This window comes from Bradyrhizobium sp. 157, from assembly GCF_023073815.1.
Lineage (GTDB): Bacteria > Pseudomonadota > Alphaproteobacteria > Rhizobiales > Xanthobacteraceae > Bradyrhizobium.
Genome location: NZ_JADPKF010000010.1, coordinates 1 through 51,537, shown reverse-complemented (window position 1 = coordinate 51,537; position 51,537 = coordinate 1). Strand labels below are relative to the sequence as shown.

Annotated in this window: 47 protein-coding genes and 1 tRNA gene; 24 read left to right on the top strand and 24 right to left on the bottom strand. The window is 63.1% G+C overall.

Going from position 1 to position 51,537, the window contains the following annotated elements; genetic code table 11:
• Positions 1 to 284: 284 nt before the first annotated feature.
• Entirely contained in the window at positions 285 to 797 is a 513-nt protein-coding gene (locus tag IVA95_RS01510) for a GFA family protein (RefSeq protein WP_247508887.1), read from the bottom strand.
• A gap of 209 nt (positions 798 to 1,006) precedes the next feature.
• Positions 1,007 to 2,131 (bottom strand): alkene reductase, encoded by a 1,125-nt coding sequence (locus IVA95_RS01505; RefSeq protein WP_247508886.1) that lies wholly within the window; start codon positions 2,129 to 2,131, stop codon positions 1,007 to 1,009.
• Between the two features lie 106 nt (positions 2,132 to 2,237).
• Between IVA95_RS01505 and IVA95_RS01500 the strand changes: the two genes are divergently transcribed.
• Positions 2,238 to 2,633 (top strand): winged helix-turn-helix domain-containing protein, encoded by a 396-nt coding sequence (locus IVA95_RS01500; RefSeq protein ID WP_247508885.1) that lies wholly within the window; start codon positions 2,238 to 2,240, stop codon positions 2,631 to 2,633.
• Between the two features lie 50 nt (positions 2,634 to 2,683).
• On the opposite strand, the gene IVA95_RS01495 is transcribed toward IVA95_RS01500, so the two are convergent.
• Complete coding sequence (locus tag IVA95_RS01495) at positions 2,684 to 4,180, bottom strand: aldehyde dehydrogenase family protein (protein WP_247508884.1); 1,497 nt, start codon at positions 4,178 to 4,180, stop codon at positions 2,684 to 2,686.
• A gap of 184 nt (positions 4,181 to 4,364) precedes the next feature.
• Here IVA95_RS01495 and IVA95_RS01490 point away from each other — a divergent pair, with 184 nt between their 5' ends.
• On the top strand, positions 4,365 to 5,216 hold the full coding sequence (locus IVA95_RS01490) for an SDR family NAD(P)-dependent oxidoreductase (RefSeq protein WP_247508883.1): 852 nt from the start codon (positions 4,365 to 4,367) through the stop codon (positions 5,214 to 5,216).
• Positions 5,217 to 5,429: 213 nt separating this feature from the next.
• On the opposite strand, the gene IVA95_RS01485 is transcribed toward IVA95_RS01490, so the two are convergent.
• The 4 genes from IVA95_RS01485 to IVA95_RS01470 form a co-directional block, all read right to left on the bottom strand.
• On the bottom strand, positions 5,430 to 5,636 hold the full coding sequence (locus tag IVA95_RS01485; RefSeq protein WP_247508882.1) for a hypothetical protein: 207 nt from the start codon (positions 5,634 to 5,636) through the stop codon (positions 5,430 to 5,432).
• 91 nt (positions 5,637 to 5,727) lie between these two features.
• On the bottom strand, positions 5,728 to 6,927 hold the full coding sequence (locus tag IVA95_RS01480) for a hypothetical protein (RefSeq protein ID WP_247508889.1): 1,200 nt from the start codon (positions 6,925 to 6,927) through the stop codon (positions 5,728 to 5,730).
• Between the two features lie 11 nt (positions 6,928 to 6,938).
• On the bottom strand, positions 6,939 to 7,979 hold the full coding sequence (locus IVA95_RS01475) for a hypothetical protein (protein ID WP_247508881.1): 1,041 nt from the start codon (positions 7,977 to 7,979) through the stop codon (positions 6,939 to 6,941).
• Positions 7,980 to 8,190: 211 nt separating this feature from the next.
• Positions 8,191 to 8,466, bottom strand: coding sequence for a YiaA/YiaB family inner membrane protein (locus IVA95_RS01470; protein WP_213247879.1), 276 nt, complete (start codon positions 8,464 to 8,466; stop codon positions 8,191 to 8,193).
• A gap of 323 nt (positions 8,467 to 8,789) precedes the next feature.
• On the opposite strand from IVA95_RS01470, the gene IVA95_RS01465 reads away from it, so the two are divergent.
• Positions 8,790 to 8,999 carry a hypothetical protein gene (locus IVA95_RS01465; protein ID WP_247508880.1) on the top strand — a complete coding sequence of 70 codons (210 nt, stop codon included), beginning with the start codon at positions 8,790 to 8,792 and terminating at the stop codon, positions 8,997 to 8,999.
• Between the two features lie 3 nt (positions 9,000 to 9,002).
• On the opposite strand, the gene IVA95_RS01460 is transcribed toward IVA95_RS01465, so the two are convergent.
• Together IVA95_RS01460 and IVA95_RS01455 are read right to left on the bottom strand one after the other, a co-directional pair.
• The gene (locus IVA95_RS01460; protein ID WP_057841492.1) at positions 9,003 to 9,278 is read right to left on the bottom strand and encodes a YiaA/YiaB family inner membrane protein; all 276 of its coding nucleotides are present in this window, start codon (positions 9,276 to 9,278) and stop codon (positions 9,003 to 9,005) included.
• A gap of 41 nt (positions 9,279 to 9,319) precedes the next feature.
• Complete coding sequence (locus IVA95_RS01455; protein ID WP_247508879.1) at positions 9,320 to 10,015, bottom strand: PspA/IM30 family protein; 696 nt, start codon at positions 10,013 to 10,015, stop codon at positions 9,320 to 9,322.
• Positions 10,016 to 10,117: 102 nt separating this feature from the next.
• On the opposite strand from IVA95_RS01455, the gene IVA95_RS01450 reads away from it, so the two are divergent.
• The gene (locus tag IVA95_RS01450) at positions 10,118 to 10,756 is read left to right on the top strand and encodes a TetR-like C-terminal domain-containing protein (protein ID WP_247508878.1); all 639 of its coding nucleotides are present in this window, start codon (positions 10,118 to 10,120) and stop codon (positions 10,754 to 10,756) included.
• Positions 10,757 to 10,883: 127 nt separating this feature from the next.
• Here IVA95_RS01450 and IVA95_RS01445 read toward each other — a convergent pair whose 3' ends face one another.
• Genes IVA95_RS01445 through IVA95_RS01435 form a run of 3 tightly spaced genes read right to left on the bottom strand, consistent with a single transcriptional unit; the run spans position 10,884 to position 13,512 of the window.
• The gene (locus IVA95_RS01445; protein ID WP_247508877.1) at positions 10,884 to 11,297 is read right to left on the bottom strand and encodes a Rieske (2Fe-2S) protein; all 414 of its coding nucleotides are present in this window, start codon (positions 11,295 to 11,297) and stop codon (positions 10,884 to 10,886) included.
• 16 nt (positions 11,298 to 11,313) lie between these two features.
• Entirely contained in the window at positions 11,314 to 12,426 is a 1,113-nt protein-coding gene (locus IVA95_RS01440; protein WP_247508876.1) for an amidohydrolase family protein, read from the bottom strand.
• A 24-nt stretch (positions 12,427 to 12,450) separates the two neighbouring features.
• Entirely contained in the window at positions 12,451 to 13,512 is a 1,062-nt protein-coding gene (locus tag IVA95_RS01435; RefSeq protein WP_247508875.1) for an amidohydrolase family protein, read from the bottom strand.
• A 310-nt stretch (positions 13,513 to 13,822) separates the two neighbouring features.
• Between IVA95_RS01435 and IVA95_RS01430 the strand changes: the two genes are divergently transcribed.
• The 5 genes from IVA95_RS01430 (at position 13,823) to IVA95_RS01410 (ending at position 21,764) form a co-directional block, all read left to right on the top strand.
• Positions 13,823 to 15,571, top strand: coding sequence for an FAD-dependent oxidoreductase (locus IVA95_RS01430; protein WP_247508888.1), 1,749 nt, complete (start codon positions 13,823 to 13,825; stop codon positions 15,569 to 15,571).
• A gap of 67 nt (positions 15,572 to 15,638) precedes the next feature.
• Complete coding sequence (locus IVA95_RS01425) at positions 15,639 to 16,109, top strand: hypothetical protein (protein ID WP_247508874.1); 471 nt, start codon at positions 15,639 to 15,641, stop codon at positions 16,107 to 16,109.
• Positions 16,110 to 16,228: 119 nt separating this feature from the next.
• Entirely contained in the window at positions 16,229 to 17,737 is a 1,509-nt protein-coding gene (locus IVA95_RS01420) for a glucan biosynthesis protein G (protein ID WP_247508873.1), read from the top strand.
• Positions 17,725 to 19,869, top strand: a complete 2,145-nt coding sequence (gene mdoH, locus IVA95_RS01415; protein ID WP_247508872.1) for a glucans biosynthesis glucosyltransferase MdoH — start codon at positions 17,725 to 17,727, stop codon at positions 19,867 to 19,869. The genes IVA95_RS01420 and mdoH overlap by 13 nt, the downstream gene beginning before the upstream one ends.
• A 128-nt stretch (positions 19,870 to 19,997) precedes the next feature.
• Entirely contained in the window at positions 19,998 to 21,764 is a 1,767-nt protein-coding gene (locus tag IVA95_RS01410) for an adenylate/guanylate cyclase domain-containing protein (protein ID WP_247508871.1), read from the top strand.
• Between the two features lie 170 nt (positions 21,765 to 21,934).
• Here IVA95_RS01410 and IVA95_RS01405 read toward each other — a convergent pair.
• Both IVA95_RS01405 and IVA95_RS01400 read right to left on the bottom strand, forming a co-directional pair.
• Positions 21,935 to 22,009 (bottom strand) — tRNA-Val (locus IVA95_RS01405).
• 134 nt (positions 22,010 to 22,143) lie between these two features.
• Positions 22,144 to 22,503 (bottom strand): response regulator, encoded by a 360-nt coding sequence (locus IVA95_RS01400; RefSeq protein WP_027539837.1) that lies wholly within the window; start codon positions 22,501 to 22,503, stop codon positions 22,144 to 22,146.
• Between IVA95_RS01400 and IVA95_RS01395 the strand changes: the two genes are divergently transcribed.
• From IVA95_RS01395 to IVA95_RS01370, 6 genes are all read left to right on the top strand, one after another.
• A complete protein-coding gene (locus IVA95_RS01395) occupies positions 22,502 to 22,774 on the top strand; it encodes a hypothetical protein (protein WP_247508870.1) in 273 nt (90 codons plus the stop codon). The two genes, IVA95_RS01400 and IVA95_RS01395, sit on opposite strands and share 2 nt — an antisense overlap.
• A gap of 48 nt (positions 22,775 to 22,822) precedes the next feature.
• Entirely contained in the window at positions 22,823 to 23,710 is an 888-nt protein-coding gene (locus tag IVA95_RS01390; protein WP_247508869.1) for an N-formylglutamate amidohydrolase, read from the top strand.
• A gap of 587 nt (positions 23,711 to 24,297) precedes the next feature.
• Positions 24,298 to 25,077, top strand: a complete 780-nt coding sequence (gene hisN / locus IVA95_RS01385; RefSeq protein WP_247508868.1) for a histidinol-phosphatase — start codon at positions 24,298 to 24,300, stop codon at positions 25,075 to 25,077.
• A gap of 22 nt (positions 25,078 to 25,099) precedes the next feature.
• Complete coding sequence (locus IVA95_RS01380) at positions 25,100 to 25,627, top strand: isochorismatase family protein (RefSeq protein ID WP_247508867.1); 528 nt, start codon at positions 25,100 to 25,102, stop codon at positions 25,625 to 25,627.
• A 103-nt stretch (positions 25,628 to 25,730) separates the two neighbouring features.
• Complete coding sequence (locus tag IVA95_RS01375; protein ID WP_247508866.1) at positions 25,731 to 26,699, top strand: tripartite tricarboxylate transporter substrate binding protein; 969 nt, start codon at positions 25,731 to 25,733, stop codon at positions 26,697 to 26,699.
• Positions 26,700 to 26,821: 122 nt separating this feature from the next.
• Complete coding sequence (locus IVA95_RS01370; protein WP_247508865.1) at positions 26,822 to 27,787, top strand: tripartite tricarboxylate transporter substrate binding protein; 966 nt, start codon at positions 26,822 to 26,824, stop codon at positions 27,785 to 27,787.
• 45 nt (positions 27,788 to 27,832) lie between these two features.
• On the opposite strand, the gene IVA95_RS01365 is transcribed toward IVA95_RS01370, so the two are convergent.
• On the bottom strand, positions 27,833 to 28,726 hold the full coding sequence (locus IVA95_RS01365; RefSeq protein WP_247508864.1) for a LysR substrate-binding domain-containing protein: 894 nt from the start codon (positions 28,724 to 28,726) through the stop codon (positions 27,833 to 27,835).
• 207 nt (positions 28,727 to 28,933) lie between these two features.
• On the opposite strand from IVA95_RS01365, the gene IVA95_RS01360 reads away from it, so the two are divergent.
• Positions 28,934 to 29,686, top strand: a complete 753-nt coding sequence (locus tag IVA95_RS01360) for a sulfite exporter TauE/SafE family protein (RefSeq protein WP_247508863.1) — start codon at positions 28,934 to 28,936, stop codon at positions 29,684 to 29,686.
• Between the two features lie 4 nt (positions 29,687 to 29,690).
• Here IVA95_RS01360 and IVA95_RS01355 read toward each other — a convergent pair whose 3' ends face one another.
• The gene (locus IVA95_RS01355; RefSeq protein ID WP_247508862.1) at positions 29,691 to 30,335 is read right to left on the bottom strand and encodes a LysE family translocator; all 645 of its coding nucleotides are present in this window, start codon (positions 30,333 to 30,335) and stop codon (positions 29,691 to 29,693) included.
• A gap of 192 nt (positions 30,336 to 30,527) precedes the next feature.
• Here IVA95_RS01355 and IVA95_RS01350 point away from each other — a divergent pair, with 192 nt between their 5' ends.
• On the top strand, positions 30,528 to 32,339 hold the full coding sequence (locus IVA95_RS01350) for an adenylate/guanylate cyclase domain-containing protein (protein ID WP_247508861.1): 1,812 nt from the start codon (positions 30,528 to 30,530) through the stop codon (positions 32,337 to 32,339).
• A gap of 156 nt (positions 32,340 to 32,495) precedes the next feature.
• Complete coding sequence (locus tag IVA95_RS01345) at positions 32,496 to 33,131, top strand: hypothetical protein (RefSeq protein ID WP_247508860.1); 636 nt, start codon at positions 32,496 to 32,498, stop codon at positions 33,129 to 33,131.
• A gap of 182 nt (positions 33,132 to 33,313) precedes the next feature.
• Here the strand turns inward: IVA95_RS01345 and IVA95_RS01340 are convergent, their stop codons facing one another.
• On the bottom strand, positions 33,314 to 34,261 hold the full coding sequence (locus IVA95_RS01340; RefSeq protein ID WP_247508859.1) for an alpha/beta hydrolase: 948 nt from the start codon (positions 34,259 to 34,261) through the stop codon (positions 33,314 to 33,316).
• Between the two features lie 230 nt (positions 34,262 to 34,491).
• On the opposite strand from IVA95_RS01340, the gene IVA95_RS01335 reads away from it, so the two are divergent.
• On the top strand, positions 34,492 to 34,959 hold the full coding sequence (locus tag IVA95_RS01335) for an Hsp20 family protein (RefSeq protein WP_028350462.1): 468 nt from the start codon (positions 34,492 to 34,494) through the stop codon (positions 34,957 to 34,959).
• A gap of 257 nt (positions 34,960 to 35,216) precedes the next feature.
• Positions 35,217 to 35,993 (top strand): alpha/beta hydrolase, encoded by a 777-nt coding sequence (locus IVA95_RS01330; RefSeq protein WP_247508858.1) that lies wholly within the window; start codon positions 35,217 to 35,219, stop codon positions 35,991 to 35,993.
• A gap of 152 nt (positions 35,994 to 36,145) precedes the next feature.
• Here IVA95_RS01330 and IVA95_RS01325 read toward each other — a convergent pair whose 3' ends face one another.
• On the bottom strand, positions 36,146 to 36,877 hold the full coding sequence (locus tag IVA95_RS01325) for a hypothetical protein (RefSeq protein WP_247508857.1): 732 nt from the start codon (positions 36,875 to 36,877) through the stop codon (positions 36,146 to 36,148).
• 478 nt (positions 36,878 to 37,355) lie between these two features.
• On the opposite strand from IVA95_RS01325, the gene gltB reads away from it, so the two are divergent.
• Positions 37,356 to 42,104 carry a glutamate synthase large subunit gene (gene gltB / locus IVA95_RS01320; RefSeq protein ID WP_247508856.1) on the top strand — a complete coding sequence of 1,583 codons (4,749 nt, stop codon included), beginning with the start codon at positions 37,356 to 37,358 and terminating at the stop codon, positions 42,102 to 42,104.
• A 149-nt stretch (positions 42,105 to 42,253) separates the two neighbouring features.
• Complete coding sequence (locus IVA95_RS01315) at positions 42,254 to 43,711, top strand: glutamate synthase subunit beta (RefSeq protein ID WP_247508855.1); 1,458 nt, start codon at positions 42,254 to 42,256, stop codon at positions 43,709 to 43,711.
• 163 nt (positions 43,712 to 43,874) lie between these two features.
• On the opposite strand, the gene IVA95_RS01310 is transcribed toward IVA95_RS01315, so the two are convergent.
• The gene (locus tag IVA95_RS01310; RefSeq protein WP_247508854.1) at positions 43,875 to 45,521 is read right to left on the bottom strand and encodes an outer membrane beta-barrel protein; all 1,647 of its coding nucleotides are present in this window, start codon (positions 45,519 to 45,521) and stop codon (positions 43,875 to 43,877) included.
• 245 nt (positions 45,522 to 45,766) lie between these two features.
• On the opposite strand from IVA95_RS01310, the gene IVA95_RS01305 reads away from it, so the two are divergent.
• On the top strand, positions 45,767 to 46,780 hold the full coding sequence (locus tag IVA95_RS01305) for a KpsF/GutQ family sugar-phosphate isomerase (RefSeq protein ID WP_247508853.1): 1,014 nt from the start codon (positions 45,767 to 45,769) through the stop codon (positions 46,778 to 46,780).
• A gap of 152 nt (positions 46,781 to 46,932) precedes the next feature.
• Here the strand turns inward: IVA95_RS01305 and IVA95_RS01300 are convergent, their stop codons facing one another.
• From IVA95_RS01300 to hemH, 4 genes are all read right to left on the bottom strand, one after another.
• A complete protein-coding gene (locus tag IVA95_RS01300; protein ID WP_247508852.1) occupies positions 46,933 to 47,484 on the bottom strand; it encodes a carboxymuconolactone decarboxylase family protein in 552 nt (183 codons plus the stop codon).
• Between the two features lie 118 nt (positions 47,485 to 47,602).
• Positions 47,603 to 48,049 carry an NfeD family protein gene (locus IVA95_RS01295; protein WP_247508851.1) on the bottom strand — a complete coding sequence of 149 codons (447 nt, stop codon included), beginning with the start codon at positions 48,047 to 48,049 and terminating at the stop codon, positions 47,603 to 47,605.
• Positions 48,050 to 48,085: 36 nt separating this feature from the next.
• Positions 48,086 to 49,087: an SPFH domain-containing protein gene (locus tag IVA95_RS01290; RefSeq protein ID WP_247508850.1), complete on the bottom strand. Its 1,002-nt coding sequence runs from the start codon at positions 49,085 to 49,087 to the stop codon at positions 48,086 to 48,088.
• Positions 49,088 to 49,259: 172 nt separating this feature from the next.
• Complete coding sequence (gene hemH / locus IVA95_RS01285; RefSeq protein ID WP_247508849.1) at positions 49,260 to 50,297, bottom strand: ferrochelatase; 1,038 nt, start codon at positions 50,295 to 50,297, stop codon at positions 49,260 to 49,262.
• A gap of 95 nt (positions 50,298 to 50,392) precedes the next feature.
• Between hemH and IVA95_RS01280 the strand changes: the two genes are divergently transcribed.
• The gene (locus IVA95_RS01280; protein ID WP_247508848.1) at positions 50,393 to 50,791 is read left to right on the top strand and encodes an MAPEG family protein; all 399 of its coding nucleotides are present in this window, start codon (positions 50,393 to 50,395) and stop codon (positions 50,789 to 50,791) included.
• A 386-nt stretch (positions 50,792 to 51,177) separates the two neighbouring features.
• Here IVA95_RS01280 and IVA95_RS01275 read toward each other — a convergent pair.
• Positions 51,178 to 51,537 (bottom strand): transposase (locus IVA95_RS01275; protein WP_247508847.1); only part of this gene is annotated, 360 nt, incomplete at its 5' end.

Sequence of the window (51,537 nt, the reverse complement as noted above, 5' to 3'; positions counted from 1 at the left end):
CTACGCCATCATGCGGAGGGCATGCCCCTACCGCGGAGAGAACCATGAACCCGGCAAGGATGTGGAGAGTCTTGACCGCAGGCCCGGAATTAGAGAACAACCAGGGTCAAGAACGACCAAGCTCAGGGTGAGCATAATAGGTCCGCTTTCGGGTGCATAGCGTCCGACCCGCTCCTTGGCGGGCCACATTGAGCCGGACTGTCTTGCCGTGATTCAAGCCCTTATCGCCTTGGTCCAGCTCGCATCCATCCGCTATGGCTGGCTGCGCGTAGTGGGTCTACGCTCTAGACCATCCCTTCACGGTCCGCGCGCTTCTTCTTTTTCGAGCGCTGCCAGACCACGCCGGGATATCCCTTCAGCGGCACCAGCGGCTCGCCGGTATAGGCCCATTCCTGCAATTCCTCGATCGCGATGTGATAGAGCGGCTGCCGCCCGGTGCGGCCCGAAAACAGCGCGCGGGGGATGTTGACCATGTGCGGCGAGCGCGGGCGTTCATAGACGACGGGCGTGCCGCAGTGTGAGCAAAAACTGCGCACGGTCTTGGTGGCCTCGTCTTCGTACCGTGTGAGACTGGCCTCGCCCTTGGTAATACGAAAGCGCTTGCGCCAGCTTCCAACATAGGTCGCGTAGGCCGCGCCATGCGCGCGGCGGCTCGACGGCGAATGATCGTGCCAGGCCCAGCGCGCGGGCACGTCGATCTCGAAGGCGACCTTGCCGCACAGGCATTGGCCCGCTGCGGGCTTGCCGAGCAATATGGCCTTGGATTTCTTTTTCTCTGGTTCCAGTTCTGGAAACATTTGGGCTCCGTCCTCACACTCCGTCATTGCGAGGAGCGAAGCGACGAAACAATCCAGACTTTCTTTGCGGCACGATGGATTGCTTCGCTTCGCTCGCAATGACGGTAGCCTTGTAGCCCGGATGGAGCGAAGCGAAATCCGGGGCTGGACTCACCAGGCACCACCCGCGCTCCCGGATTTCGCTTCGCTCCATCCGGGCTACGATCTCCTCACGCCTGCTCCAGCTCGTTGTGCTCCGGATAATCCGTATAGCCTGTCACATCGCCGCCGTAGAATGTCGCGCGGTTATAAGGCGTCAGCGGGAAGCCGCGCTGCAGCCGGCGCGGCAGGTCCGGATTCGAAATGAAGATGCGGCCGAAAGCGACCGCATCGGCATGGCCATCCCGGATCGCAGCATCGGCAGCCTCACCGGTGAAGCCGCCGGCCGTGATCAGCACGCCCTTCCAGATCGGGCGGAACAGCACCATTGCCGACGGCACGTTCTGGTGGTTGACCTCGGCGCGGCCGGCGCCGGAGGAGCGCGGCTCGATGAAATGCAGGTAGGCGAGGCCAAGCGGATTGAGCTGCTCGACGGCGTGCGTATAGAGCGGCATCGGATCCGGCTCGCCGCTGCCGTTGGCGACACCATAGGGCGACAGCCGCACGCCGACGCGGTCGGCTCCCCAAACATCGACCACGGCCTGCGTCACTTCCATCAGGAAGCGCACGCGGTTTGGAATCGAGCCACCATATTGGTCGGTGCGCAGGTTGGTGTGCGACTGCAGGAACTGCTCGATCAGATAGCCGTTGGCGCCGTGCACCTCGACACCGTCGAAGCCGGCGGCAAGCGCATTCTTCGCGGCCTGACGATAGGCGTCGACCACGCCGGGAATTTCCAACGTTTCGAGCGCGCGCGGCGTCTCGTAGGGCACTGCCTTGCCGTCGGCCGTGCCGGTCTTCAGATCGGCGATCGGCACCGCCGACGGCGCGACCGGCAACACGCCGCCCGGCTGGAACGAGGAATGCGAGACACGCCCGACATGCCAGAGTTGCAGGAAGATGATTCCGCCCTTGGCATGGACCGCATCGACTACCTCGCGCCAGCCCGCGATCTGCACTTCCGTATAGATGCCGGGAACGCCGGGGCTGCCGAAGCCCGTCGCCATCACGGGCGAGGCCTCGGCGATGAGCAATCCGCCCGGCGTCGCGCGCTGCGCATAATAGTCCGCATTCAGCGGCCGCGGCGCGAGGCTCGGCTTCGCCGCTCGCATCCGCGTCAGCGGCGCCAACGCGAGACGATGATTGAGCTGATAGGGGCCGAGCTTGAGCGGCGAAAACAACGATGGATAATTCATGTCTCTTCCAGAACCCCGTGTTGATACGGATATGTAACCGCTTCAGCTTCTTCGTAAAAGGTTTCGGACGCAACGTGTAGCCTCGACGCGAGCGAGCACATCTTCCATGCAAAAACCGAACGGCAAGCAGCTTCCTTCGCTCAGTGTCCGCATCGATATCGACGCAGCGGGGCGTATCGGCCCCGGCAAGATCCAGTTGCTCGAAACGATCCATCGAAGCGGTTCGATTTCCGCCGCCGGACGCGCTATGGACATGTCCTACAAGCGCGCCTGGGATCTGGTCGACGAGATCAACCGCATCTGCCGTCAGGCCGCCGTGGAACGGCAGACCGGCGGCAAGAATGGCGGCGGCGCGGTGCTGACGCCGTTTGGCCTCTCGCTGGTCGCGCGCTATCGCAAGATCGAACGTACCGCGGCAACCGCGGCGCGCAAAGAATTGCAGGCCTTGGGCAACGAGATCGGGCGGCCAAGGAAAGCCGCCAGCCGACAAGAAGCGCGATAACAGGACGGCGGCCGAAGCCGCCGCCATCGCATGCACCGATCTGAAGCGTCTCAGGCCGTCTTGATCCAGACCGCCTTGACGTTGAGATATTCCTCGACGTGCTGCTTGCCGGACTCGCGGCCGTACCCGCTCATCTTGTAGCCGCCGAACGGTACGGCCGGGTCCATCGCCTGATAGCAGTTGACCCAGACCGAGCCGGCGCGCAGCGCCTTCGCGACTTGATGCGCCTTGCTGACATTGGTGGTCCAGACGCCGCTGCCCAATCCGAACGTGGTGGCATTGGCGCGCTTGATCAGTTCGTCGATATCCTTGAAGGAAATCGCCGAGATCACCGGGCCGAAGATTTCCTCCTGCGCGATCCGCATATTGTCCTGCACATTGGCGAACACGGTCGGCTGCACGAAGAAGCCCTTCGAGAGCGCGCCTTCGGTCAGGCGGCCGCCGCCGGCCACCGCTTTGGCACCTTCCTTCTGACCGATGTCGAGGTAACCAGCGACGCGGTCCATCTGCTGCTGCGAGACCAATGGCCCGATCTGGGTGCCCGGATCGAGGCCGTTGCCGACCTGCAGCTTCTTGCCGAACTCGGCGACGCGGCCGACGAACTCGTCATAGACGTTCTCTTCAACGAACAGCCGCGTCCCCGCGCTGCAGATCTGCCCGGAATTGGCGAACACCGCCATTGCGGCGCCCGGCACCGCCGCGTCGAGGTCGGCATCGGCGAACACGATATCGGGCGACTTGCCACCGAGTTCGAGCGACACGCGCTTGAGGTTGCCGGCGGAGGCGCGGATGATCGATTGCCCCGTGACGTGCGAGCCGGTGAAGGCGACCTTGTCGACGTCGGGGTGCGACGCTAGCGCCGCGCCGGCGGTCTCGCCATAGCCGGGCACGACGTTGACGACGCCGGGCGGGACGCCGGCTTCCATGCAGAGCTCGGCGAGCCGCAGCGAGGTCAGCGGCGCTTCCTCGGCGGGCTTCAACACGACGGTGCAGCCGGTCGCGATTGCGGGACCGATCTTCCAGACGGTCGCAGCGAGCGGGCCGTTCCAGGGGATGATCGCCCCGACCACCCCGACCGGCTCCTTCAACGTGTAAGAGAAGATATCGCCCGGCAACGAGTTCTCGATGGTCTCGCCGTGCAGCGCCGTCGCCTGCCCGGCGTAATAGCGGAGCATGCCGAGCACGCGCAGCTTGTTGCCGCGGGTGCGGCTGATCGGCGCGCCCATGTCCATCGTATCGAGCTGCGACAGCTCCTCGAAATTCTTCTCGACGAGATCGGCGAGTTTCAGCAACAGGCCTTGCCGCTCATACGGCTTGACCTTGCTCCACGGTCCCTCGAAGGCACGGCGGGCCGCCGCGACGGCGCGGTTGATGTCCTCCGCGTCACCCTCGGCGACGGTCGCGAGCAATTCGCCGGTCGCCGGATTGTGGGTCTCGAACTGCTTGCCGGAGGCGGCATCGACCCACTGGCCGTCGATCAGCATCCTCTTGTAGGAACCATCCGCGTAAGGATGGCGCGTGATCGGAATTGCCTGCGTGACAGCCATGTTTGCACTCCCTTGAAGTCGGTTGGTCGCGCTATGTTTGCACATCCATAACGGTGGCATGAACCGTAATGCGGCCGAAGGATTGCGGAAAGCAGCCGATGCGAAAACCTCCCATGCCCGTTCGTACATGGTAATCTAAGGCGCCTGCCTGCGAATACATACCTCATCTGTCCGGAGAATGACGATGCCCCATCCTGCGATGTCGCCAAATCATGTTGCCGTGATCACCGGGGGCGCCTCCGGCATCGGGTTCGCCGCCGCGATGCGTTTCGCCGGCTTCGGCATGAAGGTGTGCATCGCCGACATCGGCGCCGAGCGCCTCGCCGAGGCCGCGACCAGACTGGCAGGCGTCGCAAGAGGCGGCGCGGCCGATATTATGACGGCATCGGTCGACGTCAGCCGTTTCGATGAGGTTGCGGGCCTGGAAACCGCGGTGCAAAAGCGGTTCGGCGGTACCGACATCCTGATGAACAATGCCGGCATTGGCCCCGACAGCAACAGCTTCGGTCCGCTGGAAAACTGGCAGCGCATTCTTGCGGTGAACCTGTGGGGCATCATTCACGGCACGCTGGTTTTCGTGCCTTACATGGTCGAACGCGGACGGCCCGGCCTCGTGATCAACACGGGCTCCAAGCAAGGCATCACAACGCCGCCCGGCAATCCCGGCTATAACGTCTCGAAGGCCGGCGTCAAAGCACAGACGGAGGCGCTGCAGCATGAATTGCGGAACCTGCCGGGCTGCAAGATCAGCGCACATCTGATGATCCCCGGCCACGTCTTCACCCCGCTGACCGCACGCGGCCGAACCGAGAAGCCGCCCGGCGCCTGGACGCCGGAGCAGACCGTCGACTTTATGATCGAACGCATCGACGCCGGCGACTTCTACATCCTCTGTCCGGACAACGACGTGCCGCGGCAACTCGACGAGCGGCGCATGTTGTGGGCGATTGGCGACATCGTAGAGAACCGCCCCGCACTGTCGCGCTGGCATCCGGATTATGCCGAGGCGTTTGCCAGGTTTGTGAAGGGATACTAAGCGTCGCGCTGCTGCCGGCTCAACAAAGGTGCGTTCCCTCCCCCCTTGCGGGGTCCGAGGCGAGCGAAGCTCGCTCTCGAGGTTAGGGAGAGGGGTGGCGGCAACGGCGTGTGCGCGGCTTACCCCTCTCCCCAGCCCTCCCCCGCAAGGGGGGAGGGAGCCCACCGTCTATGCGGCGACAGTGCGGATAAGAAGTCCCGCAGCCGCAGAGTCCTACAGCGTCACCTGCTTGTCGCCGCATTGCTTGCAGGCATATTTGACGCGGGTCGCGCCCTTCTCGGCCTGGACGCGGTTCGGCGCGCCGCATTTGCCGCAGACCGCCTCGATCCTGGTCTGTCCTTGCTTCACGACGATGCTCTTCTTTTCCATCGTCTCGCGGATCAGGCGCTCGGCCTCCTCACGCATCGCTTGCTTCGACATTGGCCTGCCCCGTCATGAACTCGCTACGGCGGCGGTCTTATCACAGTCACAATGCGTTTCGTACGTCGCGCGTGAAAAATCTCGTGACTGATCACGTTGCCTCCGGCGTCAGCGCCAGCAGGCGCCGCAGCAGGGCCAGCGCGGTTTCAGTGGCTGGATCGGCCGAAATTACGGGAACTGCTAGTGTGATGACGTCGATCGGATCGTGCGATAGCACGATGAGGTGCGTCGCGCTGTTGGCCGCCAGCAGCGACACCACGCGTTCGACGGCCGGATCGGACGATGTCAGGCCCCACGGCGCATCGGGCCGGCGCAGCACTCGCCGGGTCGAGAGAAAATCGCGCAGCAAGGGCGGATCGTAGGCCGAAAGTTCGCTCTCCCGATAACGCCGGGCACTCTCGAAGATCGGATGACGCGCGAGTTCCGCGATCAGCGCGTCGCGCGTTCTGGCCGGCGAGGCCGCGACGGAATTGAGAACACCGGGGACTTGTGATTCGAAGTGGGCGCGCAGTGCATCCACCATCAGCCCGATGGTAAGAACACCCGCGATGGCAATGGCGCAAAACCGCGTGACCTGCGCCGCATCGGCGTCCGGCGCGACGAACGCGGCGGCAATACCGAGAAGCGCCGAACTCGACAACCGCAAGGCCGTCATCATCAGCGCCTGACGCTGCGTCTCCGCGCCGTGTTCCGCTATCAGTATCGCGGTAACGACGAGCAGCGCCCCCAATGCCCCGAGCCTGACCGGAATATCCGGAAACAGCACCCTGAAATCGGTTACGATGAAGGGAATGACCAAGATGGCGCCGACGGCGAGACGTCCGACGATGCGATTCTCGGACGCCATCAGCATCCCTCGGTCGCGGGTTGCCAGCAGCCAGGCGCAGATTGCAAAGCCACCGAGCTGGAACAGCACGAGCAGGATGGCGACGGGCATCGCGAGGGTTTCCAGCCCAGCAGCGCCGGCGAAACCGAGCGCGATGCCGCCGCTCAAAAGCGCGATCTTGGCCGCGCGCGGGGCATGGCGCCGCAGGATACCTTCGGTGACGAGCAATGCGCCGAGCGGGATCATCGCGGCCGGAATTGCCGAGAGGTTATTCAGTACCACGCTGCCGCTCCACCACGCCGTGCCCCGCACCAGGAACAGTGACGCGATAATGCCAAGCGCCACCAGAAGACGCCGCGTCAACGGGCCCTTGGGATCGCGCCGGTGCAGCGTGATCATGGCGACGCTAAGCCCGATCGCGCCGCAGAGATTGACGATGGAATCGGCGATCATGCCAGATGTCATTTCACCTGGTGTCATCGGCCGTTCCCTCGCCACGGCCGCAAGCTGCCGAACGAACGCGTATCGTCGAACCAGTAAAGCACCGGCAATATCAGCCGCTGTAACGCCAGCACGGCGGAGGCCGCAAGCAGCGCCGGCAACGAACCGGCCGGCACATCGCGCTGGATGTAGCGGCGGGCGCCGGCGAGATCGATGCGGCCGAGCTGCAGGACATCGTCGCCCCTGGCGTAGTCGAGCTCGCGCGCACACCAGGCGTTATATTGTTCGTCGCGATGTTTGGGCGCGGATTCGAATGTCTTCTTCAGCGCGTCCGATCCGCCAGTATAGGCATTGGTAATGACAAACCGGGCCTCATCGAAGCCGGCTTCCTCACCCACGCCGAACACCGCGCGATGACGGGACATGATGCCGCGCGCCAGTTGCAGATGCGCAAAGCTCTGGCGTGAGTCCGGATGGGGCGACGGGAAGACGTCCGAGAAGGTCTGGCTGACCATGCCGACGACCGACGGCACCTGGGTAACGTTCGAGATCCATTTTGGACGCAGGCCGTCGCGGGCAAACAGAACGAGCGCCGTCAGGCCATACAGCACCCAGGAGAGCCCCTGCCCTCGCTCATCGGGATCGATCATGACGAGGCCGAGATGGGTGACCTCCACCGGATCGCCGTCGAGCTCGACCTTCATGACTGAGAGCGCGTTGAACGCAATCGGCCGCCCCGTCGCTTCCTCTGAGATCAGCGTGACGATGGCGCGCGATAGCCGCTCGCGCTCACCGGAGAAGATGCCGTAGGTGAGGCTCTCCTTCGGCAGTGTCTTGGCGGCCACGACGCGCAGTTGCGAGACCAGCTCGTCGAGTTCGGCTTCGGAAAGCGACAGGCCGGGTGCTTCGACGATTCGCGTGACCAACCCGGCATGTGTGCGCAGGGTGAGATCGATGGTGGGCTGGCGCAGCGCCTTCAGCCAAAAGAGACCATAGCCGCCCAGACGCCCGGCCGCGGAGCGGACCTGCCCCAAGAAATGACGAATTGCCGAATTGTCGCTCCAGACAGACGCCATGCCGCTTTCCCGCTCGGAGGCGGATTTGTGCGCCGGGCCCGTTAAGGAGCCACGAGCGCGACATGTTGCGATTGCCGCAGGGTAAACAATGTGTTGGTGCGGTCAAACATTCCGAAGGGACAGGCAAACGGCGGATGCTGAAACATCCGCCGCCCGCCTTCGCCAGCGCCGCGTCACAGGCAACGCGGCCTTGGAAATCTTGCCCTGAAAACTAGGCAGCTTTGGTAACTTCCATCAGCAGCCGCTCGGCCTTGGCGTCCTCGATGCGGTTCACCAGCCGGCTGCTCTCATGCACGTCACGCACGGTCTTGGTCAGGGTGACGCAGGACTGAATCAGCATCACGATGCCCATCGCGAGGTATCCCTTGATCCAGAGATCAACCGGCAGAAAGTAGACGCCGATGGCGACCAGGAAGGCCGAGGCGCCGAACGAGGCGTAGGTGAAGGTAACCCAGGCGTTGCTGTGATGCTGGATATTCTGATTCATGGCGCCATCCTGCTGACGAGGGATTTCGATCAAAGACCGTTCGGACGGGCTGGCTTTTCGCTACTTATTTTTTCCGCTACCGCGTCCGTTCCCAGGTTTCTGCGCCCGCGCCAGTTAATGAGCGGTGACCAGAGCAGCTTTAGGTTGCGGAAGGGTAAACGGTGCATTGAGCGGCGGCATCAAATGATTCATGACAGCGAACGATGGACGCCGAGGGAGGATTTCTAGTTGCGATAATTGGGCGAAAGCAATGAGCACGCCTCCATGGGAAGTGCGCCGACGATTGCGCACTCCGAGGACGGGCCGCAGCAATACGAACACGAGTGCTCTTCGCAGCGAAGTTGGATGCCCACGGCCGTCATCATTTTCTAGAGGATCCTCAGGAGGCACAGATATTCCCTTTCAATTTTGGTTTGCGTGGTGGCGTGAAGGCGAAAGCGGAAAAGCGAACGGCGGATGCCGAAGCACCCGCCGCCCGCCCTCGCCAGCACCGCGTCACAGGTTACGCGGCCTTGGAAATCAAGCAGCCTTGAAAACTAGGCAGCCTTGGAAACTTCCATCAGCAGCCGCTCAGCCTTGGCGTCCTCGATACGGTTCACCAGCTTGCCGCTCTCGTGCATGTCGCGCACGGTCTTGGTCAGGGTGACGCACGACTGCACCAGCATGACGATGCCCATCGCGAGATAGCCCTTGATCCAGAGATCGAGCGGCAGGAAGAACACGCCGACGGCGACCATGAAGGCCGAGGCGGCAAACGAAACATAGGTGAAGGTAACCCAGGCACCGCTGTGGGGTTGGACGTTCTGGTTCATGATAATCTCCTGTTGATATGGGTTATCGATCAAGTTCAGTTTCAGGCAGCTTGCGTGCGTTTGGCGTTCAGCCGCGCGAGCACGTCGTCCGCGGTTGATTTCAGGCGTGGCCCAAAGCCCTGTTCGGCCAGCTTCTCGGCGGTCGCCTGCGGTCCGGTGGCCGCATCGAGTTCGATCAAGGCGTCGGCAGCGGCCTGGGCTTCGATCTGCCGTTCGCGCAAGCGCTTCAGCGTGTTCTCCGCTTCCGGCAGCGTGGATTCGTAAGGGCGCGCGGCTTCGATACCGCCACGGCGCAGCGCACGAACCGCCTCGGATGCACGGGCGATGCGACGGCCGCGATCGAGTTCGGTGATCCGCGCCTCAGCGCTGGCGACCTGGCGCTTCATGCGGGTGATCTCGGAGGCAAACAGCGTCCGCGCGGTCATAGCGGCATCACGGTCGGCCTCGAGATTGGCGATCGCCTGCGCCGCCTCGCGAGCGAGATCCTCCCTGCCGCCATCGAGCGCGGCGGTGGCGCGGACTTCGAGATCGGCGATCCGGGCATTGGTAGCGTCGAGACGGCGACCCTCCTGCTGGTCGCCCGCGATCGCCAGCGCCAGCGAGCGCTTGGAACGTTCGACGGCGGCCGCCGCATCGCGCATCTGCTGATCGAGAATGAGCAGCGCCGCGCGGTCTTCCAGTTCTTCACCCGCGACAGCCACGCTGCCCCGGAAAAGCGTCAAAACAGTTTTGAACATCCGTAGCTCCCTGTGTTATGAGCATTGCTCACGAGATGGTTGTAGCAGTGCCTTGAGCATTGCTCAACAATTATTTTGAGCAGCGCTCAAGATTGGTGGAAGATGTCTAAAGCACTGGAAAGACGAGCCAAACTTCGGGAATTTCTGATCGAAGCGGCGGAGCGACGGATTGCCGCAGGCGGTCTGGCGGGCCTGAAAACACGCGATCTGGCGCGGGACATCAACATCGCCAACGGCGCGGTTTATAACCTCGTCGAAGACGTGGACGAATTGATCCTGCGGGTCGGATCGCGGACGCTGGGGCGGTTGGACGCCACACTTACGGCCGCCGAAGCCGATGGCTCCGCCTCGCCTCGCGAGACGCTGGTCCGCATCGCAGTCGCCTATTGCGATTTCGCCGCCGAAAATCTCGAGCTGTGGCGTGCGCTGTTCGAGCACCGCATGGCACCGGGCAAGCCGGTGCCGGAATGGGCCATCAGCGAGCAGATGAATCTGTTCCGCCACATCTACCAGCCGCTTGCCACGCTGTTTCCAGAACGAACGCCGGCCGAACTGGGCGTGACTGCCCGCAGTCTTTTCTCGGCCGTGCATGGCATGGTGCTGCTCGGCCTCGAGCAGAAGCTGATCTCGGTGCCGGTGGAGGCGTTGCGGAAGGAGATCGCGATCATCGTCGGCGCGATGGTCGATGGGCTGACACCTCCGGTCGTCCCGGGCAAGCGAAGCGCGACCCGGGATCCATAACCGCCGATGTCAGATCTCTGGTGCGACGGGGCCGCAGCTCTGTCCATCGCCAGCAGCGGTGGCTATGGGTCCCGGCTCAAGGCCGGGACGACTTTGGGAGTTATGCCCGGCGAAACGTGGCAGACAGCTACGTCTCGATGATGACGTAGCTGTCCTCGACATGCACCGGAAACGTCTCGGCCACGTATGGCCCCTTCTGCAATTCCTCGCCGCTCTCGACCGCGACCGGATACGAGCGCACCTTCACCCGTTTCGGATCGAACCAGGATTGCCCATTTCGTATGTCGAATTCCCAGCCGTGCCATGGGCAGCGCAAGAGCTCGCCGACGCGGGAGCGCTGGTAGACGCCGGGCTCCGGCGAGGTCAGCCGCGCCACGCAGGCGGCCTTCTCCAGCGGCGCGCCCTCATGCGGGCAGCGATTGAGCAGCGCGAAGAATTCTCCGTTGACATGGAAGACGACGACGTCGCGGCCCTCGACGCCGAACACCTTGTTGCTGCCGGGCGGGATGTCTGAGGTGCGGGCGATGATGTGACGGGCCATGTGATCCTGTCGTTACTCAGAGCTTGTAGAGCGCGCGGGCGTTGCTATTGAAGATTTTGCGGCGCTCGGTCTCGGTCAGCGGCGTCTTGAACGCGTAGCGCGGGTCGTCGAAATCCCAATGCGGGTAATCCGACGAGAACAGCAGGCGATCGGCGCCGACCCATTCAATCAGCGAGCGCAGATGTTTTGCTTCGTCGGGTTCGTCGATCGGCTGCGTCGTGAACCAGAAATGCTCCTTCACATACTCCGACGGACGGCGCTTGAGATGCGGCACCTCGCTACGGAAGGCCTCAAAATGCCGGTCCATGCGCCAGGTGGCAGACGGAATCCAGCCGAAGCCACCCTCGATGAACACGATCTTCAGGTTCGGGAATAGCTCAGGCACGCCTTCGAGCACGAGGCTGGTGAGCTGCGCCGCCATAGTGTGCGCGTTCGACTGGTGCTCCTCGACGTAATAGGACGGCCAGCCGCCGCCGGTCGGCGCGTGCCCGCCATAGCCGCCGACGTGAATGCCGAGCGGCAGACCGAGTTCCTGCGCGCGTGCATAGATCGGCCAGTAGCGACGCCGCCCGAGCGGCTCGTTGGCGCGCGGGCAAACGTTGATCTGCACATAGCGGCCGATTTTCGCGCATCGCTCGATCTCGGCGATCGCGAACTCCGTGTCGTCCTGGCCGGCGAGGATCGAGGCCTTCAGCCGCGGATCGCGGTCGGACCAGAACGCGAGTTGCCAGTCGTTGATGGCGCGCTGGATCGCGGCGCCGAATTCCAGGTTCTGCTGCGAGAAGATGAAGAGATCGAGCACCTGTAAGATTCCGAACTCGATATCGAGTGGATCGAGGTGCTGCTTGCGCATAAAATCGAGATCGGAGCCCGGAGGCCCACCGGTCGGCGGCCAGGCGTCGCGGCGCGCAATCAGTGGCGAGGAGCGCGGATACGGCGTGGTGCCGATGTAGGGCGTGCGGAGATGACTGCCGTAGGTGCGCAAATGCTCCTGCCAGCGCTTCGGCATGAACTGCTCGATATCGGAATGCGCATGAATACTCGGATGCACATCGCAATCGATGATGCGCAGCCGGCTTTGGGCGGCGACTTGCTCGGCGAGGATGGGACGGTCGATGACATCACTCATGCGATCCTCCTTGCGTATCCAAGTTCAAGCAGCGAGCTTCAGCCGCGGAAAAGTCTCCAGCGGATTGTCCGCGCACATGCGCGAGACAATGCTGGCCGGCAGATGCGGCGGCATCGGATCGTCGCCGTCGAACTGCCAGTGCGGATAGTCGGATGCGAACAGGAACATCTTGTCGGAGCCGATCTGCTCGATGACATCGGCAACGCCGGCGCCGTCCGGCGGACCGTCGAACGGCTGCATGGTGACGCGGATATGGTCGCGGATGATTGCGGCCGGCTCGCGCTCGACCCAGGGCACCTCGACGCGCACGCCGCGCCAGGTTTTGTTGGCGCGCCACATGAAGGCCGGCAGCCAACTCACGCCCGACTCCATCAGCACCACCTTGAGATCGGGGAACTTTCCGAAAACGCCTTCATAGATCAGGCTCAAGAGCTGGGCCTGGAATGCTTGCGCTTCGGCCAGATAATATTCGTAACGATAGGACGGCCAGCCAATCGAGCTCGGCGCGGTGCGATAGGCACTGCCGGCGTGGATCACGACCGGCAGCTTGTGCTTCGCGGCGGCTTGCCAGACCGGCCAGTAGTGCCGGCGTCCGAGCAGCGTTTCGCCCTGCGCCAGCACCAGCACGGAGACGAAGCGATTGTCGCCGGCGCGGCGCTCGATTTCGTCCACCGCCAGATCCGGCGCCTGCAAGGGCAACACGATCGAGGCGCTCAGTCTTGAATCTTTCGAAAGCCACTCGGCCGCGATCCAGTCATTGATCGCCTTGCAGAAGCCGGCCGCCATGTAAGGATCGAACACCGCCTGTGCGCCATAGACCACGTTGCAGATCGCGTGGCTCGAACCGAGCTGATCGAACGCGCCGTGCTGCACCATCTTGAGATCGCTGCCCGGCTTGCCATTGGCCGGCCGCCAGTCGGCGCGGCCGGTGAACGGCATGTTGGGCGGATAGGAGTTGAGGTCGAGGCCGTCGATGGCACGGCTGACGACCTGCTCTTTCCAGTGATCGTCGAGATAGGGCAAGAGCGTGGTGCGGGTGCCGCCCACGGCGGGATGGATGTCGCAATCGATCCGCGTGGCCGCCATCAGGGTTCCTCGGATATTCGTCACGGCGATCTTGGTGTCGCGCGGACAAATGTGCCGCCGATGCCAGGACAGCGCAAGCGCTTAAGCGCGTGGCCGCCCTGCCCGTGCCGCACAGCGGCGCAACGCTGCAATCCACCCTTCTCCCCTTGTGGGAGAAGGTGGATCAATCGTGCAAAGCACGATTGAGACGGATGAGGGGTCTGGCTCCGCGGAGAGAACCCCTCATCCGGCGCTTCGCGCCACCTTCTCCCACAAGGGGAGAAGGGAGGGAAACGACCCGCGATTGACAGATAAATCTTTCCTCATCCAAATGCCCGCCCAAGAACATCAAGCAAGGGCGGATCGCGTGGCCGGCAACGAACAAGAGACTTACGAATGCGACGCGCTGGTGGTGGGCTCCGGCTGTGCCGGGATGTCGGCGGCCGTCACCGCGGGGCATCACGGGCTCAACGTTCTCATCGTCGAGAAAGAGCCGCGTTTTGGCGGCACTACGGCGCGCTCCGGCGGCTGGCTGTGGATTCCCGGTACTTCGCTGGCGAAAGCGTGGGGCATCGAGGAAAGCCCGGACCAAGCGCGAACCTACCTGCGCCATGAAGCCGGCAACAGTTTCGATGCCGCGCGGGTCGACGCGTTCTTGAGCGAAGGGCCAAAGGCCGTCGATTTTTTCACGACCAAAACGGCGGTACAGTTCGACATGCCGCTGACCTTTCCGGATTACCACGCGGAAGCCCCCGGCGGGGCGCAGGGCGGCCGCTCGATGGTGACGCGGCCGTTCGATGGCCGCGAGCTGGGCGAGCATATCAGGGATCTCGGCAATCCCCTCCCCGAACTCACCGTGTTCGGCATGATGCTGGGATCGGGCAAGGAGATCGTCCATTTCATGCGCGCGACCAAGTCGCTGACTTCGGCGATCTATGTCGCAAAACGCTTGTCGAAGCATGCGATGGACGTGATGCGCCACGGCCGCGGCATGACATTGACCAATGGCAATGCGCTGGCCGGGCGGCTGGCGAAATCTGCGTTTGACCTGAAAATTCCGCTGTGCCTGTCCTCACCGGTTCACGAACTGATCGTCGAGGACGGCGCGGTGCGCGGCGCGGTCGTCGAGCGCCACGGAAAGCTGATCCGCGTCAACGCCAAGCGCGGCGTGGTGCTCGCCTGCGGCGGCTTTCCGCACGATGCGGCGAGGCGCAAGATGATGTTTCCGCACGCGCCCACCGGCGCCGAGCATTTTTCGCCGGGCCCGGTCGGCAACACCGGCGACGGATTGCGGCTGGCGGAGACCGCCGGCGGGCGCATCGAAGATGCGTTGCCGAACGCAGCGGCCTGGGTGCCAGTCTCCATCACCGAGCGCAAGGACGGCTCCAAGGGCGTGATGCCGCATTTCATCGACCGCGCCAAACCCGGCGTCATCGCGGTGATGCGCGACGGCAGGCGCTTTGCCAATGAAGGAAATTCCTATCATGACTTCGTGCAGGCGATGGTGAAGGCGGCAAAACCAGGCGAGGAGATCACCGCGTTCCTTGTGTGCGATCACCGCGCGCTGCGAAAATACGGCCTTGGTTGCGTGCCTCCGTTTCCGATGCCGCTTCGCCATCATCTCGCCACCGGTTACCTCAAGCGCGGCGCAACGCTGGCTGAACTGGCCGACAGAACCGGCATCGATCGACAGGGGCTCGAGGCAACGGTCGCCGAGTTCAACGCCTCGGCCGCGGAAGGCCGCGATCCTGCCTTCGGCAAGGGCTCGCGCGCCTATAACCGCTACCAGGGCGATGCGCTGCACGGACCGAACCCCTGCGTCGCGCCGATCAAGGACGGGCCGTTTTATGCGATCAAGCTGGTGGTCGGCGATCTCGGCACCTATGCCGGTATCAAGACCGACGCGTATGCCCGCGCGCTCGACGAACACGGCCAACCGATCCCGGGCCTTTATGCCGCCGGCAACGACATGGCGAGCATCATGGGCGGCAACTATCCCGGCGCCGGCATCACGCTCGGCCCCGCGCTGACGTTTGGCTACATCGCGGGTAAACATATTGCGGGCGAGGCTGCGCGCTAACGACGCTGTCGCGGCTGGAACGAACGTCGATCGATTCGATTATATCGAATCGACCGGAGGCCGTTCCATGCGTGTGCCGCACCTTTGCGCTGCCATCGTCGCTTTGAGCTTCGTTCCAACTCTAGCCTTTGCCGGCGGCACCGAGTGGCGCCGATATGTGATCGCGAGCACCGGGACCAGCGTCGACATGCCGGTCTCGATCTTCACCGTCGACGCCGGACCGCCGGAAGGCGGCACAGGACGGCGCTTTTTTACCGATGACGGCCGCGCCGACCTGACAGTGCAGTCCGTTCCCAATCCCCGGAACGATTCGCCCGCCACGTTCCTGGCCAAGATGCGGCCGCCTGCCAGCATCAGCTACAAGCGGATCACGCCTGATTTCTTCGTTGTGTCCAGCATTCGCAAGGACCGGATCTGGTACAACCGCTGCAACCGCGGCAACGGCACCCTGAACTGCGTGCTGATCAATTATCCCGTCTCCGAAAAACGCCAGTGGGACGACGTGGTCACGCGGATAAGCCATACGCTACGAAGCTAGCGCGCTCGTGATCAGATCGTAGGCACCCGGGAAAAAACGGCAGTTCTATTCCGGCGCGGGAACCGTCCGGTATGCGCTGCGTTGCTGATGGTCGGCGTCAGTAACCGCGAGGTTGTTTCGTGAATCGCAGGGATTTCCTCGCAGCTTCTACGTTACCGTTGGCAACCGGCATCGCGTCCGGGATTTTGTCCGTCGCCCGTGCCCAGCCTGTGCCGTTCGATCGATCCATCGTACGGCAAATGGCGCGCGACCTCGCAAGCAAACCCTACAAGGCGCCAAGCGAGAAGTTGCCCGACAATCTCGCCAATATCAATTACGACCGTTATCGGGCGATCCGATTCTTGCCGGACCGCGCGCTGTGGCGCGGCGAAAAATTGCCGTTCGAGGTGCAGTTTTTTCATCGCGGATTTTTTTACAAGAACCGGGTCGATATCTTTGAGGTAAAAAGCGGCCAGGCGGCGCCAATCGTCTACCGGCCCGACCTGTTTTCATTCGGCGATCTGGCGCCGCCCGGCCCGGCAGTCGATCTCGGCTTTGCCGGGTTCCGGCTCCATGCGCCGATCAACAAACCCGATTATTATGACGAAGTTTGCGTGTTTCTCGGCGCAAGCTATTTCCGCGCCGTTGCCAAAGGGCAATTGTACGGCCTTTCGGCGCGGGGGCTCGCCATCAACACCGGCGAAGCCAAGGGCGAAGAATTCCCGTTCTTCAAGACGTTCTGGATCGAAAAGCCGGCGCCGGGCGCCAACTCCATCGTTGTGCACGCGTTGCTCGACAGCGAGAGCGCCGCCGCGGCCTACCGTTTCACCATCCGCCCCGGCGACACCACCGTGTTCGACGTCGAAATGGCGATCTATCCGCGCGTCGAACTGCAACAAGCCGGCCTCGCACCGATGACCAGCATGTTCTTCTTTGGGCCGAACGACCGCAAGGACGTCGAAGACTTCCGCCCGTCGGTCCATGATTCAGACGGACTTGCGATATTCAACGGCCGCGGCGAGGAGCTTTGGCGGCCGCTGCACAACCCGCGCGACCTTCAGGTCTCTTCGTTTGCCGACCTCAATCCGCGCGGCTTCGGCCTGATGCAGCGGCAGAAGGATTTTTTCGCCTATCAGGACCTGGAATCGAATTTCGAGCGCCGGCCGAGCCTGTGGGCGGAACCGATCGGCGATTGGGGCGAAGGCGAGGTGAAGCTGCTCGAAATTCCGACCAAGGAAGAGATTCACGACAACATCGCATCGTTCTGGCGCCCCAAAGCAGCCTTGCCGGCCAAGAGCGAGCACACCTACACCTATCGTTTGCACTGGGGAGCCGATGCGCCGAAGCCCAGCTCGCTCGCGCGATTTTCCCGAACCGGCATCGGCGCGAGAGGCGACAACGCCACGATTTTCGTGCTCGACGTGACCGGCGAGCGGCTGAAATCGGTCGATCCGAAAAGCTTGCGCGGCGTCGTGACGGCCGAGAAGGCGAAGATCCAGAACATCGTTACCCAGCCAAACCCGGCGACGGGCGGCTGGCGATTGAGCTTCGAGTTGTTGAAGGAAAAGACCCCGGTCGAACTCCGCGCATCGCTCGTGCAGAACGAAGAGGCGGTATCGGAGGTCTGGGTTTATCGATGGACACCTTGACGAAACCCGGCGGCGCGCCCGGGAATCGGGATATCCCGCTGACCGATTTCCTTCCTCCGGAATCGCCGACGGACATGACAGTGCAGGCCTTGCGGCGATTCGATCCGCCACCGGCGCCCGATTTTGCGCCGATGTGGATCCGGCGCGCCTTCGTTCTGACGGGCACTGCGATCCTGACCGCGGCAGGCTGTTATGAGATGTACCGGGTGCTCCGGGTCGGCGGTGTCACGGTCCTGGAGTCGATCATCCTTGCACTGTTCGTGCTGCTGTTTGCATGGATCGCCTTCTCCTTCATGTCGGCGCTTTGCGGCTTCTTCGTGCTGCTGATGAGAAGGAAGGATGAGCTCGGCATCGACGCCAACGCGTCCCTGCCCGCGATCCACAGCCGCACCGCGATGCTGCTGCCGACCTATAATGAGGACCCTCATCGTGTCCTGGCACGATTGCAGGCGATCTATGAATCGGTCGACCAGACCGGACACGGCGCGCAGTTCGACTGGTTCGTGCTGAGCGACACCACAGATACCGCGATCTGGATCGCCGAGGAAAAATGTTTTCTCAAGCTTCGGCAGGACGTCGGTAGCACCGCCGCAATCTTCTATCGCCACCGCCCTGAGAACACCGCGCGCAAGTCGGGCAATATCGAGGAGTGGGTCAGGCGGTTCGGCTCCAATTATGAATGCATGCTGATCCTGGACGCCGACAGCTTGATGACCGGCGACAGCATCGTTCGGCTTGTTGCCGCGATGGAGACGCATCCGAAGGCCGCGCTGATTCAGACGCTACCGGTCATCGTCAATGCCAGATCGCTCTTCGCGCGCTGGCAACAATTCGCAGGCCGCCTGTACGGTCCGATGCTGGCCGCTGGGATCGCATGGTGGCATGGCTCGGAAGGCAATTACTGGGGCCACAACGCCATCATTCGCGTCCGCGCCTTTGCGCAACATGCAGGGCTACCCGAACTCCGGGGACGCAAGCCGTTCGGCGGGCATATCATGAGCCACGACTTCATCGAGGCGGCGCTGATGCGGCGCGGCGGCTGGGCCATCCATATGACGCCGACGCTCCGCGGCAGTTACGAAGAATCTCCGCCCACGCTTTCGGATTTTGCCGCGCGTGACCGTCGCTGGTGCCAGGGCAATCTGCAGCATCTGGCACTGCTGCCGACCCGCGGCTTTCATTGGGTCTCGCGGCTTCATCTGCTGACGGGGATCGGGTCATATCTCACCGCGCCGCTCTGGTTGATCTTTCTTGTTTTCGGAATCCTGGTCTCGTTGCAAGCGCAGTTCGTACGGCCCGAATATTTTCCGAAAGGCTATTCGTTGTTTCCGCAATGGCCGGCGCAGGACCCGGTCCTTGCAGCATGGGTATTTGCAGGCACGATGGGAATGCTGATCGTGCCGAAGCTGCTGGCCTTCATCGTGCTTCTTGCCGATCGCGACACGCGCAGGAAGTTCGGCGGCGGTCCGCTGGTGCTTGCCGGCATTGGTGCCGAGACAATCCTTTCCGGTTTGACCGCGCCTGTCATGATGGTCTTCCAGTCGTCCGCTGTCGGCGGAATCCTGTTCGGGCGCGACGCAGGATGGCAGGTTCAGCGCCGGGACGATGGCGCGGTCGCGCAGCGTGACATCCTCAGCACCTATTCAGTGCCGACATTGATTGGCATCGCCATGGCCATCAGCGCCTATGCCGTGTCGCTGTCGTTGCTGCTGTGGATGACGCCGGTGATCCTCGGGCTGTTGCTTTCCATTCCGATCGCGATGCTGTCGTCATCGTCGGGTGCGAACCGCAGGTCCGGATTGTTCAAAACCCCCGAGCAGACGGCGCCGCCGCCGGTGCTGGCGCGCGCCAATGAGCTCGCGAGCGCGCCGCATTCGTCGCTCGCATGCCCGCTGCGCGAATTGCTCGACGATGCTCGCCTGCTCGAAGCACACCTGAACAACCTCTCCAGACAAAGGCCGCGGAAGCGCGGCGACGTCGATCCGCATCTCGCGATCGCGCGCGCAAAAATCGAAGATGCCGAAACTTTCGAGGAGGCGGCGGGGTTTCTGAGCCAGCGCGAGAAGTTCGCGGTGCTCAATGCGCCTGCGATCCTCACCGCGCTGCTGGCGCTGCCCCGTCATCAGGCGTGAAACTTCACATTTTGCGTCACGTCGCTGCAATCTAAACTAGCGTTCCGGACCGTGGTCGGATCGGGGCACCCGCTGCGCAACCTTGGCCGGCGCGGCAAATCTGCTAGAGTGCCCGTCAGCGAGGCAAAATGGAAGCGCCCGGACCCGAGCGAAGACTCGCTGCAGTCCTTGCCGCCGACATGGTCGGCTACAGCCGGCTGATGGAGGTCGACGAGGCGGGGACACTTGCGCGTCTCAAGACCCATCGGCTCGAGCTGATCGATCCCTCGATTGCCAAGAACCGTGGCCGCATCATCAAGACCACCGGCGACGGCATGCTGGTGGAGTTCCACAGCGTCGTTGACGCGGTGTCATGCGCCGCCGAGATCCAGCGCCGGATGGCGCGGCGCAATGCCGACGTATCGCCGGCACGATGGATCCAGTTCCGCATCGGTATCAATCTGGGCGACATCCTCATCGAGGACAACGACATTTTCGGCGACGGCGTCAACGTCGCGGCCCGTCTCGAAGTGCTCGCGGAGCCGGGCGGGATCTGCGTCTCGGGCGCGGTGCGCGATCAAGTCGGCGACCGGATCGACGACATCGCCTTTGAGGATCTCGGCAATCAGAACCTCAAGAATATCACCCGCCCGATCCACGTCTTTCGGGTGCGGTTAGAACCGGATGCAGCAGAGGCCTCGGCAAGTGGCAAGGACGGCACGGCAGCGACGATAACGACCCGAAAGCCGTCCATCGCCGTGCTGCCGCTGGTCAATATGAGCGGCGATCCGGAGCAGGAATTCTTCGCCGACGGCCTCACCGAGGACATCATCACCGAGTTGTCGCGCTTCCGCGACCTTCTCGTCATCTCGCGCAACTCGACCTTCGTGCACAAGGGCAAAGCGGTAAAAGTGCAGGAGGTCGCACGCGAGCTCGACGTCGAATACGTGCTCGAGGGTAGCGTGCGCAAGGTCGGCGATCGCGTTCGCGTCACCGTGCAGCTGATCGACGCGCAAACCGACCGGCACGTCTGGGCGGAACGATATGACCGCAAGCTGGAGGACATTTTCGCCATTCAGGACGAAGTGACCGGAGCGATCGTGGCCACCCTTCCCGGCCGTGTCGAGGCCGCCACGCACGAACGCGCGAAGCGCAAGCGGACCGACAACATGGCGGCCTACGAGTGCGTGCTGGCTGCCAAGGTGCTGCACCACCGCTCACAGCGCGACGCCAACGCCGAGGCGCAGGCCCTGCTCGACCGCGCCATCGCGCTCGATCCGAATTATGCGCACGCCCATGCCTGGAAGGCGTGCGTGCTGGGCCAAACCTGGATCTATGGATGGTGCGAAGATCGCGACGTCACCTTCCAGCACGTGGCTGCCGAGTTGCAGATCGCGCTGGCGCTCGATGATAATGACAGCGACGTTCACCGCATCCTGGCCGCGGTGAACTTGACGCGCGACGATCATGACAGAGCCGCCTACCATCAGGAGCGGGCGCTCGCACTCAATCCGAACTACGATCTGGTCGTGGTGCAACAGGGCGAGTTTCTGACCTGGCTGGGGCGGCCGGAAGAAGGGATCGACTGGATCAAGAAGGCGATGCGCCTCAACCCGTTCCACCCCGAGCGCTTCTGGAACCACCTCGGTCGCGCGTATTATTGCGCGGAGAAATTTGCGGAAGCCGCCGAGGCCTTCGCGCGGATCACGCGGCCCGACTTCACCCATCACGCTTTCTTGGCCGCCATTTTCGCACAGATGGGCGACGCCGTTGCGGCCTCCGCCCATGCCGCAGAGGTCATGAGGCTTGAGCCGGGTTTCTCGGTGGCCGGCTATCTCGCCACCCAGCACTACAAGCATGAGGCAGACCGCCGACGGCATGAGGCCGGCCTGCTCAAGGCGGGGTTACCGGCGTGAGGTTCGCCGGGATCAAATCGCGGTGGACGAGTTCTTGATGCTGCCGGTCTGTAGTTCGCGGCCGCAGCCCGCCTTCGCCAAGTGGCTTCGGCGAGGCAGCCTTCGCTTGCTTCGCTACGATAGAGGAGAATGTGGCTTGCCTAGCCGTAGCTTGCGAAGCAAGCGAAGGCTGGTGGGCGCGACAGGGATCGAACCTGTGACCCCTACCATGTCAAGGTAGTGCTCTCCCGCTGAGCTACGCGCCCCAGAATGGGATGACCTGTCATCCCGCTCCAGCTTTATTCGTATTGGGTGGGGTCCGTATATCGGCTCCAAAGCGCCCGGGCAAGGATGCTCGGGACTAATTTCTGGTGCCTTTTCGAACGAAATAGCCGCCGAATCAGGCCGCCAGCATCTTGTTCACTTCGCTGACCAGTTCGCGGAGGTGAACGGGCTTGGCCAGCACCTTGGCGTTCTTGGGGGCCTCCGAATCGGAATTCAGGGCGACCGCGGCAAAGCCGGTGATGAACATGATCTTGATGTCGGGGTCGAGTTCCGAGGCACGGCGCGCCAGCTCGATGCCGTCCATTTCGGGCATCACGATATCGGTCAACAGCATCTCGAACGGCTCCTCGCGCAGCCGCTGATAGGCCGACATGCCGTTGTCGTGGGGCGAGACCTGAAACCCGGCGTTTTCCAGCGCCTTGACCAGGAAACGTCGCATGTCGTTGTCGTCTTCGGCGAGGAGGATCTTGTGCATGGCGGTCAGTCGTCGAACCTGGCTTGGAGGATCATTGCGCTCACTAAGACCGACAGAGGGTAAATTTCGGGTGAAAGGTAACGGCTTCTTGGCGGCAGCGGGCGGCGCTATTTTTGTAGCGGCGCGCATCAGGATCGATCAAGGCGGCGCTTTTCAGGCGTTTACAACACCTTCCAGGAGAACGGTGGCTTTTTTCGCTTGGCAGAATGATTACGATTACGGACAATGTATTCTTACAACACCCTGCCCTCCGGCAGAATCGGTCGCATGATCGACTGGCCGAAGGGAAATGCGGACATTCAAGGGACGGCGCCCGACGATGACCCAGTTTGATGGCGAACTGTCGCCTCCCTTCGAGATCGTGGAGCCGCAGCATTGGCGGGCGCCGATCATCTTCAACTCGCCCCACTCCGGCTCGGTCTATCCGTCCGAATTCCTCAACGCCTCCCGGATCGACCTCGCCGCGCTGCGCCGGTCCGAGGATTCGTTCATGGACGAATTGATCGGTGGCCTGAGCGACCAGGGTTTTCCGACGGTGCGGGTCAATTTCCCCCGCTCCTATGTCGACGTGAATCGCGAGCCCTATGAACTCGATCCACGGATGTTCACCGGCCGCCTGCCGAGCTTTGCCAATACCCGTTCGATGCGGGTGGCCGGCGGCCTTGGCACCATCCCGCGCGTGGTCGGCGACGGGCAGGAAATCTATCGCGAGCGGCTTTCCGTCGATGATGCGCTGGGGCGGATCGAGGCGCTCTACAAGCCGTACCACCGCGCGCTGCGGCGGCTGATCAACAAGGCCCATCAGGCGTTCGGGACCGTGATCCTGGTCGATTGCCACTCGATGCCGTCGGTCGGCGTGTCCAGAGACGAGCCGCGGCGGCCGGATATCGTGATCGGCGATCGCTACGGCACCAGCTGCGCGAGCCTCTTGCCCGACGTCGTCGAGCAGATCATGAGCGGGCTCGGCTATTCGATCGGCCGCAACAAACCCTATGCCGGCGGTTTCATTACCGAGCACTACGGCAACCCTGCGAGCGGCCTGCACACCGTGCAGCTCGAACTCAACCGAGCGATCTACATGGATGAGCGACGCAGGGAGCGCAGCCCGCGCTTTGCCCAGGTGGTCACTGATTTCGCGATGTTGGCGAACGCGCTGGCGCAGGTGCCGCTCGGCGATCTCGGCCCGTTCCAGGCAGCGGCGGAGTAGAAGTCAGATTGTCATTCCGGGATGGTCCGAAAGGACCAGACCTCAGATGCGCAATTGCGCATTGGGAATCTCGAGATTCTCAGATGCGCGACTGCGCATCTGAGTTCGCTTCGCGCCCCGGAATGACATCTACCCCAAAAGAAAAAAGGGCCGCTTGAATGAACAAGCGGCCCAAGTCTAGGGAGGAAACGCCCAAGGAGGGCAGCGATAGCGCGAGGCGCTACCGCACCGCAACAATATGCGACCGCGCTGCACAAAAGGCAAGTGTTTTCGGATCTCTTCCGGTGCAAACAAGCTCAGTCTGGCGAATCGGCACACCGGCGAATCCGGCCTTTTAGTTAAATAATATCAATTACTTACAACAAACGTCGCGTGAGTTCCGTGCTTACTGCAGTGCTGGTATGCCAAAAATCGCGACTTCGTGATGGCCGCGCTAACCAAAAATCCACGCCTAAACGAAGCCTTTTCGAAAGCCGATTCGAAAGTCCGTTCGCAAGACGAATGGGAATAACGTGCCGTTGGCGATGCGCGGCAGCCCGGATTGGGCTAGGCAAGAGACGGCATTTCTAGTGCGGTAAGGGACAGCCGTGACGGTTATCGATTTTACAGCGTTTATCGGGCGGCTTGCTACCGCCTCGGGCGAGACCATCCTGCCGTTCTTCCGGACCTCACTTTCGATCGACAACAAGAGCGCCAGCGACTTCGATCCGGTCACCGAGGCCGACCGCGCCGCCGAGGCCGTCATGCGCCGCCTGATCAAGGCCAATTTCCCCCAGCACGGCATCGTCGGCGAGGAATTCGGCAACGAGCGCGAGGATGCCGAATATGTCTGGGTGCTCGACCCTATCGACGGCACCAAATCCTTCATCGCGGGCTTTCCGATCTGGGGCACCCTGATCGCGCTCTTGCACAAGGGCACGCCGGTGTTCGGGATGATGCACCAGCCCTATATCGGCGAGCGGTTTTCCGGCGATAGCGGCTCAGCGCATTATTCCGGGCCATCGGGCGAGCGCAGGCTGACGGTGCGCCGCTGCGGGTCGCTGAACGAGGCCACCTCCTTCACGACCAGTCCGCTGCTGATGAACGCCGCCGACCGCGATATCTTCGGCCGAGTCGAACATGCGGTGAAGCTGTCGCGCTATGGCGGCGACTGCTATTCCTACTGCATGCTGGCGGCCGGCCATCTCGACCTCGTGGTCGAGACCGAACTCAAGCCCTATGACATCGCGGCATTAATCCCGATCGTCACCGGCGCCGGCGGTGTCGTCACCAATTGGGAGGGCGGACCCGCCCAGAGCGGCGGCCGCATCGTCGCCGCCGGCGACGCCCGGGTGCACGAGGCCACGCTGAAGTTGCTGAAAGGCTAGGAGCACAGGACCCCGGACCCCGATGGACGCATTGATCGTTGTCGATATGCAGGTCGGGCTTCTCAATGGGAAACCGAAGCACGATCTGAGCGGCGTCATCGAGCGCATCAACCGGCTCGCCGCCAGCATCCGCGAACGTTCAGGCCTGGTGATTTTCGTGCAGCATTGCAGTGGCGCGGAAGACGATTTCGTGCCTGATACGTCGGGCTGGGCGCTTCTGCCGGAGCTGAATCGCGCGGCTGCCGACATCGTCATTCGCAAGACCCTGAACGATCCCTTCGTCGGGACCGATCTCGCGGCGCGCCTGAAGGAAATCGCGCCGGACCGGATCCTCATCACGGGGTGGGCAACTGATCTTTGCGTCGATGCAACGGTCCGATCGGCCGTTTCGAACCACTACGACGTTGTGGTGGTGACCGACGGCCATACTGTGAACGACCGGCCCCATCTCGACGCGGCGAGCGTCATTCGTCACCACAACTGGGTCTGGAGCCACTTGATCACGCAGCGGTCGGTCAGGCTCGCACGTACGGACGAACTCCTGCTCTGACGAGACTCGGCTTCCGCCGCAACTGACGGCACCTTGCATAGAACAGTTTATCGCGTACGATGCCCGCCAACGCGCACAACAGATGCGCCATCGGGGAGCATTCATGAGACTGCCGAGCAAGCTGCTTGCTGGATTGGTGCTGCTATTGTTGCCAGCGCCAGCCTCGGCGCAGGACTTTCCCGCAAAACCGATCAAGCTGATCGTTCCATTCCCAGCCGGCGGCCCCAACGACATTATCGCGCGCGTGATCGGCCAGCGTATATCCGAGATTACAAAGCAGCCGGTGCTGATCGACAACCGCGGCGGCCAGGGCGGCGTGCTCGGTACCGACGCGGTCGCAAAGGCCGCGCCAGACGGTTACACCATCGCGATTTCGAGCGCGGGCGCGCTTGCCATCAGCCCGAGTATGGAAAAGGTCGCCTACGATACGCTGAAGGATTTCGCGCCGGTAACGCTGGTTGCCAGCGTGCCCGAGATGCTGGTGGTTGCGACCAACGTCCCCGCCAAGGACATGAAAGAACTGATCGCGCTCGCCAAGGCGCAGCCGGGGAAATTGAATTTCGCCTCTTCCGGTCCCGGCAGCCTGCCGCATCTGGCGGGCGAGTTGTTCAAGCTGACGGCCAACATCGACATCGTCCACGTGCCCTACCGCGGCGCGGCGCCAGCGGTGAACGACCTGCTCGGCCAGCAGGTGCAGATGACGTTCCTCGACCTGCCGGTGCTGTTGCCGCAGATCAAGGCAGGCAGCTTGCGGCCGATCGCGGTTGGCGCGCCTGAGCGGGCGCCGACCGCGATGGAGGTGCCGACCACTGCGGAAGCCGGGATGCCCGGCCTGATCATCGAGAACTGGTACGGCATGGTGGCGCCCGCGGCCACCCCGCCGGCAATCGTCGCTGCCTTGCACAAGATCACGACCGAAGCGATGGCCGATCCGACCGTAAAGGAAAAGCTCGCGGCCCAGGGCGCGACGCTGGTCGGCAACACGCCGGAGCATTTCCGCGGCTTCATCGACAGCGAAATCAAGAAATGGGCGAAGGTGATCAAGGACGCGGGAGTCATGACGACGAAGTGAGCATCACGGCGCGGACAGCCGCATCCCTGCTTATGGCTGTGCTAAAGACCGAATAACCGGGACATCTGGCGCGAGATCGCGCTTCGTGCAGGCCCGACCATGACAAGTGACCGGAGGCTTTCTTGAAGGCTCTTCGCGTGCTTCTCACCGGATTGTCCGTGCTGCTTCCAGCCGTCGCGGCAGCGCAGGATTTTCCGAGCAAACCGATCAAGCTGATCGTGCCGTTCCCGGCCGGCGGCCCCAACGACATCATTGCGCGGCTGGTCGGCCAGCGCATGTCAGAAATGACAAAGCAGCCGGTCGTGATTGACAATCGCGGCGGCCAGGCCGGCGTGCTCGGCACCGATGCGATCGCAAAGGCAGCCCCCGACGGCTACACCATCGGAATCGTGAGCGCGAGCGCGCTGGTCATCAACCCGGCGATGGAAAAGGTGCCCTATGACGTGGCGAAGGACTTCACGCCGGTCACGCTGGTGACGACGGTGCCGGAGATGCTGGTCGTCGCCAGCAACGTGCCCGCCAGCGATATGAAGGAGCTGATCGCGCTCGCCAAGGCACAGCCCGGGAAACTCAATTTCGCATCCGCCGGTGTCGGCGGCATGCCACACCTTGCCGGTGAACTACTCAAGCAGACGGCCGGAATCGACATCGTGCACGTGCCCTACCGGGGCGCTGCGCCGGCCATCAACGATCTGCTCGGCCAGCAGGTGCAGATGGCGTTCCTCGATCTGCCGGTGTTATTGCCGCACATCAAGTCAGGCAGCCTGCGCCCGATTGCGCTTGGCGCTCCGAAACGTGCGCCCACCTCACCTGAGGTGCCGACCACTGCGGAGGTCGGCATGCCGGATCTCCTGATCGAAAACTGGTACGGCATGATCGCGCCGGCCGGAGTGCCCGGGGCGATTGTCGCCACCCTAAACCGCGTCGCCAACGAGGCGATGAACGATCCGCAGGTGAAGCAGAAGCTTGCAGATCAAGGCCTGACGGTCGCCGGCAACACGCCGGGGCATTTTCGCGACTATATCGGAACCGAGGCCCAGAAATGGGCGCGCGTCATCAAGGCTGCCGGCCTCGCCATCGGCAAGTAACGCCGGGGCTTCCCAGACCTTCAGCATTCGCGCTCCCTCACATGTTCAACGTGGCGCAGATTTGCGGAGGTGCTCGGCCAGTTGCTGCGCGGGCTTGGGCAGCGCGCGAAAGCTCCGCGCACAAATCACGAGCCGCCGGTTGGCCCAGGAATCCCTGATCCTGATGACGTTGATCTTCATCGATCGCGCGCATCGCTTTGCCGCGACTTCAGGCATCACGCCAATCCCGATGCCGGCGGCGACCATCTGGCCAATCGCATCGAAACTGTTCAGCCGCGCACGAAAGCGCAGCCGCGCGCCGAGACGCGCCGCCTGTCCGCTGACATGGGCGTGCAGCGCGATCGAGCTGATCAGGCCGACGAAATCGCGCTTCACCACTTCGGCGAAATCAACCTGCCGCCGATTAGCCAATTCGTCGTTCCGTGCGGCAACCAGCACCAATCGATCTTCGCTGAACGGTATCCGCTCGATATTGTCTGCAAGCGCGTGTTCGGCCGCAAGCCCGAGATCGGCGGCACCGATGACGATGGCGCGGGCAATGTCGCTGCTTTCGCGTTCCTCGACGTCGATCGAAATGTGAGGATGTGCAGCCAGAAAGGCTGCCAACGTCTTCGGCAGATATTCCGAAAGCCCCGATGTGTTGGCGAGGAAGCGGACGGTGGCCTTCATGCCGCGGGCAAAGTCGGCGAGATCGCCGCGCATGGTCTCGATATTGTGAAGCACGATCCTGGCATGATCGAGCAGGCTTTCGCCGGCCGGTGTCAGTTCGACGCCACGGCGGCCGCGCGCGAGCAGCGAAACGCCAAGCGCTTCTTCCAGGCCCTTGATCCGCTCACTCGCCGACGCCAGCGCGAGATGGACCCGTTGCGCGCCATTGGTGATGCTTCGCGTCTCGGCCACGGCGACGAAGAGCTGAAGATCGACCAGATCAAAACGCATCGGGATTCCTGGCGGGGGCGGACCTGCAGCCAAGCCGTCATTGGAGCGGAGCGAAGCAATCCATCGCGCGGCATAAGGATAGATGGATTGCTTCGTCGTTTCGCTCCTCGCAATGACGGAGGGAGCTGCTAGCCTTCGGCCAATCCGAAGGCTATCTCCGTAATCTCCAGATTGTGTCCGGTGCGCCAATACGTCAAGGTCCGACCCATGTTCGATTCCCTGCTCGTTCTCATCGCCGCGGCCTTCCTGCTGGCCGGCTTCATCAAGGGCGTGATCGGGCTCGGCCTGCCGACGGTATCGATGGGCCTGCTTGCGGTGACGATGCCGCCGGCGCAGGCGATTGCGATCGTGATCGTGCCGGCGATCGTCACCAACATCTGGCAAACCTTCGGCGGCCCGTATTTGCGCGACATCATGCGGCGGCTGTGGCCGCTGATGGTCGGTACCGTCGCCGGTATTTGGCTGAACGCGGGACTTTTGACCGGCCCGTACGCGCCCTATGGCACCGTCGTTCTCGGCACATTGCTGGTGATCTACGCGATCCTCGGCCTCAGCAAGCTCCACTTCAAGGTTGCGCGCCGCGACGAGAAATGGATCGGCGGCATCGTAGGCCTGATCACCGGCGTGGTGTCGGCCGCGACCGGCGTTCAGGTGATTCCGTCGATGCCTTATCTGCAGGCGATCGGCATGGAGAAGGACGAGCTGGTGCAGGCGCTCGGCGTGTTCTTTACCGTCGCCACAGTGGCGCTCGCCTTCAATCTCACCACCGCGGGCCTGCTAACGGCTGCAACCGCGATGCCCGGCGCAGTCGCGATGGTGGCGTCCTTTGCCGGCATGTTCATCGGACAGGCGGTGCGGAATCGCATGCAGCCGGACGTGTTCCGCCGCTGGTTCCTGATCGCCATGATCTTGCTCGGCCTCTACCTTGCCGGCAGCGCCTTCGTGACAATCCACGGCTGAAGCATCAGCGCGCCTCCAGCATCGCCACGCGGATGCCGAGATAGACGAACAGCCCGCCGAGCGCCCGGTTGATCCAGGCTACCGCGCCGGCCGATTGCCGGATCCGGCCCGCGGCCCGGGCTGCGAAGGCAGCGATGCAAAAGCACCACAACGTGCCGCTGGTGATGAAGATCAGGCCGAGCACCAGGAAGGCCAGCGTCTTGTGGGCAGACTCCGCCGCCACGAATTGCGGCAGGAACGCCAGAAAGAACAGCGCCACCTTCGGATTGAGCACATTGGTCAGGGCGCCCTGCCAGAACACGCGGGCAAGCGAGGTCTCGTTGCCTGCCACGGCCGTCTCCGCCAGCGGGCGCGAACGCGACAGCAGCATCTGGACACCCGTAAACAGCAGATAGGCGGCCCCGGCCCATTTCAGGACCGCAAAGGCCGCGGATGACGCCATCAACAGCGCCGAGAGGCCGATGGCGGCACCGAACACGTGAACGAGGCAGCCGGCACTGATCCCGGTTGCCGCCGCCGCCCCGCCGCGCCATCCGAACTGGATGCTGCGGCCGATAATGTAGGCCGTGTCCGGCCCCGGGGTGATATTGAGCAGCAGTCCTGAGAGGATGAAGAGCCAGAGTTGGTGAATGCCGAGCGTCTCTATCATCGTTTGACGGTTCCCCTTGGGCGCACCCTCGGCCTTATTGCGCACATGCCAATCCTTGAGGGGTTGCAGTACTATCATGAGCAAATCAGGCTTTCACCAGATTGCGCATATTTTATAAACATTGGAATTGGTTGGCTGACCGCGTAGTGGTTATCCTGCCCATTCCGGTGCCGTTGGGGATATAGTGGGGACATGGAAAGACGCCTGGCAGCCATCGTCTGCGCTGACGTCGCCGGCTATTCCCGAATGATGGGGGCCGACGAGGCGGGGACGCACGCCACGTTCAAGGCCCATCGAAGCGCGATCTATCCGATCATCCTCAATCACGGCGGCCGCCTGGTGAAGAATACCGGCGACGGCTTCCTCCTGGAATTTCCCTCTATCGTCGGCGCCATCGAGGCCGCGGTCGCGATGCAGATGGTGATGGCGGAACGCAACGAACACCTGCCCGCCGATCGCGCCATGCAGTTTCGCATGGGCATCCACATGGGCGACGTGATGGCCGACGAGGACGAGGTGTTCGGCGACGACGTCAACATCGCGGTCCGCCTCGAATCGGTTGCCGCTCCCGGCGGCGTGGCGGTTTCGGGCAAGGCCTGTCATGAGGCCGGCAAACGCCTCAGCGTCACATTCGTCGATGCTGGTCCCTACCGGTTCAAGAATATCGAGGAGCCGATCCATGTCTGGACCTGGCAGCCTGGGGGTGTCGATAGCGGCCCGGCCCGTAAAGCCGCGTCCGAGACATCGGCCACGAATTTGCCTGCCCAGTATCGCACCGCGATCGTGGGCGTGCTCCCATTCGCGAATTTGAGCGAGAGCGCTGACGAGTATTTTGCCGACGGGCTGACCGAGGACCTGATCCACGCGCTTTCGCTGCAGTCGTTCTATCGGGTGCTGAGCCGGAACTCGACGTTCTCGTTCAAGAGCAAGAACGTGAGCACGCGCCTGATCGCGCGCGAGATCGACGCCACTTACCTGATCCAGGGCTCGGTACGCCGCGCCGCCAACAAGATCCGCGTCACCGCCGAGTTGATCGCCCCTGAAACCGGCGAGCAATTGTGGACCGGCCGATTCGACCGCGATATGGGCGACCTGTTCGCGATGCAGGACGAGCTCACCACCAGCCTGTCGGCGGCGATCGCGGCCGAGATCTACCGGGCGGAGGCGTCCGCCCCGCCCCGCTCCTCGTCGAACGACATCACGGCCTGGGATCGATTCCTGAAGGGGCTGTCGCACTATTACCTGCAGACCAAGACGGATTTCGAGATCGCGATCGGGTTGTTCAAGGAAGCCATCGCGCTCGATCCGACGCTATCGATCGCGCGTGCCTATCTCGCCACCATCCAGACCCAGGCCATCCATTTCGGGTGGATCAAGGGCACGCGCGAAGTGTGGGATACCGCGATGAGCCTTGCGGAGAGCAGTGTGCGGCTCGATCCTCGTTCGTCCTTTGCGTTTCAGATTCTCGCCTATCTGCATGCGCTGGAAGGGCACTACGAGGCAGCGATGGATGCCGCCAAGCGGGCGGTCGGGCTCAACCCCTACGACATGGGCGCCCGTGGCGTGCTCGGCGCGTGTCATCTGTACATCGGCGAACACCGGGCCGCCGTCGAATTGTTTACGATGGCAGCACAGCGCGGTAACAGCGATCCCCGATACCAATTTGCGGCGTTCAACGCATTCAGCCACTATCTTCTCGGTCAATACGACGCCTCGCTGTCATGGGCCCGCGAGGCTCTATACGCAAATCCCAATCATCTGCAGGCGCTCGCGATACGGGCGGCTGCGCTTGCCCAGTTGGGACGAACCGCCGAAGCAGCCAACGCTGCTGAGGTCCTGCTCGGCAACTATCCGACGCTGACCGTCGAGCGATTTTTGCGGAATTTTAACTGGAAGGTCCCGGCCGACATCGCTCATTTCCGCGATGGACTTTTGAAGGCCGGCATCCCCTTCAGCAAATTGACGCTCGTCGAATCCTCGCCAAAGCTCGCCGCAGATTCCTGAGCGCGTGTGAGCCGGTCGGTTGACACGGCGTCGAATTCCGCCAAAACTTGCGTACACCCTGAAGTAGCGCGCCACCAATTTTCTTTTTCAAGATCGTCATCCGTATCGCATTGAAGGCGGACCGTTCCCATACTTTGCGCCTTTGAGATTGAAGCCATGTCAGATAGCCCCATTGGACAGATTGCCGTTTCGCCCAATAATCCCTGCCCGTTTCTGCGCGCATTGGTCGCCAATGGCTATGTCGGCGGCCATGTCGTGCCGCTCTCGCAGCTTTCCGAAATGATCGGATTGGCAAGCGGCGAAACCGGTTCTGCCCAAAAGAAGGTGCGGCTGAAAGCCTCGATGATCGCCGTCATTGCCAACGGCCTCGGGCCGCTGCGCGTTTTCAAGAGCGCAAGGTCTGGTGCCGTGCTCGACGAACTGCGCGACGGCCCGCTCGACAAGCATGGCGGCGGTTCACGCATCCTCGACGCCGAAGCAAACGTCCATGAAGACCAAATCGAACGGCTCGCCAGCTTCGGCAAGGACTGCAAAGATCCCGCTGGAGGCATCGAGATCGGGCTGACAGCGAAAGAAATCGAGGCCTTCATGGCAGACAATATCAAGCGCAACGATGCGGCGCGCTGGTACTTCCCGATCCTGATGAAGGGCGAATGGCCGGTCCTGCTGAAAATCCTCGGCAAGGGCGAAGGCGAGGCGCGCTACCTTAGCGTCGCCGAGGTCAGGACGCTGTTCGTCGAGCGGCGCTTGCCCGAGCGGATCACGGCACGGTTGCCGAAGCCGGCGGCCTAACCACGAACACAGTTGTCATACGCGGGCTTGACCCGCGTAGGCATCGTCCGCGCCAGCGGACAACACGATTCATTCGAAGCAGGATGGATTGCCGGGTCCCGGCTACGCCGAGAGCTTCGCCGGGCACCACAGCGTGAGGCAGGCGAAGCTTTAGCGGAGACGGCAAGCCCGGCAATGACGAGTCACTTGAACAACGGCGTGCCCGGCACGAAAGCATCGAACGCCGCCCAGAATTGCGAGCGATAGCGGTCCTGCTCCTGCAGGATCTCGTGCTTGGAGCCGGCGATGACCAGATGCGAGCCGGCGCGCAGGTGATAGGCGAATTCCTCGATCGCGGCGGTGGAAACAATGGTGTCATTGCTGGCGGCCAGCATCAGGATCGGTTGGCGGATCGCGGACGGGTAGTTCACGCCGCGAAACGTATGCATTGCCCTGAACGCGGTATCGGCCCAGGCTACCGTCGGCGAGCCGATGCCGAGGGTCGGATCTTCTTCCAGGATCGCGGCGTTGCGGGCATAGCGCACGGGATCGCTGGTGAAGGGATTGTTGATGAAGGATTCCGTTCCAGTCAGCGCATCGCCGCCGCCGGGCACGTAGCGGCCGCCCTGCCCCATCAGCCGCATGATCCGAAGCAGCGCCCGCGTCGGAAATGACGTCGTGCGCCCCGGCAGGTCGATCATCGGCGCCGACAGCACCATGCGGTCGAACCAGCGTTTCCCCGCATGCGCCACCCGCAGCATGACCGCGCCGCCCATCGAATGCGCCAGCGCGAAATAGGGCGGCGGACAATCCGGCAGCACCACCTGCTGCACGAACGTTTCGACATCGACCTCGAAATCGGAGAAGTCGCGGACATAGCCTTTGCGCGGGTCGCGCAGGCGGCGCGAGGAATGCCCCTGGCCGCGCCAGTCGATCATCGCCACCGCAAAACCGCGATCGCGCAAATCGCGCACCGTCTCGAAATATTTTTCAATCGGCTCGCTGCGCCCGGTGAAGACGCAGACCGTGCCCTTGCGGCCCGCCGGCGGGGCCCAACGGGCGAACCGCAATTCCGCGCCGTCGGGCGTCTTGATGGTGCCCGAGACAACGTCCTCCGGAACCGGATTGGCAGGGATCGAGACAAGCGTCATGAGGGGAACCGGCTAGTAGGGGCTGGAAATCAAGTCGGGAGGGCATCAAAAACGGCCATTTTGGGCCCTCTTGAACGCCTTTTCATCCCTCCCATATCATCTGAGTGCAGGCCGCTACCAGTGTTTCGGAACCGGAACCCAAGGCTCCCAACCCTGAGGCTGCACAGGACTAAAGCCCGGCCCGATGGCGGGCGGGTTAATTGCAACAGTCGCTCAATGGAGGACTATCTATGCGTACCTACGATCTCACCCCGTTTTATCGTTCCACCGTCGGCTTCGACCGCTTCTTCAACCTGCTTGATCAGGTGACCTCCGACGGCAGCCCCGGTTATCCGCCCTACAACATCGAGCGCACCGGTGAGAACGCCTACCGCATCAGCGTTGCGGTTTCCGGCTTCTCGCAGGGCGAACTTTCGATCGTCGCGAAGGAAAACACGCTGACGATCAAGGGCGAGAAGACCGCCAACGAGAACGGCAAGGACAAATCCGAAGTGCTCTACCGCGGTATCGCGGCACGCGCCTTCGAGCGCGTCTTCCAGCTCGCCGATTTCGTGCAGGTGAAGAACGCCTCGCTCGAGAACGGCCTGCTCCACGTCGATCTCGTCCGCGAGATCCCCGAGGCCAAAAAGCCGCGCAGCATTCCGATCAATTCGGGCGCGCAGGCCCCGCAGGTGGTCGACGCTTCGGTCGCCGCGTAACACGGTAGGTTCAGCCGGTATTGGCTGAATGCGAAAACGCCCCGGGAAACCGGGGCGTTTTTTTTTGCGCATGACGAAGACGACACAATCCGGCTGCGCTCATTAACAGCGAATTTAAATGATGTCCGCTTCCGCAACGCCTATTTCACCGCGTGCCACGGCACCAGCGGGGCCGAGACGCGTAACGCTTGCAGTTCGACGACGTATTCACCTTTGCACCCAGCGCTTCAACAGACGTATCAAATCAGGAGAGATCGATGACAAAGTTACGGATCGTTGCGGCGCTCGCCGCCAGTGTGTTTGCAGGATTGTTCGGCATACTTGCCGCGCCGGCGCAGGCCGCGGCTCCGGTTAAAGTGAAAAATGTGGTGCTGGTGCACGGCGCATGGGCCGACGGTTCGAGCTGGTCGAAAGTCATTCCGCGGCTGCAGGCAGCGGGACTTCACGTCACCGCAGTTCAGAATCCGCTGACCTCGCTGGAAGATTCCGTGGCCGCAACGCGCCGCGCACTGGCGCAACAGGATGGCCCGACGGTGCTGGTGGCACATTCCTGGGGCGGCACCGTCATCAGCGAAGTCGGCACCGACCCGAAGGTCACCGGGCTCGTCTATATCGCGGCGCGCGCGCCCGATGCCGGCGAGGATTTCGTCGCACTCTCACAGAAATTTCCGGCCGGTCCGGCGCGCGCGGGCGTCCAGGAACATGACGGCTTCACCACATTATCCGAGGACGCGTTCCTGAAATATTTCGCAAACGGCGTCGACCCCAAGGCCGCGAAAGTTCTGTACGCCGTGCAATGGCCGACCACGGCTTCCATTTTCGCCGGCCGCACCACCGCAGCCGCCTGGCACAGCAAGCCGAGCTGGTATGCCGTGTCGAAGCAGGACTACACCATCAATCCTGACCTCGAGCGATTTCTGGCCAAGCGGATGAATGCCACGACGGTCGAGCTGGACGCCGGCCACCTGTCGCTGGTCTCGCAGCCCGACAAGGTCGCCGACCTGATCCTAGCCGCCGCCGGACAGCACGAATAGCTCACCGCCATGAGAAAACGCCCCGGGGACACCGGGGCGTTTTTCGTTGCGCCTTGCACGTCATTCCGGGGCGCGCGAAGCGTGAACCCGGAATCTCGAGATTCCGAGTCTGGTCCTTCGGACCATCCCGGAATGACGTCGCGTTTGATGCCTCACTCCAGGCCCTGCACCTGCGGCATCTCCTGCGTCGGCGCGATCTGCGGGGCGGGCTTGGCCGGGACCGAACCCGTCACCGCCGGCGAAGCTGCCGCCTGAACTTCGGTCGGCTTCGGTGCAGGCGCTGCAGCCTGCTGGACCGGTGCCGGTGCAGGTTTGGCGGCGACCGGACTGGCCTTCGGCATCGGCACCGCCCGGCTCGCCACATGGGAGGTCGGCCGCTGCGGCCGCGGCGCGGCCTGGACGTTGGCCGGCGTGGCCGGAGCATGGGCCTGCGGCGGCGGAGCCGGTGGAAGCGCGCTGTGCTCGTCGTAGAAATCGTCGCCCATGCGATGGGACGGCACGAAGCGGATAATCCGGCCGTTGCGTGCGTCGATCACCAGCCGGCCGTCCTCGCCGCCGCGCTCGAGCGCCGCAATCGTGTAAACGAAGCCGCGCAGCCTCGGGATACCGAGCGGCAAGAATCCATTATCGCGCAGCACGGAATAGACTTCCGTCGACGGCAACAGTCCCGGACCGTATCCATACTGCGGCGCGGCTCCGTAGCGCGGTCCGGGCTCGTAGTACGGCCCGGGAACCGGTTGCGGTGCCACCGCGTAGGGAGCGTCGAAATCCGATGCCGGCCTGTATGGTGAGCGCCCGATTTCATAAGGCCCGGGCACCTGCGCCTGCGCGCCGCCCGCTAGAAGGACCAGTCCCGCCGCCAAAGATCCCGTGAACAACTTCATCACCGAAAGCTCCTGTAAACCCCGCAGCCTCCGGACCGTGGCCGGAGCATTTTGCTCACTCGCCGACGGCCCAGGGCGAATTTCATTGCGAAATCCGGCGGTCCTTGGGCCGGATCGGGGCGCCGCTGCCGCAAACTCCAGTGGGCGGCTTTTCCCCCGGGCCACCAAGCGCCGATCCGCATGCGGCCGAGGACTTTCACGCGCTTGTGTGATAAAGAAAAATTTGGCATGGTCGAAGTTAGGACAGTATCGCTGTCTCAATTGCGGAGCCGTCCCGGCACAGGGATTGCAACGAAACCGTGGCGCCACGAGCTCCAGGGCAGTGCAGGCAAGGCCGTTCCTCAGGGACGTTGAACGCCCAAGCCTGAATTTAAGAAATTGCGGCTCGCGGCGGACGAGCGGTGGCCCGGTGGGTGCCGCAAGCGTCCAAGGTGCGCCGACGATGCGGTGAGGCCCTTAGCCTTTTGAGAGGAATGAGATGAGCGGGTCGGAATTCGAGCGCGAAAACATCGTGACAGAAACCCTGTCGGCGACCGCGGCTTCGAAACCGGCCGACACGTTGCTTGAGGATTCTCGGCGCGAGCATGACTGGCGCCCGCCGGCGGAGGGCCTTTACGACCTCGGCATGGAGAAGGATTCCTGCGGCGTCGGCTTCATCGCCAACATCAAGGGCCGGAAGTCGCGTCAGATCGTCTCCGACGCACTCAACATCCTCTGCAACCTCGAGCACCGCGGCGCTGTTGGCGCCGACCCGCGCGCCGGCGACGGCGCCGGCATTCTGGTGCAGATCCCGCATGCCTTCTTCGCACGCAAGACCGCCGAGCTCGGCTTCAAGCTGCCGGAGCCCGGCCACTACGCGATCGGTGCGCTGTTCATGCCGAAGGAGACGGCGTGGCGAAAGGTGATCCAGAGCATCATCGCCGAACAGATCAAGGAAGAAGGCCTCGTACTGCTCGGCTGGCGCGATGTGCCGTCCGACAACGCTTCGCTCGGCGAAACCGTCAAGCCGACCGAGCCCTACCACATCCAGGTCTTCATCGGCCGCAACGGCACGGCGAAGACCGAGGACGAGTTCGAGCGCAGGCTCTACATCCTGCGCAAGTCGATCTCGCAGGCGATCTACCAGCGCCGCGACCGCGGCATGGCCGGCTATTACCCGGTCTCGCTGTCGTGCCGTACCGTGATCTACAAGGGTATGTTCCTCGCCGACCAGCTCGGTAAGTACTATCCCGACCTGCACGAAGGGGATTTCGAGAGCGCGCTGGCACTGGTGCATCAGCGCTTCTCGACCAACACCTTCCCGACCTGGTCGCTGGCGCATCCGTACCGGATGATCGCCCACAACGGCGAAATCAACACGCTGCGCGGCAACGTCAACTGGATGGCGGCGCGCCAGGCTTCCGTTCACTCGGAGCTCTACGGCAAGGACATCAGCCGCCTCTGGCCGATCTCCTACGAAGGCCAGAGCGACACCGCCTGTTTCGATAATGCGCTCGAGTTCCTGGTGCAGGGCGGCTACTCGCTACCGCACGCTGTCATGATGATGATTCCGGAAGCGTGGGCCGGCAATCCACTGATGGATGAGCAGCGCCGCGCCTTCTACGAATATCACGCAGCCCTGATGGAGCCGTGGGACGGCCCCGCCGCGATCGCGTTCACCGACGGCCGCCAGATCGGTGCCACGCTCGACCGCAACGGGCTCCGTCCCGCGCGCTATCTCGTCACCAAGGACGACCGCATCGTGATGGCGTCCGAAATGGGTGTGCTCAAAATTCCCGAGGATGAGATCGTCACCAAGTGGCGGTTGCAACCGGGCAAGATGCTTTTGGTCGACCTCGAACAGGGACGTCTCATTCCCGACGACGAGATCAAGGCGACGCTGGCCAAGAGCCACCCCTACAGCGACTGGCTGCATCGCACCCAACTCGTGCTGGAGGAATTGCCCGATGCGCCCGTCAAGGGCATGCGTTCGAACCTGCCGCTGCTCGACCGGCAGCAGGCGTTCGGCTATTCGCAGGAAGACATCAACATCCTGATGACGCCGATGGCGGCCACCGGCGAGGAAGCCGCCGGCTCGATGGGCAACGATACGCCGATCTCGGCGCTGTCGGACCGGCCGAAGCCGCTGTTCACCTATTTCAAGCAGAACTTCGCGCAGGTCACCAACCCGCCGATTGACCCGATCCGCGAGGAGCTCGTCATGAGCCTCGTCTCGATCATCGGGCCGCGGCCGAACCTGTTCGACCTGCAGGGCATGGCCTCGACCAAGCGCCTCGAAGTGCGCCAGCCGATTCTGACCGATGCGGATCTGGAAAAGATCCGCTCGATCTCCGACGTCGCTGATACCCATTTCAAGTCGCGCACGCTCGACACCACCTTCCATGCCGGCTTCGGCGCAGCGGGAATGGAGCAGGTGCTCGACGAGCTCTGCGCGCGCGCCGAAGGCGCGGTGCGCGAAGGCGTCAACATCATCATCCTGTCGGACCGCATGGCGGGCTCGGACCGGATTCCGATCCCCTCGCTGCTCGCCTGTGCCGCCGTGCATCATCATCTGATCCGTACGGGATTGCGCACCTCGGTCGGCATCGTCGTCGAATCCGGCGAGCCGCGCGAGGTGCATCATTTCGCGTGTCTGGCCGGCTACGGCGCCGAGGCGATCAATCCGTACCTCGCGTTCGAAACCATCATCGCGATGAAGGATCGGCTGCCGGGCGCGCTTGACGACTATGAGATCGTCAAGCGCTACATCAAGTCGATCGGCAAGGGTCTGTTGAAGGTGATGTCCAAGATGGGCATCTCGACCTACCAGTCCTATTGCGGCGCGCAGATCTTTGACGCCGTCGGGCTGAAGGCCGATTTCGTCGCCAAGTATTTTGCCGGCACCCACACCCGCATCGAGGGCGTGGGCCTGGTCGAAATCGCCGAGGAAACGGTGCGGCGCCATACGGACGCGTTCGGCGACGCGCAGGTTTACAAGACCGCGCTCGATGTCGGCGGCGAATATGCCTACCGCACCCGCGGCGAGGACCACGCCTGGACGGCAGAGTCGGTTTCAACGCTACAGCATGCCGTGCGCGGCAACTCGCAGGAGCGCTATCGGGCGTTCGCAAAGATCCTCAACGAGCAGTCGGAGCGGCTATTGACGCTGCGCGGCCTGTTCCGGATCAAGACCGCCGAGGACGAGAAGCGCAAGCCGGTGAAACTCGACCAGGTCGAGCCGGCCTCCGAAATCGTCAAGCGTTTTGCGACCGGCGCAATGAGCTTCGGCTCGATCTCGCGCGAGGCGCACACCACGCTCGCGATCGCGATGAACCGGATCGGCGGCAAGTCCAACACCGGCGAGGGCGGCGAAGAGGCCGATCGCTTCAAGCCGATGCCGAACGGCGATTCGATGCGCTCGGCGATCAAGCAGGTCGCTTCTGGCCGGTTCGGTGTGACGACGGAGTATCTCGTCAACTCCGACATGATGCAGATCAAGATGGCGCAGGGCGCCAAGCCCGGCGAAGGCGGCCAGTTGCCCGGCCACAAGGTCGACGCGACGATCGCCCGCGTGCGGCATTCGACGCCCGGCGTCGGCCTGATCTCGCCGCCGCCGCATCACGACATCTATTCGATCGAGGATCTGGCGCAGCTCATCTACGACCTTAAGAACGTCAATCCGGACGGCCAGGTCTCGGTCAAGCTGGTCTCCGAAATCGGCGTCGGCACCGTGGCCGCGGGCGTTGCGAAGGCGCGCGCCGACCACGTTACCATTGCAGGCTTCGAGGGCGGCACCGGCGCTTCTCCCCTCACCTCGATCAAGCACGCCGGCTCTCCCTGGGAGATCGGGCTTGCCGAAACCCACCAAACGCTGGTGCGCGAGCGGCTGCGCAGCCGCATCGTGGTCCAGGTCGATGGCGGCTTCCGCACCGGGCGCGACGTGGTGATCGGCGCGCTACTCGGCGCCGACGAGTTCGGCTTCGCCACCGCGCCCTTGATTGCGGCCGGCTGCATCATGATGCGCAAGTGCCATCTCAACACCTGCCCGGTTGGCGTCGCGACGCAGGATCCGGTGCTGCGCAAGCGCTTCACCGGCCAGCCCGAGCACGTCATCAACTACTTCTTCTTCGTTGCCGAGGAAGTGCGCGAGATCATGGCACAGCTCGGCTACAGGAAGTTCGACGAGATGGTCGGTCAGACCCAGATGCTCGACCAGTCGACGCTGGTGGCGCACTGGAAGGCCAAGGGGCTCGATTTCTCAAAACTGTTCGTGCGGCAGAAGGAGCTGCCCGGCCAGAAGATCTATCATGCCGAAGCCCAGAACCATCATCTGGAGAAGGTGCTCGATCGCCGCCTCATCGAGAAGGCGCAGGCCGCGCTCGACCGCGGCGCACCGGTGAAAATCGAGGAAGAGATCAACAACACCGACCGTTCCGCCGGCGCGATGCTGTCGGGCGCCGTTGCGAAGATCTACGGCCACGCTGGGCTGCCGCATGACACCATTCACGTCAGCTTGAAGGGTACCGCCGGCCAAGCGTTCGGCGCGTGGTTGGCCAAGGGCGTCACTTTCGATCTCGAAGGCGAAGGCAACGATTATGTCGGCAAGGGCCTGTCGGGCGGCCGCATCATCGTCAAGCCGCCGCGGAATTCCGGCATCGTACCGGAAGAATCCATCATCGTCGGCAATACGGTGATGTACGGCGCGATCGAAGGCGAATGCTATTTCCGCGGCATCGCCGGCGAGCGCTTTGCCGTGCGTAACTCCGGTGCTATCGCGGTGGTCGAAGGCGCCGGCGATCACTGCTGCGAATACATGACCGGCGGCATCGTCGTGGTGCTCGGCAAGACGGGCCGCAACTTCGCCGCTGGCATGTCGGGCGGCATCGCCTATGTGCTGGACGAGGCCGGCGACTTCGCAAAGCTCTGCAACATGTCGATGGTCGAGCTGGAGCCGGTGCTCTCGGAAGAGATGATCAACGCCAGCACCTACCACCACTCCGGCGATCTCGAGGCGCATGGCCGGGTCGACGTGTTCCAGAACCTGCTCGACTCCGACGTGGAGCGGTTGCACGTGCTGATCACGCGCCATGCCAAGCTGACCGGTTCGAAACGGGCCGCCGAGATCCTCGCGAACTGGAAGGCCTGGCTGCCGAAATTCCGCAAGGTGATGCCGGTGGAATACCGCCGCGCGCTGAAGGAATTGAAGGCGAACGCCGACGCCGAGCCAAAAATCGCGATCGGGGCTTAGTTACACGAGCCCGTCATTGCGAGCGCAGCGAAGCAATCCATAGCGCCACAAGCCGAACCATGGATTGCTTCGTCGATGACGCTCCCTGCAATGACGGAGGTGACACAAATAGATAGATGCGAACGAGAGATGCAGGGGCATCAGGTTTAATGGGCAAGATCACAGGTTTCCTCGAGATCGACCGGAACGAACGCAAGTATGCGCCGGTCGCCGAGCGGTTGCAGCATTTTCGCGAATTCGTCATTCCACTGAGCGAGAAAGACACGCGCGACCAGGCCGCGCGCTGCATGAACTGCGGCATCCCGTATTGCCACGGCACCGGCTCGGTGGCGCCGGGCACGCCGGGCTGCCCGGTCAATAACCAGATCCCCGATTTCAACGACCTCGTCTATCAGGGCAACTGGGAAGAAGCCTCGCGCAACCTGCACTCGACCAACAATTTCCCGGAGTTCACCGGCCGTATCTGTCCGGCACCATGCGAGGCGTCCTGCACGCTCAACATCGACGACAACCCGGTCACCATCAAGACCATCGAATGCGCCATCGTCGACCGCGCATGGGACAATGGCTGGCTGAAGCCCGAGATCCCGGCGACCAAGACCGGCAAAAAGGTCGCGATCGTCGGCTCCGGACCTGCAGGCCTTGCGGCCGCGCAGCAGCTCGCCCGCGCCGGCCATGACGTCCACGTCTACGAGAAATTCGCCAAGGCGGGCGGATTGCTTCGTTACGGCATTCCCGACTTCAAGATGGAAAAGCACATCATCGACCGCCGGGTGGCGCAGATGGAGGCCGAGGGCGTGACGTTCCATTGCGGTGTCCATGTCGGCGGCACCTCGCAAGGCGCGATCGATCCGCGCGAACTGCTCAACCAGTATGACGCCGTGGCGCTGACCGGCGGCGCCGAAGCCGGCCGCGACCTGCCGATCCCCGGGCGTGATCTCGACGGCATCCATTTCGCGATGGACTTCCTGCCGCAGCAAAACCGCCGCGTCTCCTCCGAGCCGCTCGGCGACGTCAAGGAAATTCTCGCCGGTGGCAAGCATGTCGTGGTGATCGGCGGCGGCGACACTGGCTCCGACTGCATCGGCACCTCGTTCCGGCAGGGCGCAAAATCCGTCACGCAACTCGAAATCATGGCGGCGCCGCCCGAGCACGAGAACAAGGGCGTGACCTGGCCGAACTGGCCGTTGAAAATGCGGACCTCGTCGAGCCAGGCCGAAGGGGCTATTCGCGAATACGCGGTGCTGACGCAGAAGTTTTCGGGCGTTGACGGCAAGGTGCAAAAGCTGCATTGCGTGAAGGTCGACGACAAGTTCAAGCCGATCCCGGGCACCGAATTCGAGCTCGAAGCGCAGCTCGTGCTGCTCGCCATGGGCTTTGTGCACCCCGTGCACGAAGGCATGCTGAAGACGCTCGGCGTCGACCTCGACCAGCGCGGCAACGTCCGCGCCAACACGTCGGATTACCAGACTTCGCTGCCCAACGTGTTCTCGGCGGGCGACATGCGCCGCGGCCAGTCGCTGGTGGTCTGGGCGATCCGCGAAGGGCGCCTGTGTGCGCGAGCGATCGATCAGTATCTGATGGGGACGACGACTCTGCCAAAATAGGCAGCTCGCTCCTCGACGTAACACCGGCCATCACGCGAGCCCTCATCACCCGCGAAAGCGGGTGATCCAGTATTCCAGAGACTTCTGAGAGATTCGGGTTGGCCGCGGCGTACTGGATGCTCCGCCTGCGCGGAGCATGACGATAGAGCGCGAACGCGGCCCCTCAATGCTGCAGCCTCACCCCCAGCATCACCACCGTCGATGCCGTGCTGTTCCCCGGCAGATTCGAATCCAGCCAGTCCCGCCGCAACGTGCCGCGGAGCCAGACGTTGCGGCTCATCTTGTAGATGGCCTCGCCTGACACCGCGTAGATCTTGTCGCGTCTGGGATTGCCCTGGTAGTCGAGCGAGCCCCAGGTGAATTTTCCGATCGCGGTCAGCCAGCGGCGGAAGTCGTGGTCGACTTCGACGGTGTAGACATGCGTCAGCACGCCGGACGTGCCTGGCAGCGTGGTCTCCGTGATCTTGGTGTCGGAATAGAATTTTGCCGTCGTCAGCGGCGTTGCGGTCCAGACCAGCGAGGACGAGACGAGCAGGCCTTCCAGGCGATCGAGCCTCGGATCGACATAGTCCCGCATGGCGTAGCCGACGGCGATTTCGCCGGTCAACAGCCGCGAGAATTCGAAGCTGGTGCCGCCCTTGACATAGCCGCCACTGGAATCGCGCGCAAATCCGGCGCGGTCGAGCCTGACGTCATGCACGCGGCTGTCGCCCTGCACTTCCACGAACGGCTTTATGCCTGGCTTCAAATCATAGCTGACGCGGCCGACGCCGCCGTACTGGCTGAAGTTGCGGTCGTCGTTGGTCGTTGAAGTGCCGTCGGTGAGTTTCGAGTTGGTGTAGTCGGTGCGGTCGACGGTGGCGCCGGCGGAAACCTGCAGCCGGTTGAAGCTCTGGTCGACCCCGATAGTCGTGCCCAGCGTGGTGAAGATCGGATATCTGGCGAGGCCGGCCTGCACGTTCGGGCTGCCAGGATTGTCCGTCGAGACGAACAAGCGTCCCTGCGCGGTCAGCCTCGTGTCGCGGCTGACGTCGAGCCGGCCGTCGACATGGCCGATGAAGTTGGGCCGGTCGACATCGAGCGGCGCCGACAGCGGCGTGCCGTCCGCGTTCGGCGTGAGATTGCTACCGTAGCCGGTGAAGGAGCCGCGGAGATCGGCCACCAACGCATGACGCTCCCAGTCGGAGACCACCAATAATTCCGGCGCGATCACATAGAACGGCTTGCCTTGCGCGGGGGCGAGCCGGCCGGGATTGGTATCGTAGCCGCCCGAGAATTCGACCGCGGATTTGATCAGGAAGCTGCCGGCGTAGTCGCCGACCGCGCCGAACGGATCGTCATCGATCCTGAGACGCTTGCGCGGCGGCTGTCCCGCGACCGTGCCTGCCATTGCCGGTGGGATCGGGGTTTTGTGCGCCGACTCCGATGGGGGAATCGACAGCCGCAGCCGGGTGTTCGACGCAATCGGCGGCGGACTACCGGGACCGACCGGCGGCTTCGGCTTCGCCTGCCCCGGATAGTCTTTCGGTCTCTTGCGCTTGCGATTGAGCGAGTCATAGCCGATCTCGGCTGCGCCGCTCGCGGCCGGCAGACCGTATTTCGGGATCTGTCCGATCCGTGACGGCGCAGGCTTGTCGCTCTCCTGCAGCTTCGGATTGTTGAGCGGATCGTTCATCTCTGCCGCGGTTCGGCGCAGCGGCGAATCCGGCGGCGTCATCTGGCTGGTGCGCCTTGAGCTGAACAGATCCGGCGTGACGGTTTGCGATTGCGCCGGGGTTCCGGTCAGGGCGATCAGCGCTAGGCACGGCAAGGCTGCGCGGAAGAGGCGCCCGCTGTTCCGGCCCGTTGCTGGCCCCGCCCTCACGATAAAATATACCCCAACAAAAACAGATACTTGATGGACGCGCGCCGAGCGCTCGCGGAACACGTCGTTAATGGAGTTAAAACAATTATGGTTAATGAGCCGTTGAGGGCGGCAGCCCCGCGTCGCATCGCCAAACGGCCCATGCTATGCAGGGGTTCGGGGCGCGAAGCCCCCTCCTCCCTGGGACAGACATGGCCAATCCGAATCCGCTGATGGTACAATCCTCCGGCTCCGATCCCGCTGATGCCGCCGTCCAATCGGCGCTGCGCACGCTCGATGCCGAGGGCAGCGGGATCGCCGCGATCGCGGCGGCGCTGCAGTCCGATCTACGTGTGCCGTTTACGGCCGCTGCCGATCTCATCCGCAACGCCAACGGGCGGCTGATCGTCACTGGTCTGGGCAAGTCCGGCCATATCGGCCGCAAGGTCGCCGCGACGTTCGCCTCCACCGGCACGCCCGCCTTCTTCGTCCATGCGGCCGAAGCGAGCCATGGCGACCTCGGCATGATCACGCCCGACGATGCCATCCTGGCGCTATCGTGGTCCGGCGAGCAGCCGGAGATGAAGAATCTGATCACCTACGCCAAGCGCTTCCGCATTCCCGTGATCGCCATGACGGCGGAGCGCGAATCTTCCCTCGCCAAGGCGGCCGGCATCGCGCTGACGCTGCCGAAGGCGCGTGAGGCCTGCCCGCACAATCTCGCGCCGACCACCTCCTCCCTGATGATGCTGGCGCTTGGCGACGCGCTGGCGATCGCATTGCTGGAAGGCCGCGGCTTTACCTCGGTCGATTTCAGCGTGCTGCATCCCGGCGGCAAGCTCGGCGCACTGTTGAAGTACACCCGCGACCTCATGCACACCGGCGACGCGGTGCCGCTGAAGCCGCTCGGCACCAGCATGTCCGAGGCGCTGGTCGAGATGACGTCCAAGGGCTTTGGCTGCGTCGGCATCGTCGACGCACGCGGCCACATCGTCGGTATCGTCACCGACGGCGATCTGCGCCGCCATATGGGGCCGCAGCTCATGTCGGCCTCCGTCGACGAGGTGATGACGAGGAATCCGAAGACGATCGACCGCGACGTGCTGGCCGGCGAGGCGCTGGAGATTCTCAACTCCTCGAAGATCACGACGCTCATCGTGACCGAAGCCAGCAAGCCGATCGGCATCGTGCACCTGCACGATTTCCTGCGCGCGGGCGTGGCGTAGGCTGGCTCCCAAACTCTCCACGTCATTGCGAGGAGCGCAGCGACGAAGCAATCCACCTATCCGTTATTGCGGCGACATGGATTGCTTCGCAGAGCCTGTCATCGGGCGCGCATTCGCGCGACCCGTTGGCTCGCAATGACGGGGTTAGGCCCTCAGCTCGGAAACCGCGCCACCTTCTCCTCCAGCGGCAACGCCAATCCGTTCGCGAGATACGACACGGTACGATAGAATCCGCACAGCAGGATGATCTCGAATATTTTCGCATCGTCGTAATGCGCCGACAGCGCCGCGAATTCGGCGCCCTCAAGTGTGGCGCGCTCGTGCAGCGCATCGACCGCGGCGATCAGGGCCTGCTCTGCCGGCGACCAGCATGCGTCGGTGGCGGCGCCGAGCACGGTGGCGCGGACCTGCTCTTCCGTCAGATGCGCGGCTTCCGCGAACGTCGTGACATGCACGCCCCATTCGTATTCGCAGCCTGTTCGCGCACAGGTGCGGTCGATGACGATTTCGCGCTCCCGCAAACTGAGCGGCCCGCGATCCAGCAGGCTGCCGGCGCGGAATTTCTCCCAGGCCCGCGCGTTGCCCGCCATGACGCGAAACAGCAGCAGCGGCGGCGCGCCGCGCATGATGCGGTCGAACTGCTCGGCAATGTCAGGTGCATAAGGCGGCTCAAGTGGCGCGATGCGCGGCACGGTCTGTGACATGGCGAACTCCTGTGCTACGAATAGCGTAGCGCCATGCTACATTATTTGTAGCAGCATGCAAGAGAGTGCTCATGCGAAGCTGGCCGCGACCACGAAACAACGGGCCGTTCGCCGCGAACTAGGCCGCCGCCACCGTCAGGCTGGCGCCATCGACCTGCACGACCCTGACACGGCTGCCGGCCGGCGCGTCGGGGCCGGCGACGCGCCAGATCGTATCGTCGATCCGCACGGTGCCGGTGCCATCGACGATCGGCTTTTCCAGCGTGAATTCCCGGCCGATCAGCGCCTTGGTCCGGTTGTTAAGGAACGGGTTGCTCAGGCTGCGGCTTCCCTCGCTGCGAGCAAAGTGCCGCCACGCCGGGACCGCGGCAACCGCGAACACCGCAAACATCAGGAGTTGCGTCTGCCAGGACGGGCTGATCGCAAACGACACGAGCCCGACCAGTAACGCCGCGAGCCCAAGCCAGAACATGAAGACACCCGGCGCGAGCAATTCGAGCGCCATCAAGACGAAGCCGAAGATTAGCCAATTCCAGGTGCCCAACGTCGAAAATATCTCGGCCATGACGCGAACCTCTAATCAATCTTCCAGATCAAGCTCTCACCGCTGCGGCGCGACCGGCGGCGGGGTCGGGCCGGCGTTCGGCACCGACGATGTTCGCCGTGCGGCCGCGGCCGCGGAGGCTGCACTTTCGCCGAACGTGGCCTTGGCGATCTCGCCGATGCCGGCGAGCGAGGACAGCACGGAGGTTGCTTCCATCGGGATCATCAGGATCTTCTGGTTCGGCGAATCCGCGAACTGTCCGAACGCCTTGATGTACTTGTCGGCGATAAAATAGTTCAACGCGGCGACATCGCCCTTGGCGATCGATTCGGAGACCATCTGCGTCGCCTTGGCTTCCGCCTCCGCCAGGCGCTCGCGCGCTTCGGCGTCGCGGAAGGCGGCTTCGCGGCGGCCTTCGGCCTGCAAAATCTGGCCCTGCTTGGCGCCTTCCGCGCGCAGGATTTCCGACTGGCGCTGGCCCTCCGCCTGTAAGATGTCGGCGCGCTTGACGCGCTCGGCCTTCATCTGCCGGCCCATCGCCTCGACCAGGTCGGCCGGCGGCACGATGTCCTTGATCTCGATGCGGTTGACCTTGAGCCCCCATGGCGAGACGGCCGCATCGACCACGCGCAGCAGGCGCTCGTTGATCTCGTCGCGGTGCGACAGCACCTGGTCGAGGTCCATCGAGCCCATCACCGAGCGGATGTTGGTCATGGTAAAAACGATGATGGCCTGCTCGAGATTGGCGACCTCGTAGCTCGCTTTCGCGGCATCGAACACCTGGAAGAATGCGACGCCATCCACCGTCACGGTGGCGTTGTCCTTGGTGATCACCTCCTGTTCGGGAATGTTGATCACCTGCTCCATCATATTCATCTTACGGCCGACGCGGTCGAAATAGGGAATGATGAGGTTCAGCCCCGGCGACAGCGTGCGGGTGTATTTACCGAACCGCTCGATGGTCCAGTCATAGCCCTGCGGCACCGTTTTGACGCCCGCGAACAATGTGGCAATGACAAGTAGAACAAAGGCAATCGCGAAAATGTCGAAGCCACTCATAAAGTCCCTCCAAAGCCGGCAAGGTGCGTTGCCCGGCGCGATCTCTCATTTGTCTGCAACGGCGCGGCGCCGGTTCAGGCGGCTGTTCTCAATTACGGTTATATAGCTAGAGATGGTTTGCGGGCCACCAGATGTTCTTGGGCTCCGAACGGCGAGTTGGTTGTTGAGGTGGCTAAATCCAGCCTTGAAGCTCGCGCAAAACGAGTTGGCGGATGACGTCCATTCCGGGCTCGCTGTCGTTCAGGCAGGGAATCGCTGAAAACTGTTCGCCGCCATTGTCCTTGAAAATCTCGGCGTTTTCCTGTGCGATCTCCTCCAGCGTCTCCAGGCAATCGGCGGAGAAGCCGGGCGTCACCACCACAATGCGTTTCACGCCATCTTTCGCCAATTTTTCGATTGTCTTGTCGGTGTAGGGCTGCAGCCACTCGTCGCTGCCGAAGCGCGATTGAAATGTCAGGACCAGCTTGGAGGCATCAAGGCCCAACCGCTTGCGCAAGCTTTCCGTCGTTGCGACGCACTGGCCGTAATAGGGATCGCCCTTGTCGACATATTTCTGCGGCATGCCGTGAAATGACGCCACGATCAGTTCGGGCTGGAACGGCAAGCTCGCCAGATGTTCTGACATCGAGACGGCGAGCGCTTCGATGTAATCGGGATCGTCATAATAAGGCGGGCTCACCCGCAGCGTCGGCTGCGCGCGCATATCGGCGAGCGCGCGAAACACCTCGTCGCAGACGGTTGCCGAGGTCGCCGCTGAATATTGCGGATAGAGCGGCACCACCAGCAGGCGATCACAGCCCTGCGCAGCTAACGCCTCGATGCGCGAGCGGATCGACGGGTTGCCGTAGCGCATCGCCCAGTCGACCACGACATGCTCGCGATCGGCGATCGCCGCCGCGAGCTTATCGGCCTGCGACCGGGTGATGGTCTTGAGCGGGGATTCGCCTCTCTCGTTATTCCAGATCTTCTGGTAATCGCGCGCCTTTCTGGCCGGACGCACCCGCAGGATGATGCCGTTGAGGATCAATTTCCAGACGAGGCCCTGGTCCTCGATCACGCGGGGGTCGGAGAGGAATTCCTTCAGATAGACCCGCACCCCCTGGGCATCAGCGGTGTCGGGCGTACCGAGATTGACCAGCAGCACGCCGATCCGTTGCGGCTGGGTTGCCGGCACAGGCGTCGCGTTGCCAAGGGGGGCGACCACGGTCATGATTTCGATGGCTTCGCGCGTTGCACGATCCTTGTCAAGATAACCGCCGGTTCGCTACGCTTCGCAAATTGCCGCGGGGTCGCGGAGGAGGAAGCATGACGATCGCAGAATGGTGCGTTTTCGCAACGGTGCTGCTCTATCTGCTGACGATCGCATCGGTCAAATGGGCCGCCTACGGCCGTTTTGACAATGCCAAGCCGCGCGATCCCGCCTTCTACCAGGACCCGATCCGCGCCCGCGCACTCGGCGCGCATCAAAACGGCATCGAGGCCTTTCCGTTCTTTGCAGTCGCCGTGCTGCTGGCGGAATTTCGGCTCGGGCCGCAGCGCCTGATCGACGAACTCGCGATTCTCTTCGTGATCGTGCGGATCGCCTATGTCTTCACCTATCTCGGCAACCGCCCAACGCTGCGCTCGATTCTCTGGAGCTTGGGGTTTGCGATCAATATCGCGATTTTCTTTTTGCCGGCGATCAAGGGGTACTTGCCGGTTTAGGGTGGGGTTGGCCGTCATTCTCTTCTCGACTTCAGGGTGCTGCAGTCAGGACGCCGCGGCCCAACTACGTCATTGCGAGCGAAGCGAAGCAACAATTGCGCAGCATAACGGATCTATGGATTGCTTCGTCGCTTCGCTCCTCGCAATGACGGTGGATACAGCTTCGCGATCTCGCGGCGTATTGCGCCCGAGGTTTGCCATCAACTTCCCGCCCTCTCCAATCAGAGGGCAACTGTGGCGAGGTAGCCCGGTGCTCGGGCGGCCTCAAGGCTGGCGCTGGCGCGCCCCCGCCTTCGGCGGCTACGGCCTTGACCCCGCCCGTTCACCGGTCTGTTGGCTTTGCATGAGCTCGGCCGAGGACCGAGCGCATCAAGAAGTCTGTTCGATCAGCTCAGCGCATATCGACTGGGATCCCACTTCTGCCGTCGTGCGATCATGGTGTTGAGGATGATGATCAGCTTGCGCATGCAGGCAATGAGAGCGACCTTCGGCTCCTTTCCCTTGGCAAGCAGGCGTTGATAGTAGGCCTTCAGAACGGGATTGTTCTTAGTGGCTGCGCCAACGCAGGGCATGTAGATGGCGTTACGGACCCAGCGCCGGCCACCCTTGATGTGGCGCTCGCCGCGTCGCTTTCCGCTATCGTCGTCGCGCAACGGGCTCAGCTCCAGCAACGGGCGGTTGGTGCGCAACCGCCCGTTCGCACATTCTGATAGATTTTCTGGACACAAGGGCGCAGGGAAGACCGG

What these genes read in the sequence shown, in the direction of transcription:
- IVA95_RS01510 (WP_247508887.1), bottom strand. Translation starts at nt 797, where the DNA reads ATGTTTCCAGAACTGGAACCAGAGAAAAAGAAATCCAAGGCCATATTG.
- IVA95_RS01505 (WP_247508886.1), bottom strand. Translation starts at nt 2,131, where the DNA reads ATGAATTATCCATCGTTGTTTTCGCCGCTCAAGCTCGGCCCCTATCAG.
- IVA95_RS01500 (WP_247508885.1), top strand. Translation starts at nt 2,238, where the DNA reads ATGCAAAAACCGAACGGCAAGCAGCTTCCTTCGCTCAGTGTCCGCATC.
- IVA95_RS01495 (WP_247508884.1), bottom strand. Translation starts at nt 4,180, where the DNA reads ATGGCTGTCACGCAGGCAATTCCGATCACGCGCCATCCTTACGCGGAT.
- IVA95_RS01490 (WP_247508883.1), top strand. Translation starts at nt 4,365, where the DNA reads ATGCCCCATCCTGCGATGTCGCCAAATCATGTTGCCGTGATCACCGGG.
- IVA95_RS01485 (WP_247508882.1), bottom strand. Translation starts at nt 5,636, where the DNA reads ATGTCGAAGCAAGCGATGCGTGAGGAGGCCGAGCGCCTGATCCGCGAG.
- IVA95_RS01480 (WP_247508889.1), bottom strand. Translation starts at nt 6,927, where the DNA reads ATGACATCTGGCATGATCGCCGATTCCATCGTCAATCTCTGCGGCGCG.
- IVA95_RS01475 (WP_247508881.1), bottom strand. Translation starts at nt 7,979, where the DNA reads ATGGCGTCTGTCTGGAGCGACAATTCGGCAATTCGTCATTTCTTGGGG.
- IVA95_RS01470 (WP_213247879.1), bottom strand. Translation starts at nt 8,466, where the DNA reads ATGAATCAGAATATCCAGCATCACAGCAACGCCTGGGTTACCTTCACC.
- IVA95_RS01460 (WP_057841492.1), bottom strand. Translation starts at nt 9,278, where the DNA reads ATGAACCAGAACGTCCAACCCCACAGCGGTGCCTGGGTTACCTTCACC.
- IVA95_RS01455 (WP_247508879.1), bottom strand. Translation starts at nt 10,015, where the DNA reads ATGTTCAAAACTGTTTTGACGCTTTTCCGGGGCAGCGTGGCTGTCGCG.
- IVA95_RS01450 (WP_247508878.1), top strand. Translation starts at nt 10,118, where the DNA reads ATGTCTAAAGCACTGGAAAGACGAGCCAAACTTCGGGAATTTCTGATC.
- IVA95_RS01445 (WP_247508877.1), bottom strand. Translation starts at nt 11,297, where the DNA reads ATGGCCCGTCACATCATCGCCCGCACCTCAGACATCCCGCCCGGCAGC.
- IVA95_RS01440 (WP_247508876.1), bottom strand. Translation starts at nt 12,426, where the DNA reads ATGAGTGATGTCATCGACCGTCCCATCCTCGCCGAGCAAGTCGCCGCC.
- IVA95_RS01435 (WP_247508875.1), bottom strand. Translation starts at nt 13,512, where the DNA reads ATGGCGGCCACGCGGATCGATTGCGACATCCATCCCGCCGTGGGCGGC.
- IVA95_RS01430 (WP_247508888.1), top strand. Translation starts at nt 13,823, where the DNA reads ATGCCCGCCCAAGAACATCAAGCAAGGGCGGATCGCGTGGCCGGCAAC.
- IVA95_RS01425 (WP_247508874.1), top strand. Translation starts at nt 15,639, where the DNA reads ATGCGTGTGCCGCACCTTTGCGCTGCCATCGTCGCTTTGAGCTTCGTT.
- mdoH (WP_247508872.1), top strand. Translation starts at nt 17,725, where the DNA reads ATGGACACCTTGACGAAACCCGGCGGCGCGCCCGGGAATCGGGATATC.
- IVA95_RS01410 (WP_247508871.1), top strand. Translation starts at nt 19,998, where the DNA reads ATGGAAGCGCCCGGACCCGAGCGAAGACTCGCTGCAGTCCTTGCCGCC.
- IVA95_RS01395 (WP_247508870.1), top strand. Translation starts at nt 22,502, where the DNA reads ATGGCGGTCAGTCGTCGAACCTGGCTTGGAGGATCATTGCGCTCACTA.
- IVA95_RS01400 (WP_027539837.1), bottom strand. Translation starts at nt 22,503, where the DNA reads ATGCACAAGATCCTCCTCGCCGAAGACGACAACGACATGCGACGTTTC.
- IVA95_RS01390 (WP_247508869.1), top strand. Translation starts at nt 22,823, where the DNA reads ATGACCCAGTTTGATGGCGAACTGTCGCCTCCCTTCGAGATCGTGGAG.
- IVA95_RS01380 (WP_247508867.1), top strand. Translation starts at nt 25,100, where the DNA reads ATGGACGCATTGATCGTTGTCGATATGCAGGTCGGGCTTCTCAATGGG.
- IVA95_RS01375 (WP_247508866.1), top strand. Translation starts at nt 25,731, where the DNA reads ATGAGACTGCCGAGCAAGCTGCTTGCTGGATTGGTGCTGCTATTGTTG.
- IVA95_RS01365 (WP_247508864.1), bottom strand. Translation starts at nt 28,726, where the DNA reads ATGCGTTTTGATCTGGTCGATCTTCAGCTCTTCGTCGCCGTGGCCGAG.
- IVA95_RS01360 (WP_247508863.1), top strand. Translation starts at nt 28,934, where the DNA reads ATGTTCGATTCCCTGCTCGTTCTCATCGCCGCGGCCTTCCTGCTGGCC.
- IVA95_RS01355 (WP_247508862.1), bottom strand. Translation starts at nt 30,335, where the DNA reads ATGATAGAGACGCTCGGCATTCACCAACTCTGGCTCTTCATCCTCTCA.
- IVA95_RS01350 (WP_247508861.1), top strand. Translation starts at nt 30,528, where the DNA reads ATGGAAAGACGCCTGGCAGCCATCGTCTGCGCTGACGTCGCCGGCTAT.
- IVA95_RS01345 (WP_247508860.1), top strand. Translation starts at nt 32,496, where the DNA reads ATGTCAGATAGCCCCATTGGACAGATTGCCGTTTCGCCCAATAATCCC.
- IVA95_RS01340 (WP_247508859.1), bottom strand. Translation starts at nt 34,261, where the DNA reads ATGACGCTTGTCTCGATCCCTGCCAATCCGGTTCCGGAGGACGTTGTC.
- IVA95_RS01335 (WP_028350462.1), top strand. Translation starts at nt 34,492, where the DNA reads ATGCGTACCTACGATCTCACCCCGTTTTATCGTTCCACCGTCGGCTTC.
- IVA95_RS01330 (WP_247508858.1), top strand. Translation starts at nt 35,217, where the DNA reads ATGACAAAGTTACGGATCGTTGCGGCGCTCGCCGCCAGTGTGTTTGCA.
- IVA95_RS01325 (WP_247508857.1), bottom strand. Translation starts at nt 36,877, where the DNA reads ATGAAGTTGTTCACGGGATCTTTGGCGGCGGGACTGGTCCTTCTAGCG.
- gltB (WP_247508856.1), top strand. Translation starts at nt 37,356, where the DNA reads ATGAGCGGGTCGGAATTCGAGCGCGAAAACATCGTGACAGAAACCCTG.
- IVA95_RS01315 (WP_247508855.1), top strand. Translation starts at nt 42,254, where the DNA reads ATGGGCAAGATCACAGGTTTCCTCGAGATCGACCGGAACGAACGCAAG.
- IVA95_RS01305 (WP_247508853.1), top strand. Translation starts at nt 45,767, where the DNA reads ATGGCCAATCCGAATCCGCTGATGGTACAATCCTCCGGCTCCGATCCC.
- IVA95_RS01300 (WP_247508852.1), bottom strand. Translation starts at nt 47,484, where the DNA reads ATGTCACAGACCGTGCCGCGCATCGCGCCACTTGAGCCGCCTTATGCA.
- IVA95_RS01295 (WP_247508851.1), bottom strand. Translation starts at nt 48,049, where the DNA reads ATGGCCGAGATATTTTCGACGTTGGGCACCTGGAATTGGCTAATCTTC.
- IVA95_RS01290 (WP_247508850.1), bottom strand. Translation starts at nt 49,087, where the DNA reads ATGAGTGGCTTCGACATTTTCGCGATTGCCTTTGTTCTACTTGTCATT.
- hemH (WP_247508849.1), bottom strand. Translation starts at nt 50,297, where the DNA reads ATGACCGTGGTCGCCCCCCTTGGCAACGCGACGCCTGTGCCGGCAACC.
- IVA95_RS01280 (WP_247508848.1), top strand. Translation starts at nt 50,393, where the DNA reads ATGACGATCGCAGAATGGTGCGTTTTCGCAACGGTGCTGCTCTATCTG.